The organism is Jejuia pallidilutea (assembly GCF_002973595.1).
GTDB lineage: Bacteria > Bacteroidota > Bacteroidia > Flavobacteriales > Flavobacteriaceae > Jejuia > Jejuia pallidilutea.
Map to the genome: position 1 here is coordinate 1 of NZ_PVEO01000014.1, position 55,584 is coordinate 55,584.

Here is a 55,584-nt window from a genome sequence, read left to right on the forward strand (position 1 = left end):
GGTCTCTACGTGTATATTAACCTTATTCCTCTCTTTGGTTCTTTATGATTAATTTATCTAATTTAGTGAAATGCTAAGTTAAGACGTGTATAATTAATGGCTGGTTCTCGCCTACTTACGAAAATCCTCGCGGATTTTCTATTCGGTTTATATTTGCTAATTTAGTTGCTTAAACACGCAACGAAATCATACACAAGACCGTTGTGTGTAATTTGAGAACATGAATAGAAAAAGAAAAATTATTCTGGCAATTTCCATAATAATCCTTGGATTTATAACATTTCGATTGTTTTTTATGAGTTACTATCATGACTTTTCGGAATACTTGACCCTTAAGGACAAAATTGTTTGGACGGAGAATAGAAAACTTAAATATTCTGACTTTAATTTTACTACAGACCCCGAATTAAAAGACCTTGACGCAAGAATAGGACTTCACTCCAGGTTTAATGTAAATGACCCGATTTTATTTAGGTCGCATACAGTTTTTGAGCCTAAAAACGCAAAAATATCTGACACAACTGACCCAAGAGATTTAAGAGTTGCTCAAGTTAAATTTGATTTACTTGAAGCGTATCGGCGCAGAATGGAAAAAGAAGTTGATAGTTTTAGAAAATTGAGCGTAAAAGATTTAAAAGCATCCGATTTTGATAAAATGCATAGACGTTATTATTCTGATTTTAAAAAAGAATGGTTAAGTTATAATGATTCAATTTATAATATACGCACATTAGAACGTTTGGAAAAGAAAGTAAAAAATGAATTGAAATAAAAACTACACACAACACCGGCTATAGTTCATTGCTTCTGACTTTCCTCTCGGAAAGTCCTCGCAAATTTGCTATCTTCGGTTTATGGCGGAAAATCCTCGCGGATTTTCACGCAACGAAACCATAGCCCAAACCGTTAGGCTCAATTTAACCAACAGAATATGATGAAAACAAATAGAAAGACATTAAGCACAATCGTTGTATTCTGTATGCTTTTGCTTTTTGCTTGCAAACAAGAAGTTCAACGAGCCAAAGAGCTTACTTTAGAAGAGAAAATAACATTAGCTATTGAGTCTAGGAGAATACCCACAGCAAAAGACCATAAAGTAAGTTTTACGATTCCTGAATCACTCATTGGAAGAGGACCTCAAATAACAGAGGTATTTAGCCATATGGAAAACTATATTCCTACTATTCTGATAGAAAAAGGAAATACAAAAACAACAAAGCTTCCAGAAAATATTAGTCAAACCCTCGGTCAAGAGATTCTCACCAGTGCCTTCTTTGGAAAGGAAACGTCACTTGACCAAATTTGCGATGAAAAACAAGTTAATGGAGTAATTGTTCTTCACAAAGGGCAAGTGGTTTATGAAAGGTATCCAGAAATGGAACCTTCTGACAAGCATTTTTTGGGCTCTGTAAGTAAAACATTTTTAGGAACCATAATCGCACACTTGGCAGATGAAGGTAAACTTAACGAACAGGATCCTATTGGGAAATATCTTATAGAGTTTAAAGGTAAGCCATTGGAGAATGTAACTATTGAAAATTTGTTAAGGATGACCTCAGGAATCAACTGCAGAGAAAGCGATGAGGGATCCTTTACTGACCCAAACCATTGTTTTTACAAATTACTTCAGCATTCTGCGGTTTATACAGAGCCAAATCCTGGATTTGAAGAGAGCCTAATAGAATTATTGTCCAATTCGGGAAAAATTGAACCCGCTGGTCAATCCTACGATTATACCTCTGCCAATTCTGTTATTCTGACCACCATCGCCGAAAGAGTTTCTTCCAAACCTTTTCATGAGTTGGTTCAGGACTATATATGGACAAAAATCGGAGCTGAAGATGACGCAAGGGTAACGCTATCCAGTACTGGTGTTGCTGGAAGTTACGGTCCAATACTAATGCGCCTGAGAGATCTGGCTAGATACGGACTGGCCTTTACAGATGATACTACTACAAAAATAGCATCGACACGATATATAAATCAAATTCATACTGGAGATAGATCATTATTTAGATCTGAAGGAGGAACAGATCAGCATTTGAGGAAAAAATATTATGAAGATCAAGGTGCAGATTTTCAAAGCTATCATTGGGATGTGATTTTTGAAGATGGCGACTTCCTTAAAACTGGGTTTGGAGGTCAGGGTCTTTACATATCACCAACAAAAAGATTGGTTATTGCTTTTTTTAGTGCAAAAAAGAATGAGACGAATAATAACATGTATATGACAGCCCTTGTCCGTAGTTTGGCATTACTTGAGCAATTTAAAGAATAAATTACTATGCACAACAACGGCTATAGTTCATTACGGCTGAAATTCCTAATCGGAATTTCGAGCCTTTTTGCTAAATTTATGGTTACTACGGAATGATACTCGCGTACCATTTCGTAACGAAACCATAGCCAAAACCGTTGTAAAACATAATCAACCAAACTCAAAAAGTACATAATGAAAAAACTGATTCTAATTACGAACATATTCATAAGCTTTGTTGTACAAGGTCAAGAATATGCATTCATACCTGACAGTCTAAAACTGCTGCCCATACAAAAACTTGCGAAAAAACAGCCACCCGAAGATTTTAAGCCAGTATTCTATGAAGATGGCACAAAAGCAAACTTCAAAGAAGTATTGCCGCTAATTATGGAAAATAAGTTAAAGCCCTTAATGTTCGTTGACAAAAACGGAAATTACAAAGCTTTAGTTGTTAAGAACCTAACGAAAAACGAAGACATAAAGATTGAATATGAAAACATACCTGAATCATTAACAAAATCGGGCTATTCATTCGGAAATCCAGATAGCAATATAGTAATCATTTATTTACAAGGTGGACCAGTAAATTATCTTACCACCTATGGGTTTGAAGCCTTAATGAATATTTCAGGTGGAATTGATGATAACAATTATTTTTTGGTAAATATGCGTGAATCACAAACAATGTATCCAGAAGAAACAGAAAGGGAAGAAATAACTTGGGAACGAGCAAAAAAGTATAATACTGAAACAGCTAAAACGCTTTATAAACTCATAAGTTTCTTTAAATCACAAAATAAAAAAGTTTATGTTGTTGGTGGGTCTTATGGTTCTTTTGTTGGTCTAAAATCCATTGCTGACTACAAGAATATCGCTGATGGATATTTGTTAATGGTAGGCAGACTGGATATGACACAGGAAGTAAGCAATGCCTATTCTAAAGGACTAAAAGCACAATTTGAAGAGGACGCTATAACACCTATTGTAGGTGAAAAGTCTGATAATATTTATACGGTAAATATGAGAAAAATAGCCTCTGCATTAAGTAGAGATGAGAAATATACTGAGTTGCTGAAAGACACCGACCTATCAAATGTCACCTACATTTATAGTGAAATAGACCAAAGCGTTGGAAAATTAACAGAAAAAGAAATAGCATTTCTCAAATCAAAAAACGCTGAAGTAGTAAATGTAAAAATTGAACACGGAAAGTATACGGAACTTTTAAAAGAAGGATTGAAAATTTTGTTAAATGATTAAAATTTATTAAAAATTAAGTTTTACAAACTTAAAATCACTTTAAATAATGGCTAGTAATCGCCTACTCATGAAGATACTATGGAATTTCTATTCGTTTTACATTTACTAACTTAGTTGCCAAACTACACTCAAACCGCTTTGGCAATATTAAAAACGACTTAAAAAGCGCTTTTAAACTGTTCTAAAAACCTAACATCGTTTTCACTCAACAAACGAATATCGCTTATTTGATGCAGCAATAAGGCTATTCTGTCTATTCCCATACCAAAGGCAAAACCAGAATACTCCTTAGAATCGATGCCACAGTTTTCCAATACATTAGGGTCTACCATACCGCAGCCCATAATTTCTAACCAACCTGTGCCCTTGGTCATTTTATAATCGGTTTCGGTTTCTAAGCCCCAATACACATCTACCTCGGCACTTGGTTCTGTAAACGGGAAGTAACTTGGGCGTAAACGTATTTTGCTTTTTCCAAACATCTCGGTAGTAAAATGTTGCAGGGTTTGTTTTAAATCTGCAAAACTTACATCTTTATCTATATACAAACCTTCTACTTGGTGGAAAAAACAATGCGAACGCGCCGAAATAGCCTCGTTTCTATATACACGTCCTGGAGAAATGGTTCTAATTGGTGGTTTATTATTTTCCATGTAGCGCACTTGTACAGAACTGGTATGTGTACGCAATAAAATATCAGGATTGGTTTGAATAAAAAATGTATCCTGCATATCGCGTGCCGGATGGTGTTCTGGCAAATTAAGTGCCGTAAAGTTATGCCAATCGTCTTCAATCTCTGGCCCTTCACTTACGTTAAATCCAATACGCGAAAATATATCGATAATTTGATTTTTTACTATGGAAATAGGGTGACGCGCACCTATTTCTATTGGCTGTCCAGGACGCGATAAATCGCCATAAACCCCTTTTACCTCTTCCTTACTTTCTAATTCTTCTTTTAAGGTGTTTACTTTTTCCTCAGCAGTTTTCTTAAGTTTATTAATGGTTTGTCCAAATTCTTTCTTTTGGTCGTTTGCCACATTTTTAAACTCAGCAAAATATTGGTTTAACAACCCTTTTTTACCTAAATATTTTATACGGAAAGCTTCTACCTCTTCTTTTGTTTGCGCTTTAAACGCCTCGGCTTCTGCAATGAGTTCTTGTATTTTATCTATCATAATACTTTATGCTGAATTTATTTCAGTACCAAAAATGATGGCAAATTTAATGAAATTATCAACATTACTGGGAGTAAACGGCAAAGTAATCTTTAAAAATTAAGAGATTGCCATATTACAAAAAAAGTGTAACTCTTAATAACACTATGGCTGGCTTTAGTTAGAGTTTTAAACGATTTTTATGTTATTTCGAATCCTGCCAACAGATGAGCATACAACACCACAAAGCAACTGCCACAATTTTTATATTCACTATGTTTTTGTTTAAAACAAGAATTAATGAGTAAAGCCTTTTTTTAATTTACAATTTTGATAAAAAAATAAGAATTACTAGAAGTAATGGTGCTTTAGGTAATATATTCGGTTTCTAAAAAATAGTTAACTATGGCTTCTTTCATTAAAACAGATTGCTCACCTGCTTTTAAAAACGGAAGTGCCTCTAAGGTTTTGTAATGTGGCCAACCCTCATCGTCTACAAAATCGAGCTCGTAATAGCCATACGGAGAAAGCAGCTTACAAATTGCAATATGCATGAGATCTAGCTTTTGATCTTTTTTAAACGTTCTGTTTAATTGCCCTAATTCTTGCACACCTATAAGATAAATTATAGCATCAAGATCTAAAATATCGCCATCTGCGAATTGGTTAGATAGTTTTTGCACTACCAATCCCCATCGTTCTTTTAATTTTTCGTCTCTAGACATTTATCTGTTTTATCAATATAAGAAATTCCCTTTACTATTTAAGGAAGCATTTAACTGTTACTATTGTATTGGCAATAATGCTTACATATATTGCGTTTCACATACTTAAAGTTGCAAAGTTAGTAAACCTAGGTATTAGTATTATTCTATATTTGTTTAAATTTACAGACATGGCAGTTATTGATATTATTCTTGGAGCACTCATTTTATTTGGAATAATTCGCGGTTTTATGAAAGGCCTTTTTGTGGAAGTAGCATCGCTTGCTGCTTTAGTTGCTGGCGTGTATGGCGCCATTCATTTTAGTAATTTTGCTGCCGAATTTTTAATGGAAAAAGTAACTTGGGACGAAAAGTACATTAATATTGTAGCATTTGCCATTACTTTTATAATTATAGTGTTAGCTATTGCACTTGCTGGAAAAGCCCTAACTAAACTGGCTAATTTTGCAGCTTTAGGTATTATAAATAAAGTGCTAGGTGCTGTTTTTGGTGGTTTAAAAATTGGCGTAATTTTAAGCGTTATTCTTATGGTTTTTAGTAATTTGAATAACACAATACCGTTTGCAAGTGATGATGATTTAGAGCATTCTGTTTTATATGAACCCGTAAAATCTTTAGCCCCAATGATTTTTCCAAACCTTTTAAAGAAAGAGGAAAACACTAAGGCTAACACTAAACAAACCGTTTAATACTGTTCCATCCATTTAAAAAATTTGTTGTAAACCTTATCTTTTTCTTGTTTTACATAATCTAAAAAGGCTAAAGCCACTGGCGATAAATTCTTCTTTTTTAACCATATTAATTTCCATTGCGATTCTAAAGGCAATCCTTTTACCGGAATAATTTTTAGTTCGTTTTGCGATAATTCGTTTTTAATGCTTAATAATGAAACGATAGACATACCAATATCTGCAACAACCGCTTGTTTTATAGCTTCATTGGTTGTTAGCTCTAATTTTATTTTGGGTTGAATGTGTTGTTCTGCAAAAAATTCTTGCATTGTAAATCGTGTTCCAGAGCCTTCTTCGCGATAAATTAGTGGAATTCTATTAAATATCGATTTGTCTTCTATACTTTTAATATTTAAGCTATTGCTAGAAGCTGCCACTAAATGCAGTTTATTAATCATAATGGGCTCTTCGTACAAATCTAGATGCTTGGGACTAATAGTTACCAAAGAAAAATCTACTTCGTTTTGCTCTAAGTCTTTAATAACATTGGTTTTGTTTGATACATCAAGCACCAAATCTATTTGCGGATGCTGTTTTAAAAATCCATTTAAAAAATAAGGCATTACATAATTTCCTGTAGACACTACCGATATTCTTAATTTCCCAGACAGTAATCCTTTAAATGCTTGTGTTTTATAATCTATAGTTCCTACTTGGTTTAAAATAGATTCTGCAATATTGTAAATTTCACTACCAAAATTGGTAACGTATAACTGCCTACCAATAACCTCGGTTAATGGAATATCAAACTGATCTTGAAAGTTTTTAAGTTGTATGGAAGCCGCGGGCTGCGTCATATTCAACTCTTCGGCAGCTTTGGTAATGCTTTTCTTTTGAACAATTACGCTAAATACCTTTAATTGGTGTAATGTGAAATTCATAAAATGTATTTATGTTTTTGATAACAAAATTAAATAAAAATATATGAAATAGATAAAATACTTTTGCGCCAACTTTTAAACAAACTATATGAATATTGATGTACTCATCAGCAACTTAACAAATCCTGTTCTTTTATTTTTTATTCTTGGAATATTGGCAACAGCTTTAAAGAGCGATTTAAAAATTCCTGAAAACTCCTCTAAATTTATCTCGCTTTACCTTCTTTTTGCTATTGGCTTTAAAGGCGGACAAGAACTTTCTCATAGCGCATTTAATTCTGAGATTTTATACTCTATTATTTTTGCAATACTACTCTCTAGCTTAGTGCCTATTTATACTTTTTTTGCACTTAAAAAAAAGGTTGGCGTGCCAAATGCAGGGGCTATAGCAGCAGCGTATGGCTCTGTTAGCGCCGTTACTTTTGTTACTGCTGTATCATTTTTAGAGCAACAAGGTGTTACTTTTGGCGGGCACATGGTAGCTATTATGGCTATTATGGAATCGCCTGCCATTATTGTTGGTGTAATTTTAATAATGCTATACGATGCTGGTAAAAAAACCGATAAATCTATAGGGTCTTTAATAAAGCATTCGCTTACTGGAGGTAGTGTTTTAATGCTTATTGGAAGCTTGGTAATTGGCCTAATTGCTGATGCAAATCAAGCTAGAGGTATAGAGCCTTTTACTACCGATATTTTTAAGGGATTCCTTTCGCTTTTCTTATTAGAAATGGGAATGGTTACTGCTAAACGTATACAAGGTTTTAAAAAGTACGGACTATTTTTATTTGCTTTTGGGATTATAGTGCCTTTAATTAATGGCTTAATTGTAGCCTATTTAAGTGGTTTTATTACCGAAAGCCCTGGTAACAGATTGTTATTTGCTATCCTTGGCGCGGGTGCGTCTTACATTGCGGTTCCTGCAACTATGAAACTGGCAGAACCACGAGCAGATGCTGGTATTTACATACCTATGGCTTTAGGGATTACCTTTCCGTTTAATATTACATTAGGCATGCCCATTTATTATGCTTTTATACAAATGATGTAGTTTTTAAAAACCCTTATAACTCCAATAAAAAAAGGCGGTCTTACTATAATTTATGTAAAGACAGCCTTTCTTAAGTTTTAAGTTTAAATGTTTAATCGAACTCTAGTCTAAACATTTGGTCTAAATGTTCTGTACTTTCCATAGTTACCTTTAAGTCTTTTATAACCCCATCGCTAAGTCCGTACACCCAACCATGAAGTTGTAAGTCCCAGTTGTTTTTCCAAGCTTGTTGCACTATTGATGTTTTAGCCAAATCGTAAACTTGTTGTTTTACGTTTAATTCTACTAAACGATCAAAACGTTTTTGTTCGTCAGAAATTTTATCAAGTTCTGTTTTGTTGCTTTTATAAACCTCTTTAATATTTCTTACCCATTTATTTATAAGACCAATAGATTTATTTTGCATTGCAGCATGCACGCCTCCACACCCATAGTGCCCACAAACAATAACGTGTTTTACTCTTAAATGGTTCACTGCATAATCTAAAACACTTAGCATATTCATGTCGGTATGTACAACCATATTGGCTATGTTTCTGTGTACAAAAACTTCGCCAGAGTGCGTTCCGGTAATTTCGTTTGCTGGTACTCTACTATCGGCACAACCAATCCATAACACAGGTGGTTTTTGTAATTCTGCTAATCGAGTAAAGTAATCCTTATCTTCCTCTAACTTTCTTGCAACCCAAGCTTTGTTATTGGACAATAACTTTTGATAATAATCATTTTCAGCCATAGTTTTATATTTTAATATTTATCTTTAATGTTTGCTTTTACCCAATTCAAGCATTCCTCAAATCTATTAAAAATGTGTTCTTCTGGAACAAAATCAGGAATAATATCAATCCGCTCCATCATGTAACGTGGTTGTTTGGGTAAACCAACAAAGAGTACTTCTACACCGTTTTTTTGTAAATCTTGCAACATATCTTCCATAGCATACAAGCCAGATTGATCCATATACTGCATTCGGGCCAACCTCATAATTACAATTTCGGCTGTATTAGGAATTTGAGCTACAAGTTGTTGGAAATCGCTTGTAGAACCAAAAAACAATGGCCCTTTAACGTGCTTAATAAACACTTCTTCTTTTAAATTATTAGGGAATTCTTTTTCATCTGCCCAAGCCTCTTCTTCTTTTAAGGAGGTTATTCCAGAGCGTTCACCCGTAATATCACCAATTTTTTTCATAAACATTAAAGATGCTATTACCAAACCTATGCCTACGGCGTATACTAAATTCCAGAATGTTGATAGCACCAAAACAGTTAACATAATTAAAACTTCCATGCTAAATTTAACTGGGCCAATCTTTACATCTTTAGGTAAATTAGGAATCGCTTTTAAGCCTTTATAATCCATAACACCAATACCTACCGTGATTAAGATTCCTGCTAAAACCGCAGCTGGAATTTTTGATGCTATTGGGCCTAAACCTAATAGAATAATAAACAACAGCACACCAGCTATCATACCAGATAGTTTTGTTTTACCTCCAGAAGTAATATTTACTACGGTACGAATGGTTGCTCCTGCCCCAGGTATACCCCCAAAAACGGCAGCTATACTGTTGCCTATACCCTGCCCAACTAACTCTTTATTAGGTTTATGCTTTGTTTTGGTCATGTTATCGGCCACAACACTTGTTAGTAACGAATCTATAGCCCCTAACAAGGCCAAGGTTAACGCTGTAAAAACATATGGTGTTACACTACTTAATTTAAACTCGGTAAATATTTCGAGATTAGGAACTGGCAACCCGCTAGGAATTTCTTCAATAGGTCTGTAGCCAAGGTTGAAGCCAACGGCAATGCCAGACATTACTATTAATGCTACAAGCGTGCTTGGTACTGCCTTGGTAATGCGTTTAAACCCATAAATAATGATAATAGTACCTAAAGCTAAGATTAACTCTAACCAATTTATGTTTTGCAAAGCTCTTGGTATAGCCTTTATAGCACCTAAAGCACCTGAAGCCTCTTTTGCCGCTAGAGTTTGAGATTCCTTTAAAACAGCATCTTGTGTAATTTCATCGGCTCTATTTATGGTTTCTTTAAAATTTTCTAGAACTAATATGCCTTCTCCTGCCTCATCTTTAAGAATGTTTTCTAAAATTACCTCTTGTGCCTGTGCCTTAAACGTATTTACAAACTCCATGTCTTCCTTTGGGTAGTATCCTAAAGAGGGTAATATTTGGGTGAGTATAATTATAACGCCTATAGCCGTCATAAATCCCGAAACAACGGGGTATGGGATATATCTAATATACATGCCTAATTTTAATGCTCCAAGACCAATTTGCATTAGTCCTGCGAGTAAAAACACTGTGAGTATGGTAGGAAGTGCTTTGTTTACATCGCCATCATTAGCAGCAATAATACCTGCAATAATTACCATACTTACAGCTGTCATTGGTGCTGTAGGGCCTGAAATTTGGGTATTTGTACCACCAAAAAGGGCTGCAAAAAAACTAATAAAAATAGCACCGTAAAGTCCTGCTGTAGGTCCTAATCCAGAGGACACACCAAAAGCGAGCGCCAAAGGTAGCGCCACAATTCCTGCTGTAATTCCGCCAAAGGCATCTCCTTTTATGTTTGTAAACAAGTTCTTCATATATCAAATAATATTAATCCATTTTATTAGAAATAGTTATTTTAATAAAATGGTTATAGTTTCCGAAGTTAACCTAATTTTTAAAAAATCAAAAATTGATTTATAAAGTTTGTTTACAAACACCTAAACCATACAACTACGCCTTATAATTACAAAAACTTGCAATTTTACAAGAAATTGCAAGCTTTTATTTTACTATTTACCCTTAACGCCTAGGCATTAAGTAGTTTTGAAGTAGAATCTATAATAAATTATAAAACTAATTCTTTCCGCTTTTGCGAAACTAAACGTAATGGTAAATCCTTTAGAATATTTGATGTATTATTTTTAGATGCCACTAAAACCGCAATATCATTTTTTTTATATAAAACATTCGTAATATGATCTCCCATAAAATTGAAGTTTTTTTGTTTTCTCTTACCTATAACAACTATATTAGGTTTAGTTTTATTAAGTTTATTTTCTATTTCGGTTTTAACATTGCCAATAGCAAATGATGTTTTGACATTAACTTTTACATGATTTGACAAAGGCGCTACTATGGCTTTAATTTTATTAGTAACATCTATATAATCTCTATTTATTGAACGCATAGCAGATAATTGGCTATCGGTATTTACTATTTCGGTTGGTTTTTTTACAGCAAAAAACTCATAATCGGCATTTATTTCTTCTGCCAATTTAGCCGTATAGCTAATTATTTCATCGGTAGGAGCATTTAAGTCTAGAAGTACTAATACCTTATTTTTATTCTTTTTCATAGCAATTTTTAATCAGGTTAGTTAATATCTATATTTGTGACTTTAACATTTTCAATTTTCACTTTAGAAACGTTAATCTTTTCTGGATGCCAATTGAAGTTTTTCGTGTAAGTTCTAATTGTATTTTTATCACTACTATCCATAACCTTTAAATACATCCATTCATTATCTAAAAGCATTTGTAAGTGCTTATTTTTTCTTAAGATAGACTCCACACGCTCTAAAGGCGCATGAATTATTGTAGTTAATCGCAATGGTTGGTGGTACATATCCGTATCTGTTGATTTAAGGGACTGTAATGGTAATCCCATTTTTAAATCGCCACCATTACCTTGAACCACCCCATAATGACCTGTAATATTATGGGTTACTTTAGAGCCACCACCAAATTTATCATTATCAACCGTACTGAAATAGTAATGATTGTTAATCCATTGGGTTACTACCATTGGACCGCCCATTATGCCTTCTAGAGCTTTTCCTTCTGGATCTAACTTCCAATTGTAAGAGTGCATAAAACATCTGCCATCTAAGTTACTAGATGCCGTTAATTTTCTAGAACCAACTATAAAAGCTGCATTTTTAGCCAATCCCCATTCTGGTCTTGTTTCTCCCCAATTTATAGATTTGGCTTGTGCTAGTGCTATGCTTCCAGACGTAACACCTAGCCTTTCAGCTGTGGCTGTTTCTTGGGCTTTTAGTAAATTATCTTTTAATGCTTTTAAAGACATTTTATGTGTTTCTGGAACTTGATTATCAAACAACTCTATTTCGTCTGTAGTGGTGTTATGCTCAGCACCAACAAAAATGGTGCTTTTCGGAATGTTTATATTGTGCGCTTTCGCTAAAACCCGTCTTACATCTTTATCGTTTGCTAAAGTAGCTAACAATCTTGCGTTATGCCTCCCAGGATTCGCTGCGCAAGCCCCACAATCTAAACTTGATGCAAATGGATTGTTAGCAGTTTTACTACCATGGCCTACAAATAATACTAATGGAGCAAATTGCTCCCATCCCATTAGGTCGAACCCTGATTTTACAATAGCTACTTTTTCTTCGAGTGCAATTGCTTTTTGTGTAGTATCGTTATAAGTAATTTGTGGTTCACAAAACGATTCGTATTCATTTTTATCATTCTTTAATTTTAAAAATACTTTAGGCATAAAAGATTGTGCTACAAGCGACAAACCATAGAATGCCCCAGAACCTTCCACAAACCCAAAGGACGATGGCAACATGTTCTTAAGGCGTTTTAAAATGCGCGTTTTAGATGTAGCTACCTTTTTGTTTCTTTTAAAAGCCTCATCTTTAACAGATGTATTTTCGAGAGGCGCTTCTGTTATTTTATAAGGAGATCCCACAATTGGAGGGCAGGACTTTACACTAATGTCTTCTTGATAATGTTGATAATCGGCAGCAATTCCAAAAAAGCCAGCATAACCAAAAGTTTCATAATTTCCTGAAGCTTCTACATGACGGCGGATGAGTTCCGATCGTGTATCGATACAAAATACCATTTGTGCATCTGGTAGATCTGCTTTATTTTCTAATGTGTTTTGAGCTGCTTGACTTGCTAGATTTAATGTAAGTTTATCTTGAAATGTCTTCTCCCATGCCTTTAACCAAAGGTGCTTTAACTTTGTATCTGGCGTATCTTCTTTAGGTTTTTTATCAACTTCTAAAGAAAACCCTAAATGGTTTGCAATGGTTAAACGTACAGCTAGATAATCTTCTATAGTTATAGGAAATTGTTGTTGCCATACCGTATTGGTGTTTGTTCTGTGCTTTATGTATCCTGTCCACCCTGGTAAGGCAGATATGTGTGCTGTAAACAATTCGTTGTAATTAGAAATGTTGTGTGCACTCAACACCTGTTCTATGGCATCTACGCTATCGTCTGGCACATGCTTTAAACTTGGTTTGCCTATGTCCTTATCATAACTTGCTAAGGCTTTCCATGCTTTAAAAAAGCCTTTTTCTTTATTAGGCATTTGCCATTCGGCCATACCTTCATCCATAAAAACCGCCAACCATTTCGTCATAATCACATCTAGCTTAGATTGTGGTTGTGATGTTTTTTGTGGCGCATTCTCCATCTGGTTTAAATATGCCTCTGGATTATCGTAGTATTCTGCTTCGCGTAAAATACCTTCTAAAATAGATTTATCTATATGATTGTTTTCCAGCGCTGTTCGGTAAACAGATGCACTTGGATAGGACTTTGACTTTAAATAATGTTCGGCTTCCTTTACAGCGTTTTCAAAAGACAACTTCTCGTAACCTGATAATGGATTAGAAGCTACAAAAGAATACAACGGCCACGTAGTACCAATGCGTTGAGAAGCGGCTTCTATACTTAAAAGTATTTGTTCTCTTTTTGTCATAACTTATTTGGTTTTAAAGGAAATTACAGATTTGTTTAATGGTTGAGACACATTCATAAGCTTTACATAAAGCCATGGTATTTTTCGATATATACCCGAAAGCATAATGTGGAATGCTATAAGAAATACAATGCCAAAAATTATATGTACTGCTGTTAATTCTACAGCTACATTTGCCATTGGCATATCGTACATTAGTAAGGTTACACCATTAAATACTAAGGCATAAACCCCAACTCCTGCAATTATTAATATTGGTGTAATGATTAGTTTTGTTACACCAGCTACGTTGGCATGATTTAAAATATTATAAACCACTTGCCCAACAGTAATGGCTACAATAAATGTTAAAAATAATCCGCTATCTAATGCTATACCTTTACCAGTTAAAAAACTAAAGAACACACCGCCTAAAATTGCAGATAGTGTAATAACTACTGCCTGTAAGGGTTTAATTATAATTGTTTCTGGTGGCTTTGGCAATGCGTTTTTAACTTCTTCGCCTGCTGTTAAAAATAAATAGGCCTTATAAAACCCGTGAAGTATTAAATGCGTAATAGCTGCTGAGAAAAACCCAAGCCCACACTGCATTACCATAAAACTCATTTGAGCAATGGTAGAACACGCTAACTTTTGCTTTACATTAACCTGAAGCAGTTTACTAAATTGCGCTACTATTGCGGTTACACCTCCAATAATAAATATGAGCAATAATATATTTGCCTTAAAAAGTACTGGTGCAAATAAGGTAAGTAGTATTCCTGCACCATTTACAAAACCTGCATGCATTAGGGCAGATGCAGGTGTAGGAGACGTCATTGCCGATAACAACCATCTGTGAAATGGAAATATGGCCGACTGAATAATAGCGGCTGTTAGAATAAATAACGAAGCTAAAGTAATTTGCCACTGCACAGCGCTTTCTAAATTCAGTAGAATTTCGGTTCTAGAAAATGCGCCTGTGGTAAAAACCAGTATTGCAATACCTAATGCAAAACATAGTGTGCCGCCATAATAATTTGTTCGTGCAAATTTAGAGGCGTGTTTTGCCTCTTTCCATTCTGAATCGATACCTATGAGTTTAGACATAATGGCTCCCATTAAAAACCAGAACAGTACCATTAATACCACATGGTTTGACACAACAAACAACATTACAGATAATGAAAATGCCAAACACAGTAAAAGAAACTTATTTTGGTACTTAAACCCTTTCATGTAGTTAGCTGAGTACATTTGCACTATACCGCTAAAAAATGAAACCACAGCGTAAATAACAATACTAAAGCCGTTAATGTGAATCCACCCGCCTAATCGCCATGATGGAAAAGCAGAAAAGTAATAAACAATTAATCCTGCGCTTAGTAAAAATATAAACCAAGTTAGTGGAATTAAAACTTTTGATAGTGTAGATCTTTTGTTTAATTGATCTAATGGATTTGCTTTCATAAGAAATAAAAATCTTTTTTTAGTTTTATTTGAATGCTTCGGAAAACCTATTTTTCCTTGACAGTGCAAATTTTAAAAAACTATTCCATTGATTTTTATTTATATATTAAATGAATAACATAAAATATTTTTATAATTAAGCCTAAACCTTTGTGTGTGTTGGAATATCACAAAAAAAAGGTTTCGAATTTGAAACCTTTTTTTTTAATTAATTCAACTTCAATTTTTAATTTCAACTGAAAATTGGGGTGCATTATTACTGTAAAGGTAAGTTTAAAACGCTTTTAAAAGCTTAATATCTTCAGAAGGAATCCATCCTGTTTTCCCATCAGAGAGCTTTATTTCTTTCCAATTATTTACAGTATCAAGTACCTGAACCTTAGTACCTTCGTGAAGCCTAAAAGACTCTTCGCTTCTTAAATTTGGCTCAGTCTTTACTTGAGATTCTTGAGCAAATACAATAGCTGGATTCTCTTTTTTATCTAATTCAAATTTATTGAAAGCAAATGCTAACGAGATACATAAAAACAGTAAACATATTATGCTTGTTATAAAGGTAATACGCTTTTTAAGAGACGAATACGAAAAGTAATATAGCAACACCAAAACCACATAAACAATTGCAAAGGCTACCGCGATTTTTGCCCACACATCAAAACTAAAAGTTTTGGTCATGCTTTTTATTAACTTAGAAAATCCCACTTCTGGAACATTTTCTATGGCATCTATGGTCATGTTATTGGCATAATCTAAATTATTTTTTATGTCCTTATCATTAGGATTTAAAAGGAGCGCCTTTTCAAAGTAATAAATGCTTGGTGCTATATTATTTAGCTTATAATGTGCATTTCCTAAATTATAATACAGTTCTGCCGAATGTGTATCGGTTTCTAAAACAGCCATATATTTATCTATAGCCTCGGCATATTTCCCCTGGTTGTACAATGTGTTCGCTTCATTAAAAAGCGTATTGTTTTGGGCCTCGACGCTTACGAAGCTTAACAGTACTATTACTATATATGCAACATGTTTCATCTTAACCTGCCTGTTTATCAATTAAAGAAATGGTTTTTGCTGCTTTATCATAATCTGCTTGCATAGTTACATTGGTAATAGGCGTATAACGTGCCAATTCGCAATTTTCAAAAATGGCTATAAAATCGTTTACAACATTGGTCTCTACGCCACGTTCTAGCAACAAACTTTGTATTCTATCTTTGCTTAATTCACTCGTTTCAATATGTAATTTTGCTTTAAGATAATTATGAAGTGCCTTTTCTAAAGCTTCATAAAACGCTTCTTTTTTTCCTAATTGCTTTTTAGCACCTTTTAAATATTTTCTAGCCAGTTTATCGGCTCTTCTAATTTTATTACCAACAACGTCAGCATCTCTAGTTGCCTTTTTTCTTCTAACTAAAATAGCTAAAGGGATGGCTAAAAATGGACCTAATAACAAACTCCAAAATAATTTAGTTTTGAAAAAATATTCCTTTTGTATTGGTTTAAAATCGGTTTTTGTTTTAATAAAAGCAAACTGGTTGCTATTTGTTTCTACACGTTGTTTTACAATACCATTTGATGTATTTGAAGCCTCTGATGCGGTATTTACTGGCCCGTCGAGAACATTAATAATAATTTCATCAGAAGATAAGCGTTTGTAACTTTCAGTTTTTAAGTCGAAATACGAAAATGAAATACTAGGTAATGGATATTTGCCTTTATATTGCGGTACAATGGTATAACTATCAGAAATGCTTCCCTGCATACCGCGAGTAGTTGTACTCACGTTTTCTTGATGTTCTGGCTCATAAACCTCTAAGGAGCTTGGTAAGGTTATTTTAGGAAGGTTAAATAATTTTAAATTGCCTTTTCCGCTAACTTCTACTTTTGCTTGTAACGATTCTGTAGCATCCAACTCTGTTTTAGATGTGGTTACCTTAAAACTAAAATCGCCCACAGCACCGCTAAAATCTGCAGGTTTACCTTTTTCTGGTAGTGGCTTTACATTAATGGTTCTGTTTCCTGCAGATACGGTTCTATTAACCCTTGTCATTAAGCGACTTCCAAAAATGTCGCGACGGTTAGTTGGCACCTGTACCGATACATTTAATGATAATGGCTCTATATTTAGTTTTCCTGTACGTTGCGGGTATAATACGGTTTTACGCAATACTAAAAAGCGATAGTCTTCACCATTAAACGTTCCGTTTTGCACACGCTGCCCTTTGGTATCTATACTCTGGCTCCAAAAATCATCGTACCTAGGCACATCTATTTCCCGCCAGCTATCTACACCTGTTGTTGGTGCTACATATAATTTGTAAACAACCGTAATAGCTTCATTTAAATAAGGCGTTGCATTTGAAACCTCAGCAACCAAATGAATATTATTAGAAGCTACATAATTAGGGTCGTTTGGGTTTTTAGGTTTATCTATAGCAGCGGTTATCTCTATTTTAACGGGGGTTGTTTTATAGATTTCACCTTCAATTTCAATAGTGGCTTGCCCTAATGTAAATGTTCCTCTCTCTTTAGGCGCTAAAAAATAGCTATATGTTTTTTTATAGGTACGAACACCGTTAATCCAAGAATTACTTACCGATTGGTTGGGCCCTCCAACAACAGTAAATCCATTAAAACTTGGTGGATTAAAATTATCGCCATCTTTGTTCATTTCAAAATCTACGCGTAAACGCTCGTTTACACCCAGTTTTTTCTTGCTAACCTTAGCTTGAAAAGTAACTTGAGCTAAGGCCACATTTGTAGCAAGCATTACTGTAACTACTACTAAGATGTGTTTTATTAATTTCATTTTCCTTTTCTACTTTCAATAATATCGACACGTTAAATTCTAAAATCAAAAAAAAACTAAATTACAAAACCCGCTTTGACTTCAAACTTCAAACTTCATGATCCAAACTCCAAACTTCATGCTTCATGCTTCAATCTTGCAATTACCAATCCTTTTCAGTTTTAACCTTAACGCCTTTTTGCTTTTCAGCATTCATTTTTTCTTGTACCTTTTGCTCTTGGTTATTCATAGCCTCTAGCAAACTTTTAATTTGCTGAGGAGATAGTTGCCCAGGCTTTGGTTGGGGTTTTTTATTGTCTTCTTTTTCTTTATCGCCTTTATTTTTATCCTCTTTTTTATCCTCAGGTTTTTTGTTTTCATCTTCTTTATCTTCTCCATCCTGCTTCTCATCTTCTTTATCCTCACCGTCTTTATTGTCCTGATTATCTTTATTGTTGTCTTGGTTTTCTTTGTCTTCGTCTTTTTTATCGTCGCTATTGTCTTTGTCCTCTTTGTTCTCGTCGTCTTTATTTTCGTCTTCTTGCTGTTTCGCACACTCTTTCGCCAAGGCTAAATTATAGCGTGTTTCGTCGTCTGTAGGATTGTTTCTTAAGGCGCTCTTGTAGGCTTCTACAGCTTCTTTACATTTTTTATTTTGCATGAGCACATTCCCCATATTATGAAATGCCTTATGTTTTGCTGTTTTAGAAGTAGCTAATTTTGCTGTTTGTTGATGACGGTATAAGGCTTCTTCAAAATTTCCTTTTTCATAATAGGAATTGCCCAAATTATAAATTCCAGCGATATTGTCCGATTGCTTAGACAGCGCTTTTCGGTATTCCATTTCGGCAGCGACAAAGTCTTCACTTACCAGCTCATTGGCTTCATAAACGTAATTATTAGCTTGTTTCTCAGCCATAATACGTTCTTTGTTTTCTTGCGAAACCCCAACAAATGTTATACAGAATATAATTAATACTATAAATTTTTTCATTTTTAAAACATCTATATTTCTAAGTTATAAAACTGTTGTTTTTATTGCGTTAAAAAAACTATAAATTTGGGCGTTACCCTATAGGATCGCGCCTGCCTGCCGGCAGGTTTTTACTGCTCTCCCCGATTATCATCGGTATAAAAATACCGTTCAATCCCTAACACGGGCATACCAGCCAAAGTTTATGTTTCTCACTAAAAACTTTTCCTTTTTGCGGATGTCTAAAAGAACTATGAGATTTTGAAAACCTCACAGATTTTAAAGACTTAAAAGTTCTCGTTAAATAAATTCAATTTTTTCAACCACGCCGTTTTTCGCTCTAATAGGAAAATATCTAGAAACAAAAAGAAAACACCAAACCCTAAAAACCACTGAAACTGGTCTTTAAAATCGGCAAATTGTTTCGCTTCAAATTCGGTTTTATCCATTTTGTTTAAAATCTCCCTAATATTTTCTACTACATCATTAGTTATTTTTCCATTAATGTATGCGCCATTGGCTTCTTCGGCTATACCTTTTAAGGTGTCTTCGTTCAACTTAGTAATTACGGTTTCACCTTGGTTATCTTTTTTATAGCTTACCACAACACCATTGCGTTTTAATGGAATTGGACCGCCTTTTACGTCGCCAACGCCAATGGTGAAAATACGAATACCTTCAGCCTTAGCCTCCTCTGCCAAATCTATTGCAGTTTCGCTATGATCTTCACCATCTGAAATAATAATTAACACCCTATTTGTTTGTTCATCATTATCAAAATAAGTTTTAGATAATTTTATTGCTTCGTTAATTGCTGTTCCTTGAGATGATAACATATCGGTATTCATGTTATTTAAAAACATTTTTGCCGATGCATAATCTGTTGTAATGGGTAATTGCGGAAAAGCTTTTCCTGCATAAGCAATAATCCCAACACGATCGCTAGCTAAATTATTTATAATTTGGGTGACTAATTGTTTGGCTTTTTCTAGACGATTAGGTGCTATATCTTCTGCTAACATACTCTTAGAAACATCTACAGCAAAAACAATATCTACCCCTTCGCGCTTTACGGTTTCTAACTTAGTACCTATTTTAGGGTTAATTAATGCAACTGATAAACACAAAAAAGCCAAACTTAATAGTACAATCTTTAAGACCGATTTAAAGAATGATTTATCTGGACTTAACCTTTTTAATAAATCCTTGTCAGCAAATTTCTTTTGTGTTTTATGTTTCCATAATTGAAGCACCAAAAAGAATAGGATGATTACTGGGATAACTCCCAAAGTCCAAAACCATATTTTTTCATCTAATTGATACATTTCTTAGTATTCAGTTTATTGTGGCAGTTCACAGTTAGGATTCAAACCTAATTAACCACCTTTTTATTTACTTTAAATTATTATTTTAAAATTTCCGCCTTCGCGGAAATGACAAAAAAATTATACAAAACTTCTAAAAATAGTAAAGCGCAATAACAGTTCTAACAACAACAACAACAATCCTGCTAATAGTACAAGCGGACGATATTTTTCCTCGTAATTGTAAAACTTAAACTCTTCTATTTCTGTTTTTTCTAATTTGTTTATCTCTTTATAAATCTCTTCTAATTTCTCGTTATTGGTAGCTCTAAAGTATTTTCCACCTGTAGCATCTGCTATTTCTTTAAGTAATTCTTCATCAATTTCAACTTGGGCTCTACCGTACTGAATTCTACCCGTTCTTGGATCTAAAGCTATTGGCGATAATGCCATACCGTTAGTTCCTAAACCAATGGTGTAGGTTTTAATGCCATATTCTACAGCCAATTCACTGGCAGTTCTAGGGTCTATAAAACCTGTATTGTTTACACCGTCGGTTAGTAAAATAATAACCTTACTTTGGGCTTTACTATCTTTTAAGCGGTTTACCGAGGTGGCTAAACCCATGCCAATAGCGGTACCGCCTTCTATAATTGTATTATATTCTATACTTTTTAAAGAGCGTAACACAATAGCTTTATCGCTTGTTATAGGGGTTTTTGTATAGCTTTCGCCAGCGTATTCTACCAAACCTATACGGTCGTTTGGGCGCCCTTTAATAAACTCTGATGCTACATCTTTTAGAGCTTCCAATCGGTTTGGTTGTAAATCTTTTGCCAACATACTTGCAGACACATCTATAGCCATTACAATATCTATACCTCGTGTAGTTTTGGTTTTAGAAGACACATCTACAGATTGTGGTCTTGCTAACGCCGTAATTAAAAGCGCTAAAGCTAAAAGCCTAAACACAAACAGGATATGCTTTAGTTTTGGCAACCAAGAATTGGTAACTTTAAATCCTTTTAAGCTAGATATTTTAAGTTCTGCTGTTTGTTTTTTGTTTTTAAAAACATACCAAGCTATAGCTACTGGCAACAATAGCAGTAACCAAAACAATTCTTTATTTAAAAACTCAATACCTTCTAACATTATTCTTCGTCTGCTTTAAGTTCTATGGAGTTTAAAATGCGTTCTTCTATTTTATCTGCATACACATCATCTTCTTCGGTTGTAATTACAATTTGCTGAAAAATATTGCCCGAATTAAATAATAGAATGGTGTACTCTCCTTTTTGTTTTTTACCTTCAATAAGGGTTGGAAAATCGCCTGAACCATGAACTTTTAGTCCTTCTGCGCCATTTGGTGTTGCGAATTTTTCGTTTTTAACCAGCATATTTTCAACACCTTGTTGTTCTATCATTTTTATACTTTGTTCTGCAATTTGTTCTAATTCAATTTTGTTTTCTCCTAGGTTTTTCACTTTTGTAGTGATAACGTACACATGAAATCCTTCCAAAAGGCTTCCGTAACCAAACATCGTCATGTCCACCTGTTGTTTTGCTTCTTCGGGTATTGGAGCAGGCATACGCTTTAACACTATTGGTGTTGAAATGGTTATTGGAGGGACGCCGTATTGACTTGTTATCCATTCGCCTTCTAAAAGCGCTTTACTTTCATGGCCGATAATGGTGTCTTTAACATAATTGAAACCATATTTTATAGAAAACCCTGTAATGGTAATTAAAAGTAAAAAGATACTAATGCCAACCGTTAGCCATACCTTTTTACGTTGCTTTTTTAGTTCTTGCTCTTTGCGGTATTGCTCATCTAAAAGCTTTTCTTCTTCGGTTGGTTCTGGCAAGACCTCTTTAACATGGTCTATTTCGGCATCAATAGTTTTTCTATCTAATTCGGCTAAAGCTACGTCTGGAGCAGATTTTGCAAACTTTACTAAATCGGCACGTCTTAAAATGCTTTCTAAATTTTTTATTGTGTCTGTGCTCAAATCTATTTGATTGCCATCCTTTAATAAGCGTAATTTATTAACCAACTCATCTGTGGTACTTTCTAAAGCGTGATCGTATACTTTTTCGTCTAAATATTTTCTAATAATTAGCGTTAACTCAGAGTAATAGTCCTTTAACTGTTCGTGTTTTAAATAGTGGCTTTCATCTAGCTTTTTAAGTGCCAATTTTGCACGGTCGTATGGTGGTAAAAGTGCAATTTTTTCTTCTTCGCTTAGTGGTTTTTGTCGCCAAATAAACCACCATAACAAAGCGGCAATACAGCCTAAAATTAACAACGTAATTATTAGATATTTCCACCAATTACTTCCTGTTTTTTTTACTTCAATTATGGGCTTAATATCGTAAAGCCCTTGTTTTGTGGTATCAACCTCAATGGTATTTACTACAACTTTAAGCGAATCTGTAAAAAACGTGTTATCGCCAACAATTATTTTTTGACGCGGAATGGTGTAGGCACCAGAGTCGAATTGCGTTAATCCGTATTTTTTTATTAAACTGAATTTATCTTTGTTTTTGATAGTATCAATAGCATAAGACTCTATCATTTCTAAGGGTGTAAATGTTTGCCCTTCTGGAAACACAACCAAATTTATAGAATCTGTTTCTACTTGAATTTTATAGGTGATTTGCTCTCCTATTTTTATGGTAGTAGAATCTATTGATGATGTTACTTGTGCGAATGAGAATAAAGACCATAGACAAAAGACAAAAGACAAAATGAGTGAAGACCGAAGACGAATAACCGAAAACAGGCTGCCGAAAACGGAAGTTCTTTTATTCATAAATCTAAAATCGTTCATCATAAATCGTTAATATTTTAGCTTCTTCTTTTAAAATATCCCAATAATTTCTTTACATAACTTTCGTCTACCCTACAGTCTATAACGCCGGCACCTGAACGCGAAAACGTTTCTTTGTAATAATTTACTTTTCCTCTGTAAAATTTTGCATAGTTTTCCCTTACTTTCTTAGAGGTTGTATTTACCAACATAAGCTCACCTGTTTCTTCATCTTGCATTTGTACCACACCAATATTAGGAATGTTTTCTTCTCGTTTATCGTAAACTCTTATTCCTGTAACATCATGTTTTCCCGAAACTATTTTCATAGTGCGCTCGTAATCGTCTGCAATAAAATCAGAAAGCACAAAAACAATCGCTTTTTTCTTCATAACGTTTTGCATGAATTTTAAGGCTTCGGCTAAATTGGTTTGTTTACTTTCTGGCTGAAATTCTATTAATTCCCTAATGATACGCAACACGTGCGAACGTCCTTTTTTGGGAGGTATATAAAGTTCTATTTGGTCTGAAAATAAAATAAGCCCTATTTTATCGTTGTTCTGTGTGGCTGAAAATGCCAAGGTTGCCGCTATTTCTGTTACCACTTCATTTTTAAACTGCTGCTCTGTACCAAACAACTCAGAACCCGAGATATCTACCATAAGCATCATGGTTAATTCGCGTTCTTCTTCAAATACTTTTACAAATGGTTCGTTGTAACGTGCGGTAACATTCCAATCTATATTCCTTACATCGTCGCCAAATTGATACTGGCGTACTTCACTAAAAGTCATACCTCTCCCTTTAAATGTAGAGTGGTATTCACCACCAAAAATATGATCAGACAAACGGCGTGTCTTAATCTCTATTTTTCGTACTTTTTTTAGTAATTCTTTAGTATCCATGTTTCAGTAAACAGTTTTCAGTCGCAGTTTTCAGTTATTAAAAACCGTTGAGTTTTTTTTAGTATTCAGTTTGAGTAAGCAACTGCTAACTGTAACTGAACACTGAAAACTCTTTTTATGGTACTTCTATCTCGTTTACAATTTTGTTGATGATGTCTTCAGAGGTTACGTTTTCAGCTTCAGCTTCGTAGGTAATACCTATTCTGTGGCGTAATACATCGTAAACTACAGCGCGAACATCCTCTGGAATAACATAACCTCGGCGCTTAATAAAAGCATAGCATTTGGCCGCAGTTGCCAAATTAATACTACCACGGGGCGAGGCTCCAAAAGAAATTAATGGTTTTAAATCGGTAAGTCTATATTTTTCAGGATATCTGGTTGCAAAAATTATATCCAAAATATATTTTTCTATTTTTTCGTCCATATACACATCCCTCACCGCCTCTTGTGCAGTTAAGATTTGCTTTAAAGACACTACAGGATTTACTTTATCAAAAGCACCTTTTAAATTTGCTCTAATAATTAACTGCTCCTCATCTAGCTTTGGGTAGTCTATAACCGTTTTTAGCATAAAACGGTCTACCTGTGCTTCTGGCAATGGGTAAGTTCCTTCCTGCTCTACTGGGTTTTGCGTTGCCATAACCAAAAACGGTTTGTCTAAGGTAAAGGTTTCGTCTCCAATGGTAACTTGTTTTTCCTGCATGGCTTCCAGTAATGCCGATTGTACTTTTGCAGGTGCTCTGTTAATCTCATCTGCCAGTACAAAATTTGCAAAAATTGGGCCTTTTTTAATAGAGAAATCGTTCTCCTTCATATTGTAAATTAAAGTCCCTGTAACATCGGCAGGCAATAAATCTGGTGTAAACTGTATACGACTAAAAGCACCGTCTACCGCCTGTGCCAAAGTATTTATGGCTAGGGTTTTTGCTAATCCAGGCACACCTTCTAATAAAATGTGTCCACGACCTAAAAGCCCGATAAGCAAACGCTCTACCATGTGTTTTTGGCCCACAATTACTTTATTCATTTCTAAAGTAAGCAAATCTACAAAGGCACTTTCCTTTTCAATTTTCTCGTTAATAGACTTAATATCAATTGTACTGGTTTCTTCCATCATTTTTAAGTTTTTAGAGATCTATTATATCGCCCATTTTTAAAGCAATGCAAATTGTTAAAATTTTTATTTGAAACCTGTTAAAGATTGGTTAAAAAAATTGGCAAAACACTATGAAACCTCACTTTAACCATTAATTATGATAAGTTTATCTTAAATAGCGCAAAATGGTGAATAATTATTAATTAAATCTCTGTACAACAAAATGGTTATAAATGCCTTTTTAGGTATTTTTAGAGAGAATTAAATAACAACAATGAAAAAAACAGCGTTTATAACAGGTGCCACAAGTGGTATTGGAGAAGCCACAGCTTATGAATTTGCCAAACATGGAATTAGATTAGTGTTATGCGGAAGACGGTTAAACCGATTAAAAACCATTAAAAATGCTTTAGAGCGTTTAACCGATGTGCACATTTTGAATTTTGATGTTAGAGATAAGGATGCTACCCTGCATGCTATTAATAACTTACCCGAAGCATTCAAACAAATTGATATTCTTATTAATAATGCAGGAAATGCGCATGGTTTAGACCCCATACAAACTGGTGATTTAGAGGATTGGGATGCCATGATGGATATTAATGTAAAAGGTCTACTTTATGTTAGCAAAGCGATTATACCACAAATGACAGCGCGTAAATCTGGGCATATTATTAACATTGGTTCTTCGGCAGGAAAAGAAGTATATCCTAAAGGCAATGTATATTGTGGTAGCAAACATGCGGTTTTAGCTATTACCGAAGGTATGCGCATAGATTTAAATCCGTTTGGTATAAAAGTAAGTGCCATAAACCCCGGACTGGTAGAAACCGAATTCTCCAAAGTACGTTTTAAGGGCGGAAAAGAGGCCGACAGTGTTTACAAAGGATTTAAAGCATTACAGGCGAAAGATGTTGCCGAAGTGATTTATTTTGCGGTAACACGACCTCCTCATGTAAACATTGCAGATGTTTTGATGTTTTGTACGGCACAAGCTAATAGTGTAACGGTAAAAAAGGAGTTTTAGATGGCAAAAAATATTACTTATTTATTGGGAGCCGGTGCAAGTTTTAATGCAATACCCGTAGTTGATGGAATACCTGATGCGTTGGATCATTTTGCAAACGAATTTAATCCTGGAAAAGCTTATCACAATTTTGCTCCAATAGAGTTTTCTGATGAAAAAAATCAAACAATAGTTAAACTTTTTTTATATCAGCACCAAAATGATGTGAAAACTTTACGGGAGTATCACTCAAAACTTAGAGACTTTTATAAAGATATAATATGGTTAAAGTCTGAAGCAAAAAAACACACTAGCATTGATACTTTTGCAAAAAAACTATACCTACAAGAGGATTTACCTAATCTAAAAAAACTAAAAACAATTTTATCATGCTTCTTCATTTTCTTGCAAACAAAAAAATTTGATAAAAGATATGATAGTCTTTTTGCATCGGTTCTTGATGACTTAAATAACCTTCCAGGTCAAATAAAATTGCTTTCTTGGAACTACGATTCTCAGTTGGAAATTGCACTTAGCAATTTTACCAATGACTCTATAAATGAAGCTAAGAAAAAACTTAAATTACATTCAAAAGGAGATATCATGTTCGACGCTTACGCTCCTAATGAATTTTGCGTTTATAAAATAAATGGAACTACCAATATTCAAAAAAGAGATTTTAATATTGATAACATTTTATCTGACTTTAAATCAAACAACACTTCAATAATAAAAACTTTTTTGGATTTACATGGAGAATTACAAAATTTCAAAAGCCAGCCTAATATGACATTTGCTTGGGAAGATTTTAATACAGAAAAAGGATTTTTCCCAAATTTAAGGCATTCTATTTCCGAAACCGAAATTTTGATTGTCATTGGTTACTCATTCCCTTTTTTTAATAGAAAGGTTGATAAATTTATCCTAGATTCAATGTCTAATTTGAAAAAAATTTATATCCAAGACCCAAACAACGCCAACGATATAATTGAAAAAATAAAAGATATGGTTCCTTGGCAAAAATCGTTTTTTAATTTAGGCAAACCTGATAAACCAGCAACATCGACTAAAGAAATAATTAAATTTATCCCTAAAACTTTCGTAGAGCAATTTTTCATCCCAGTAGAATTTTAAAATAGATTCCTGCCTTCGCAGGAATGACAGATATGATTAACAAACGCCTACTTATAAAACACCTTTTGGCTCATAATGATGAGAACAGCTTTTATGATAAAAAGCGAAAAATTGATATTGGCCAAAAAGAAGGTAAGGCTAAGTTTTTAAAGCATATCTGTGCTCTTTCTAACAGCAACCCAAAAAACAACTCCTACATAGTTATTGGTGTAGAAGATGAAGACAACACAATTGTTGGTGTAGATTTTTTTGATGATAGCAAAATTCAAAATCTCATAAATGCTTATTTAACCCATCCGCCCATTGTGCAATATGAAAACATACCGTTTCCACACCTCCCAGACGATAAAGTGGTAGGGCTTGTAACCATTAGGCCTACTGGAAAACTAACCTCGCTACGTAAAAATATCTGGAAGTATTACGGTGGATCTGTGTTTTTTCGCGATGGTAGTATAAGTATGCCCAAAGTGTTTGAAAGTGATATTGTTGATGTGAACTCTAAAATTGTAGAAGCTATTGAAAAAAATGCTCAAAACAATATAGAGCACACCCTTGATGGTGTGATGGATTTTATGAAAAAGCGCAAAGACTATAATGCACAATACAAAGTGTTTAAAGAATATTTTGTAGTGTGTTGGGCTGGACAAAAAAAAATTATAAAAAAGGAGACATTTTACTCTAGGGTGGATATAGAATTGATTAACGAACAGGTACGTTTATTTTTCTCTGCACTCGATGAGGTTTCTATAACGATTACCGATGATACTTTTGAAATTATTGAATATGTTAACCTAGGATTTCAAAAAAACCACAAATATTACCCATTAGAAGAAACTGTTATTAATTTTCAGGATAATGCCAGTTACACCATTGAAACCAAATTGTTATTTGAGCCTCCACAATTCAATAAAAAAACATTGTACCATATGTACAACAGCAATAATGCGCTTTTAGAAAAACTAAAAAAGGGGGTAACCTTAACTGAAAATGAAACTGTAGATTTAAACAATTTGCCATCTACATATCTTATTTGCTACCTTAACGATTTTGAAAACGCTATAGATAAGCTACAAGAAGCTAAACCTTTTTTAAAAACTCAAAATAATGGTGTTTATCTACTATATAAAGAAGCTATGCGGATTTTAAGGAAGGTAAAATACAATTAACATTTGTTAATAAATTTAACCATAATTTAACCTTCACATATGTTTATTTTCTGAAAAAGTATTATGTTTGCAACGCTATTAATCATTTTAATTAAACCTTGTGCTCCAAATCGAAACAGAGTCAAGGTTTTTTTATGCGCTTAATCTAACTTCAGTAAAATTAAGCCTCTGGGTTTTTCTCCCTAAAGTTTTTATAAAGTTTAAACCCTAACATTATAAGAATACCCAAAACCACAATACCAATAATACCCCATATCCAATTTATAGCACTTTTTAGGATAACTAAAAAAATAACTGCAAAGAGTATGAATGTGGCACCTTCGTTCCAAATACGCATGTAGCTGGATGTTTTTTTTACCTCATCATTCTGTAATTGTTTATAGTATTGATGCGTTTTTAAGTGATATATAAAAAGCAGCAGAATAAAGCCTATTTTTACTTGCATCCATGGCAGATAAAATAATGCAGGATTAATATAAAACAAACTTAATCCAAAAACTAGGGCTAAAATTGCCGAGGGCCATGTAATAATAAACCATAACCGTTTTGCCATTAGCTTAAGTTGTTTGCCTAAAATTTCTTTATCTGGTGATGGTTTTTGAAATGCTTCTATTTGATACACAAAAAGCCTTGGGATATAAAACAACCCTGCAAACCAAGTAATTACAAAAATAAGATGAAATGCTTTTAGATAGAAATATGCCATTATTTATCGATAAATAAATAGTTTAAATTTTTAGCATTAAACGCTTGGTTAAACGCCTTAATTTCGTTGCTTAACAACGCATTAAAAGTACTTAATTCTTTATTTATTTTTTGGGTAAGTTCATTTTTTACCGCAATATCTTGTTCGGTTGGCGCAAAATCGCCCATACTTACCAAGGCATTTAAGTGCCCTAATTTATTGGTAAGCCTAATTGGAAAATTAAGTGGGTCTTGTGCACTCTTATTTTTAGTTTGGTATAAGGCTTCTTCTATACTTTTAAAGTCTTTTTGTAATGCTTTTGCTTTATCTAGCAAATCTTTTACCGTGTTGTCGCCTTTATACTGCTTTTCAAAAGCTAAGAGCTGTTTGTTAATGTTTCTAATTTTTTTAATGGTTTTATGCGCCTTATCCATTGTATTATTTACATCTTTTATAAAATTAAATTGCGCTTGCATGTCGGCCAAATCGCTTTCTGCTCTTGGATCAGCAAGTATAGTAAATGGTTGCGACACGCTTTCTCCATTTTTATTTAAAGTTACTTTATAGCTTCCAGGAACAGCTTTAGGGCCATCTAAACTAGCCCACCATAAAATCATGCCTTCTAGTTTTTCGGTTCCTTCATACATCATATCCCATACAAATTGGTTTGCCCCTTTTTTTACCTCAAGTTTGTCTTTCTTTTTATTTGCTGTACTAAAGGTTTTAATAGTATCACCTTTCATATTAAAATACGTTAAAGACACCGTATCTTTCTGTTCATCGAAATCTTTAATATTAAAATACGTTACCACACCATTTGGATGGTTTGTACCTGAAGTTTTACTATTTTTTAATGTGCCCCCTCGCATTCTGTAAGCATCTTTTGGCTTAAACAATGTAAGTTGATTTGAATATTTAAGATCGTGTAACTGATGTAATACGGTTAAATCATCAAGTATCCACAAACTTCTACCTTGCGTTGCTACTATTAAACTATTATTTTTTATGGTGAGGTCTGTAATAGGTACTATAGGTAAATTTAACTGAAACGGTTTCCAGTTTTTGCCATCATCAAAAGAAATATACATTCCAGTTTCTGTACCAGCATAAAGCAAGCCTTTACGTTTAGGGTCTTCTCTTAAAACTCTTGTAAAATGTTCTGGAGCTATCCCGTTTGTAATTTTTGTCCACGATTTACCATAATTAGTAGTTTTATACAAATACGGTGTAAAATCGCCTGTTTTATATTTTGTACCAGCAACATAGCAAGTACCGGCATTAAAAACACTAGGTTCTATACTGTTTATCATCATCCAATCTGGCATACCTTTTGGCGTAACGTTCGTCCAATTTTTTCCACCATCTTGTGTTACGTGTATTAGTCCATCATCACTACCAACCCATAACAAACCTTCTTTTAAAGGAGACTCTTGGGCTGCAAAAATGGTACAATAATATTCCACAGATGTGTTATCTTGTGTAATTGGACCACCCGAAGATTTTAATTTTGAAGGATCATTTCTAGTTAAATCCGGACTAATAATTTCCCAGGATTGCCCTTCGTTTTCAGTAACATGTACATGTTGTGAAAACGTATATAAACGATTGGGATTATGTTTTGAAAATATAATAGGGAAATTCCACTGGAAACGATATTTCATACCTTCGGCACCGTGGCCCATGGGGTTATCTGGCCATACGTTGATAGCTCTAACGGTTCCTGTTTTATGGTTGAATCGGGTTAAATACCCGTCGTAACTCCCACCGTAAACAATGTCGTTATTTGTAGGGTCTATGGCTATATGCGCCGATTCTCCTCCTGCGGTTGGTTCCCAATCGTCTTCTGTAATACTTCTACCATCTGTTCTGTGGGCAATTCTAATTGTAGAATTATCTTGTTGTGCCGCATAAATACGAAATGGAAAATGGTTATCTGTAGTTACCCTATAAAACTGTGATGTGGGCTGATTGTAATATGTACTCCATGTTTCGCCACCATCGTAAGTTACTTGTGCGCCACCATCGTCTCCAATAATCATGCGGTTGGGGTTTTCTGGGGCTATCCATAAATCGTGGTGGTCTCCGTGTGGAGCGTTATAAGTGCTAAATGTTTGTCCTCCATCTGTACTTTTATGGTAACGTACATTTAAAACATACACCAAATCTACATCTTTAGTATCGGCATACACCCTAGTGTAGTACCATGCGCGCTGGCGTAGTTTACGTTCACTATTCACCTGTTTCCATGTGTCTCCACCATCATCACTTCTGTAAAGTCCTCCTTTTTCTTTGTTTTCTACTATAGCCCAAACACGTTGGTTATTAACAGGAGATACGGTTACACCAATAATACCCAAAGTATCGGTTGGAAAGCCTTCGTGTTTTGAAATCTCCGTCCAACTTTCGCCACTATCTGTACTTTTCCATAAGGCAGACCCTTCACCTCCAGAGCTCAAACTGTAAGGTGTACGCTGTACACACCATGTTGAGGCATATAAAATTCTTGGGTTTGTAGGATCCATAATTAAATCTACAACCCCAGCATGTGCATTAGAGAATAAGGTTTTTTTCCATGTTTTTCCTCCGTCTATACTTTTGTAAACCCCGCGCTCTTCGGTTGGTTTATAAATATTACCCAATACTCCTGCATATACAATATTTGAATTTGTAGGATGAATTGCTATTCTTGGAATATGTCTTGAGGTGTTCAATCCAGAATTCGTCCAAGTTTTACCTGCATCTACGCTTTTCCAAACACCGTAACCAGAAGATACGTTTCCTCTTACTGTTTTTTCGCCACCACCAACATACATTACGTTAGGATCTGATTTAGCGACGGATATAGCTCCTATACTCCCACCAAAAAAGCCATCGGAGATATTTTCCCAAGACCTTCCTCCATTAGTAGTTTTCCAAATACCTCCTCCTGTTGCACCAAAATAATAAAGATTTGGTTTGTTAGGAACACCCGTAACCGCAGCACTTCTACCGCCTCTAAAGGGGCCTAATAACCGGTATTGTAATGCATTATAGTTTGATTCATCAAAGGTTTGTGCTTGAAGTAATATTGAGTTTCCAAAGAAAAAAAAACATAAAATAACAGCAAATAATCTCATTATCGCAAGGGTTTTAATGTGAATATATAGATAGCCTAAATTTAAGCATAAATATTATTATGGTACCGTTGTGAGTAATTTTAACTTTACCTCGCGATGTAAAAAAATTGCTGTAACTATGGTAGACAGTACATCTGCAATAGGAAAAGATATCCAAACCCCTATTTCACCGTAAAATTTTGGCAAAATTAAAATTAGAGGAATAAAGAAAAAACCTTGTCTTGTAAGCGTTAATAGCAGTGCAGGAATTGCTTTTCCAACCGCTTGAAAATATGCTGCACCAATAAGTTGAATGGCTATAATAGGTGTTGCGGCAAACACCCAACGCATTGCCGAGGGTGTTTCTAAAATTACATTTTCGTCTTTGGTAAATAAACGGGTAATAGCTTCTGGAAACACCATTAAAAGCACAAACACTAAAGTGGCTAAACCAGATGCGTAAAGTATTGCCGTAATTATTGTTTTTCTAACACGATTAAATTTTGAAGCACCATAATTAAATCCTGCAATAGGTAAAAATCCTTGTGTAATACCATATACGGGAAATAGGGCAAACATTAACATACGCCCAACGATGGCATAGGCTGTAACAGAGGTTTCGCCACCTAAATCGAACAAAATATTATTCATAAATAAATATGTAATGCTCACTACGGCTTGTCGAGACAAGGTAACAAACCCCAAAGATCCAATTTCTGAAACAATATGTTTTTTAAGTGAAAAATGGCATTTTAGAAGTTTTAGTTCAGAATGTTTAGACAAGAAGAACCAAAGAATGAATGCAAAACACAACAAATAAGATCCTGTTGTAGCCCATGCAGCTCCTGCCATTCCCCAATCGAATACATTAATAAAAACATAATCTAAAAGTAAATTTCCAACCGATGGAATCATCATCGCATACATGGCAAATTTTGGTTTACCTTCAGCCCTAATTACAGTATTCCCCATCATGCAAAGTGCCAAGAAAGGTACTCCGTACAATACAATTCTATAATAAATAGTTGCTGGTTCTAAAATAGCACCTTTGCCACCAAATGCTGGAATAATACCATTTATAAACCATAATCCTAGAATTACCATAGTAACGGTAACCAACAAAGTAAGCGTAATTTGGTTCCCAAAGGTAATGCGGGCTTTTTTTATATTGTCGGCACCAAGTGCTCTAGAAATTATAGAAGATCCGCCAATACCAATCGCCATTCCTAATGCTGCAATAAAAAAAGATACAGGTAATACTACGTTTATAGCTGCTATTGCAATAGAACCAATCCATTGTCCAACAAAAATAGTGTCTACCAAAATGTTTAGCGACATTACCAATATTCCAATAGAAGCTGGAACAGCTTGCTTTATAAGAAGTTTGCCTATTGGCTGTGTGCCTAAATCTTGTGAGGAAACCTTAGCCATTAAACGGTTGCCGGCTTTTCGTCAACAGTCCATTCTTTTGCCATATTAGCAATTACTTGGGCAAAATCCTCACGGTCGTTTAAACATGGTATAACCGTAAATTGCTCGCCACCAACTTCGTGAAAAATCTCTTCCCCTTCCATAGCAATCTCTTCTAAAGTTTCTAAACAATCGCTAACAAATGCTGGAGTAACAATAGCCATTTTTTTTATGCCTTCTTTACCCATACGCTCTATAGTACGATCTGTGTAGGGCTGTAACCAAGGATCGAAACCAAGCCTAGATTGAAATGTAGTGGAATACGTGCCGTTTTTTAAGCCCAATTTTTTAGCAACATTAACGGTGGTAATTTCACATTGGTGACGGTAACAAAATTCATGTTGCGGACTCCCTTTTTTAAAGCAACATTTACCGTCCATTTTACAGTTTCCATTAGTAATATCACTTTTGCGGATATGGCGTTCTGGCACACCGTGGTAACTAAACAGAATATGCTCATAATCTAAACCATCTAGTTGTTCTGCAATACTTTTTGAAAGCACATTAATGTAATCTTGCCGTCCATAAAACGCAGGCGTTTGTGTAATTTTTAACTGAGGAAAGTGTGCAGCTACCAGTTCATCGACTTTCACATCAATAGTTTCGGTAGTTGCCATAGCAAATTGCGGATATAGCGGAATGGTTTTTATTTCGGTACACCCTTTATCTACCAATTCCTGTAGCCCTTTTTTAATCGTCATACTCCCATATCGCATGGCTAATGCCACAGGAATATCAAGCTTTTCTTGTACTTTTTCTTGAAGCCTTTCTGAAAGTACTATTAAAGGGGAGCCTTCGTCCCACCATATTTTTTTATATGCTTTGGCCGAAGCCTTGGGTCGAGTATTTAAAATAATACCTTTTACAAGTAAGTTTCTTGCCCAAAGCGGTACGTCTATAACACGTTCGTCCATTAAAAATTCACCCAAATATTTTTTCACATCTTTAGGTTCTGGGCTATCTGGAGAACCTAAATTAACTAGAAGAATGCCTTTCATAAATCTCTTTTTCTTTGCAATTATACAGGTTATCTTATATGTTATGCTTATTATTCTTTCTCTAACAAAGCTGTTCTTACAGCTTCTGGCACAATAGAGTTAACAAATGCAGCCATGTTTTTTTCATTGCTTAAAAATTTCCAACCGTCATACTGTGGATCATTAATAGCAAACATACTTGCATTGTTGTTTATTACTAGAGATGTTGTATCGGCATCAATAGTAACGTTTTCACTACCAAATTGAGCTGCCATGGTAGATTTCATTAATTCTAAATAATCGTTTTGCGCCTCTTTAGGTTTATCTTTTTCAGTTAAAAATATCATTCTCATTTTACTGTTGTAGTACACCACAGCGTAAGTAACATTATCTATTTTCTTAGTGTCGCTGATATTATTTACCGTATTTGAAATGAACTCAATCTTCATTTGGGGCGAATTAAACATTTGCTCCATTGCCGCTTTCATTTGTGCTTTTGGAGCCATATCGAACATTTTTGGATGCATATAATCTAAAACCCCATCAAGATTCATATTGGTCATATAATCGTAATAGGTTTGTGCTTCTTTTTCTATAGCTTCTGTTTGAGATTGCGAAAAACTTGAACATGTAATTAAAAAAGCGAGAACTAGTGTAGTAAAAAATTTCATTATAGTATTTGTTTATTGCAAAAATACGATACATATTTTACAATAGCGCTATTATTTACACGTTCACTCATTGATAAAATCTATGCGTTCATTTAGGGTATGTAACACCCTTTTTATTTCTATATTTATCAATTCAAAATTAAAATATGAAAAAATTACTGCTCCTGTTATCTGCTTCCATTTTCTACAATTTTTGTTTTTCTCAAGAAAAAAGTTTGCTCTGGGAAATTTCTGGTAACGGTTTACAACATCCATCTTACATTTACGGTACCATGCATGTAAGCAGTAAAGTTGCCTTTAGGCTAGACGATGTGTTTTACAAAGCCTTGAACAAAAGCGAATGTATTGCATTAGAATCTGATCCCACACAATGGCTAAAATTTATGCATGAAGATTTTGGGTTTAATTACAATATGGACAACTACATGCATGGGGATAATTTTTACGCAAACCTCTTTAGGTTATCTGCACTAGACCCCGTGCAAATACGTAGTGTTATTAGGTTTGATAATTATTTAATTAACAGTTACCTGTACCGGAAAAATTCTTACATTGATGATTTTGAAGAAGAAACATATCTAGATATGTTTATTTACCAAGCAGGCAGAAAAAACAACAAACCTGTAATTGGACTAGAAGATTTTAGGGAGTCGCGTTACCTAACCACTAAAGCTAGTTTTAATGTAAACAAGCGTAAACCAGATGATTGGTTTATAAAACTCATGGAGAAGAAAAACATGTTTATGTTTCAGGAAGACGTGTATCGCGAGCGAGATATTGAGTTATTAGATTCTATTGGAGCCGCCACAAACACCAAGTATTATAGAGAGCATATGCTTTTTAAACGTAATGCAAACATGGTGCATGTTTTAGACTCCTTAATGCACAAAAAAATTGTGTTCTCTGGTGTTGGGGCAGCACATCTTGGAGGCGAAAAAGGTATGCTACACATGTTACAAGAAAAAGGCTATACCGTAAAGCCTTTGGTATCTAAACAAACCAAATACGCTAAAGCAGAAAAAGACAAACTAGAGCAAAAATTTACCAATCCAGAACTCTTCCTACAATCTACTTCTGATGGATTTATTAGCATTAAAAGTTTTGATGAACTTAGAGAGTTTACCGCAGATGGCATAAAATACTATGTAGCGCCAGACATGACAAATGGTGCGTACTTAACCATAAATAGATTAAACACATTTGAGTATTTACCAAACCAAAATGACAAAGTAGATTTAACTTTTATAAAAAACCTATTATACGAAGATGTGCCAGGAACAATTATAGAAAAACAAGAATTTAAAACACCTTATCCAGGTATTAGCATTTTAAACAAAACAAAAAAAGGCGATTACCAAAAATACCATATCTATAAAACACCGTTAGAAATTATTGTAGTGAAATTTGGTGGCAAAAAAGATTTTGTAGTATTACATGAAGCTGAAATTTTTAACTCCATTCGTTTTAAGTCTGTAAACAATACTTCAACAACTTTTAAGGACCCTTACCAAAAATATGAGTTTGAATGTCCGGAATATTTTATTACTGCAAACCTTGAGCATACAGGAAAAAAATTAGTACAGGCATTGGGTAAAAACAACGATTTTTATTTCTTTATAGAATCTCCTCAACACGATGTAGAATATATTGAAGAAGATGCTTTTGAAGCTAAATACATCCATACAAGTTTTTATAAAAACCTAGATATAGACAATGTAGAAGTAAAAGCCAACAATACCATTTACAAAAGTTACCTGTCTCAAGTTGTTTTAGATTCTACAAGCCAAAATAAACTGTGGTTAAAATCTATTGTAAAAGATGGCAGTTACTATTTAATGGGCTATTATGGCGATGTAAAAGATAGAGCTACATCTTATTTTCAGTCTTTAAAATTCAAGAGCGCCACCTACGAAAGCTTTAAAACAGTTACCGATACATCACTGTATTTTACCGTAAAATCACCCATTAAAGCACCCTTGCCCTACAATGAGTTTTACAATAACTACAAGCGAAAAAAACCTTATGACGAAACTGAAAAAATTACAACATACACCACCAAGGCCAATGAGCAAGTTACAGTAAAACGTACCAAGTTTCACGACCTGAAAATGTATAAAAACGCAGATAGTTTATGGAATAAAATTAACAGAAAACAAGATTTTTTAGACCTTCCTGAACTAAATGAATCATCCCATGATAAAACACTTATAGCCTTGGCTGAAAATCGTTATAGTAACAATGGCTATAATTATTATACTTATAAACTAAGAGACTCTTTTAGTGTTAAGGAAATTTTAGTAAAATATATACAAAAAGAGGGCGTACTATATCAGTTAACTGCTTTAACAGATTCTATTAACAAACCCTCTCGTTTTTTAACTGAATTCTTTAATTCGTTTAAACCGATGGATACCCTTATGGGGAAAGCTATTTTTGAAGATAAAACCAACCTGTTTTTTAAGGCTCTAAAAAACAACGATAGTATTGTGTTAAATGGGTATACAGAACTAAAGTTTTCTAACAAACACACATCAAAAATTATTGATGTAATAGATAATTTTGAGTTTCCTGAAAACAAAACACAAATAAAATACTATTTACTTCGCGAGTTAATAACTAACGATAAAAGCCCGCGCGTTACTAATTTTGCAAAACAACTCTACGTAACGTCGTATTCAGAGCCTGCCATACAAGACATTATTTTAAATACCTTTTTTCAACGCAAGGATAAAGCCGCTTACGAATTTGTTTTAGAGTTGCTAAATACAGATTTACCTTTGGGTTCTAAAACACCATCTTTTTCTGTGTACAATACAAGTGCAGATTCTCTAAAAACAGTAAAAGTGCTATTTCCAGAGTTGCTAAATTTTTCAATAGTTGAAGACTATAAATCACCCATCTACAGCTTATTATCAAAATTACTTGATAGTAACATAGTAAAACCCAAGGTGTATAAAAAGTTTAAAAAGCAAATTATTAACGATGCCAAAATACAAATAAAACGTAGTTTAGGCAGCACGCAACGCTATTCTTACTCTTCCAGAAATAATTTTTCTTTAGATAGTTATGTGAAATTATTGTTTCCATACAGAGACGACAAGCATGTTAAGTTGTTTTACATAAGACTATTAGAAAGTGAAGATTTTGAAGCACTAACTACATATTATGTTCTGTTAAAGCATAAAAACGAGCCTATCTCAGAACAGCTAAAAGCCAAAACACTTTTAAATGAAGACGCGCAGTACAAGCTTATTGCGAAACTAAAAAAGCATAAACTTTTAAACGAAAAGGAAACCACCATTGTAGATTTAAAAACCTATGCAAAGTCTAAACTATTTGCTAACAGTTACTTTAAAGATGCTGATAATACAATTGAGTTTGTAGAAGAACAAACCTTTAAAACAGATAACGACACATCTATTCGGCTATTTTTATTTAAACGAACAGACAAAAGGCAACCAGAAGAAAATCAGTTTTTGCATGCCATAGCCTTTGAGGATACCAAAGGTAAAACCTTCAGGCTTACCCCTTATTTTATAGGTCTAAAAAATGGCATATCCATTTCAGGTTATAAAACAGAAAAGGATGTTACAGAAGATATTGTACTACAAATTAAACATAAAACAAGAAAGCGCATTAAGGTAAATATGTATTAAAGAACGGTATATTAGTTCCCTAGCTTTTGCTTTTTATCATATAATTCAGATCGGTCTTCTAGTGGGTTGCAATCTTGAAAAATACCACAAGACACGTTAGGTTTAGCTAAAGATTTTCCTTGTACAAGTTGTTTAGACAAGGCTTCTATTTTTGGGGTTAAATATTTCATCTCATTAAACTTACATAAATTATAGCTCTAACTTAAAGACATTACATATTTTTTTGGCGTGGTACCATATTTCTTTTTAAACGCCGCTATAAAATGGCTAGAAGTACTGTAACCTACTTTAAGGCCTACTTCATTTACATTATTATTGCCAGATTCTAGAAGCTTACGGGCAACTTCCATTTTGTAGTCAAACAAAAAACTAAATACAGAATCGCCGTAAATCTGCTTAAAGCCTTCTTTTAATTTTTTAATATTTAATCCTATTTCATCGGCTAACTCTTGTAATGTAGGTGGTTCTGCCATTCGCGAAACAATAATATCTTTGGCTTTTCGTATTTTAATAACGTTAGCTTCATCTACTAAAAACGGGCATTGCTCTACATTGGCATCTTCACTTCTATTAAAATACAAACTCAGCAGCTCATACGCTTTTGCCTTAAAGTATAATTGCTTTATGGATGAATTTAAACTGTAATTAATTAATTGATTTAGTACGATAGCCATCGATGGGCTAATTACACCATCGTTATAATACTTTTTGTCTTTGTTTTCAGAATTTAAAAATGAAATATAATCAGCCTCCTGCGAAAATAAGCCATGAAATTTTTTAATGGATATTAAAATTGAAACTATCCAAGAATTAGGGGCTACCTGAAGATTTATAGGCAATTCTTGTTGCGGATTATACAACAGTAACGAATTCTCTTCATGAATATCTAAACTGTAACGGCCTTGATTAAATACAAATTTAGTAGCTCCCTTGATACAAAAATGAAATTGAATAAACATACTATCTATTTCTTTTGCAACACTTTGGGCGACACTTTCATCGTTTTTAAACATTAAAACCAAAAAACCATCATCAACGTTAGTCTCCTCAAAAGTACTTTTAGCGATACTTTTTATATTATTTTCCATGTTCATTTTTTCTTTTATTTAGATTTATTCTAAATTAAAACATTCGAAACCACCAAATACACCGCTAAAATATGACATTTATCATATTTTTTCTAGAAAATAGTTTAAAAAACCACAAACGATATTAAAAGTTCTTTCAGCGTTACTTTTTTATTATCAATCCCTTTACATTTGTGTGGCAATTTCAGGTATAGCAATGCAAAAGTACAACATATCACGTAGTAACTACTTTTATGCCATTGGCTTAAGTTATAAAAAAGCCGATGCAGATATAAGAGGTCGCTTTAGTTTAGACGACGACTCTAAGCATAAATTATTACAACAAGCCAAAGACAATGGTATAGAAAGTTTAATTGTTACTTCTACTTGTAACCGTACCGAAATTTATGGTTTTGCCCAACACCCTTACCAACTTATAGAATTGCTTTGCGATAATACAAACGGTACTGTTGAAGAATTTCGCGATGTAGCTTACATCTATAAAAATAAAGAGGCTATAGCGCACATGTTTCGTGTTGGTTCTGGTTTAGACAGCCAAATTCTTGGTGATTTCGAAATTATAAGTCAGCTAAAAGTAAGCAGTAAGCTATCTAGAAAATACGGCTTACTAAACCATTTTTCCGAACGCTTGGTAAATGCAGTAATTCAGGCAAGTAAACGCATTAAAACAGAAACTAACATTTCTTCGGGTGCCACATCGGTATCTTTTGCCTCGGTACAATATATCTTTAACAATGTTGAAGATGTTTCCAACAAAGATATTTTATTGTTCGGAACAGGAAAAATAGGAAGAAATACCTGTGAAAATTTAGTAAAACATACCGAAAACGAACATATTACCTTAATTAACAGAACTAAGGACAAAGCCGAACGAATTGCTGGTAAGTTTAATTTGGTAGTTAAAGATTACGCAAATTTACAGGAAGAAATTAGCACATCGGATATATTAATAGTGGCTACTGGCGCACAACGCCCCACTATAGACAAACATATTATACAGAGTAAAAAACCACTTTTAATTCTAGATTTATCTATTCCAAAAAATGTTAATGAGAACGTTAAGGAACTTAAAAATGTTACATTAGTGCATTTAGACGATTTATCTAAAATTACAGATGAAACCTTAGAAAAACGCAAATCGCACATTCCATTAGCTGAAGCTATTATTGAAGACGTTAAAGCAGAATTTAACAGTTGGTTAGAAACCAGAAAGTTTGCACCAACTATAAAAGCTTTGAAACATAAATTAACTGATTTTGCTACAGCAGAATTGGATACCCAGCGTAAAAAGTTAACAGACTTTAACGAAGAACAGGCAGCAATAATAAGTAATAAAATCATTCAAAAAATTACCAATCATTTTGCGCATCATTTAAAAGATGACGATGTATCTACAGATGATAGCCTAGAACTTATTAAAAAAGTATTTCAGCTAGAAGAACCTCAAAAAACAAATGTCTAAAACCATAAGAATTGGTACTCGCGATAGTGAATTAGCACTATGGCAAGCCAAAATAGTACAAAGTTTACTCGAGAAAGAAGGCCACAAAACAGAGTTAGTTCCGGTAAAATCTACAGGCGATTTAGTACTAGACAAACCACTTTACGAACTAGGAATTACAGGTATTTTTACACGAACGCTCGATATTGCCATGTTAAACCATGATATTGATATTGCAGTACATTCCCTAAAAGATGTACCTACAGTATTACCAAAAGGCATTATACAAGCAGCTGTTTTAAAACGCGGCAATGTTAACGATACACTGGTATTTAAAAATAACGAGGAGTTTTTAAGTGCCAAAAATGCAGTAATAGCCACTGGAAGCTTGCGCAGAAAAGCACAATGGCTAAACAGGTACCCAACCCATACCATTACAGATTTACGAGGTAATGTAAATTCGCGTTTACAAAAACTACAAGATAACGATTGGAATGGTGCAATTTTTGCTGCAGCAGGTATTGGTAGAATTGGCATTAGACCCGAAGAGGCTATAAATTTAGATTGGATGATTCCTGCTCCGGCACAAGGCGCCATTATGATTACAGCTTTAGAAGACGATGAATTTGTAAAAGAAGCCTGTGCTACCTTAAACCACGAAGAAACCGAAATTTGTACCACTATTGAACGTAAGTTTTTAAACCGTTTAGAAGGTGGTTGTACAGCACCAATAGGCGCTCTGGCCTATATTAAGGATGAAGAAGTACATTTTAAAGGTGTGCTTTTAAGTAAAGATGGTTCTAAGAAAATTCAAGTAGAACGTTCTGAAAAGCTGGGTAAACACAACAATTTAGCAATATATTGCGCAGATTATGTAATTGAACGCGGTGGAAAACGTTTAATGGACGAGATAAAATACTCGCACAAAATTACCAACGTAGTTTCAACCAAGAAATTAACAGAAGACCAAAAAAAGCTATTTCACGAAAAGGTAGTATCTAAAAGCGAGGATTTTATAAAAATTAACCTTAATAGAATTCGTCCACAAGTTTTAAAGACTGAAATTGAGAATGTTATAATTACTAGTAAAAATGCTGTTGAAGCTTTGGTTACAAATTATTCGGCAGCAGAGTTACAATTTAAAAATATTTATTGTGTTGGACGGCGCACTAAACGACTAATTGAAAACAGAATAGGCAAAGTAAAATACACTGCTAAAAATGCCAAGGCATTAGCAGAACATCTTATTCAATACATAGAAGGTACGGAAGTAACCTATTTTTGTAGTGATATTAGGTTAGATGCATTACCTACCATTTTAACCGAAAACAATATTAAAGTAAACGAAGTTGAAGCCTACCAAACAAAATATGATGGTTTTAAGGTTGATGAAGCGGTAGAAAGCGTTATGTTTTACAGCCCTTCAACCGTAGAAAGTTTTGTGCGTAGTAATAATGTTGAAATTATTGCTTTTTGTATAGGGGAAACCACGGCTAAAGAAGCCAATAAACACTTTAAAGATGTTAGGGTGGCGAAAGTACCAACTGTGGAGAGTGTGATTGAGTTGGTGAATGAACATTATGTGTGATAATAGCTATTAGCCTTTAGCTCTTAGCTGTTGGCGCCACTGTTATGAATACAAAACTAAAACCAAAGGCTAATAGCTAAAGGCCAAAAGCTAGATAGAATGAGGGGTTTTAGAAAACTTTAAATCTGGAAGAACGGGATTGAACTTGTAAAACAGGTATATCAATTATCTGATAAATTACCATCTGAAGAGAAGTTTGGTTTACGAAGTCAGATTACAAGAGCATCGGTATCCGTTCCTTCAAATATAGCTGAAGGTTATAGCAGAAATAGTGAGGTTGAGTTTAAACGTTTTCTTGAAATAGCAATAGGTTCACTCTTCGAAGTGGAAACACAACTTGTTATCGCACAAGAATTAAAATTTATAGAAGAAAAAGAACTAGAAATTATTTTTACTTTAATCCAAAAAGAAGCAAGAATGATAAATAGTTTAATAAATAAAATCAAAAATAGTTAATGCTTTTTAGCCAACAGCTAAAGGCCAATAGCTAACAGCCAATTATGAAGAACGATTTATTTTTAAGAGCATTAAAAGGAGAAACTGTAAACCGTCCACCAGTTTGGATGATGCGTCAAGCAGGACGTTACCTGCCAGAATTTATGGAAATAAAGGCAAAGTACGATTTCTTTACACGTTGCCAAACACCAGAATTAGCAAGCGAAATTACAGTACAACCTATTAGAAGATACGGTATGGATGCCGCAATTCTATTCAGTGATATTTTGGTAATTCCACAAGCCATGAATATCGAGGTACAGATGAAACCTAATTTTGGACCGTATTTACCAAATCCTGTGCGCTCACAAAAAGATGTAGATAATGTTATTGTTCCCGATGTTAAAGAGGAACTCAACTATGTATATGAAGCGATTAAAGTCACCAAAGAAAAGCTTAATGATGAAATTCCGCTAATAGGTTTTGCAGGTTCACCTTGGACTATTTTATGTTATTGCGTGCAAGGACAAGGCAGTAAAAATTTCGATAAAGCCAAAGAATTTTGCTTTACAAACCCTATAGCAGCACACCAATTATTACAGAAAATTACAGATACCACTATTGCCTATCTAAAAGAAAAAGTAAAAGCAGGATGTAACGCTGTTCAAGTATTCGATTCGTGGGGCGGCATGCTCTCGCCAGTCGATTATCAAGAATTTTCGTGGCAATACATCCAGCAAATTATTAATGCCTTAAAGGACGATGCGCCTGTTATCGCTTTCGGTAAAGGCTGCTGGTTTGCACTTAGCGAAATGGCAAAATCTGGCGCTGCAGCTTTAGGTGTAGACTGGACTTGCTCCCCTAAAAACGCACGTTATTTAACTGGTGGCAACATAACGCTACAAGGTAATTTCGACCCAACGCGTTTATTTTCACCACCCGCAGAAATCAAGAAAATGGTACACCAAATGATTAACGAATTTGGTAAAGACAAATACATCGTAAACCTTGGTCATGGTATTTTACCCAACATTGGCTTAGATAATGCCAAGGCGTTTATCGATGCCGTTAAGGAATACGGAAATTAAAATATTTCGGGCGTTACCTACTTTTTGTGTAACATTAGGTTTAAAAAGTAAACTAATTGCTGTAAAAAAGTAGGTCGGGCTTTCAGGAGTCGCTCCCTCCTACGTCGGGGAGCTTCAACAAATCCTTCAATCCCTAACGCAAAATGAAGGTTATGATAAAAAACATCATTTCAGGAATTAAAGCATACTTCGGTGCTTTCAGTTTAATTTCAAAATTAAAACTCTGGACCTATTTTGCTATTCCTATGGGTATCAGTTTTATTACTGCCGTTGTCATTTTTGGTTCTGCTTACGGTTTATCAGATAATATTGGTGGTTTTATTGCTAAAATTTGGATTTGGGATTGGGGTAAAGACACCTTTTCGTCCATTAGTAATTTTATAGGCGGACTTATTATTATAGTTATCGGTCTTATCCTGTTTAAACACATCATAATGGCACTATCAGCACCATTCATGAGTCCTGTTTCAGAAAAAATAGAAGCGTATTTTACAGGCAATCCACCACATTCTCATAGAAACACCACTTTTTTGCAGCAATTGGTTCGGGGTATAAAAATTAATGGTAGGAATTTATTCATGGAGTTACTACTAACAATACCTATTCTACTTTTAAAACTCATTCCAGTTGTTAATATATTTTCAACCATTTTGTTATTTATGGTGCAAGCCTATTATGCAGGTTTTGGTAATATGGATTATACGTTAGAACGCCACTATCAATACAAAGAAAGTCTACAATTTGTACGCAAACATCGTGGGTTAGCTATTGGTAACGGTATTGTGTTTATTCTGTTTTTATTAATTCCAGTAATTGGTGTTATTTTAGTGTTGCCATTATCGGTAACCGCAGCTTCAACTAGAACGGTAGAAGCGCTTCAACTTAAAAACAAACCTGTGCATGCAGCTTAATTTTGGTTCATATTCTATTGTCCCAATACACCCAAAAGACGCATGGAACATCTGTAACTTTGCTGTAGCCAATGAAAATCGATTAAAACGTTATTTCCCAAAAACATTAGAACAAAATTTAACCCCTGATTTATCTAATATTTTCGTTGAAAAAAAGGTAAAACAATTTGAATTAAAAGAAGAGTTTTTATTCACTTTAAGAGAAAACAAATCTAATAAATTGGTTGGTTTAATTTACATAAAGGAGCTAGATTGGACTAAAAAACAAGGCGAATTTGCCTATTGTATTGATTATAATGTTGAAGGCAAAGGCATCATGACGGAAGCTATTCAGCAACTATCAGAATATGCTTTTAAAAATTTAGGCATAGAAACACTTCAAATTATTGTACACAAAAGTAATATAGGGAGTGTAAAAGTTGCTGATAATTGTAATTTCACATATATTAAAACATTAAAAAACGAACATACACCTCCGGGAGAAGAGCCTCTAAACATGGAGTTGTATGAGCTTTATAAAGAGATAGAATAGATGAAAGATACATTTTACAAATACATCCAAAACCTGCAAGACCGTATTACTGCTAAACTGGAAGCCATTGATGGAAAAGCCAAGTTTCAACAAGATATTTGGAAACGACCAGAAGGTGGCGGCGGACGCACCCGAGTTATTGAAAACGGTAACGTTTTTGAAAAAGGGGGCGTAAATATTTCTGGTGTTCATGGTAAATTGCCTGAATCTATGCAAACCTATTTTAAAGTGGGCGATGTCGATTTTTTTGCCTGTGGACTGAGTTTGGTGTTGCATCCAAAAAACCCAATGGTGCCAACCGTTCATGCCAATTGGCGGTACTTTGAAATGTATAACGACAATGGAAATATTATTGATAGTTGGTTTGGTGGCGGACAAGATTTAACGCCCTATTACCTGTTTGAAGAAGACGCAAAACACTTTCATCAAACCTGTAAAACTGCTTGCGACAAACATAATCCTGAGTTTTATCCAACTTACAAAAAACGTTGTGATGAGTACTTTTACAACGCACATAGAAACGAAGGCAGAGGCATAGGCGGACTGTTTTTCGATTATTGTAAAGCTTCAGAAACCATGACCATGGAAAATTGGTATAACTTTGTAACCGAAGTAGGCGATAGTTTCTTGGAAGCTTACGTGCCTATTGTTGAAAAGCGTAAAAATTTACCATACACAGAAACACAACGTAATTGGCAAGAAATCCGTCGTGGACGCTACGTTGAATTTAATTTAGTGCATGATAAAGGCACACTTTTCGGACTAAAAACAAACGGACGTATTGAAAGTATTTTAATGAGTTTACCACCGCATGTGCAATGGGTGTACGATCATCATCCAGAAGCTGGAAGCGACGAAGAAAAATTAATTAACGTTTTGCAAAATCCTGTAGATTGGGTTTAACTTTGTCATTCAGAACGAAGTGAAGAATCTCAGAATCCTAGATTCTTCGTTTTACTCAGAATAACATAAAATAATAACTATGTTCCCATTAAGAAGAAATAGAAGATTAAGAACCAACGAAGCCATTCGCTCCCTAGTTCGTGAAACTATAATATCGCCAAACGACTTTTTAGTACCGCTTTTTGTGGTTGAAGGTAAAGGCATTAAAGATGAAATTCCATCAATGCCCAACTACTTTCGTTACAGTTTAGATTTATTGGAAGGTGAGGTAAAAGAACTTTGGAAATTAGGTTTAAAATCGGTATTACTTTTTGTGAAAGTACCCGATAATTTAAAAGATAATAAAGGTGCTGAAGCTTTAAATCCCAACGGCTTAATGCAGCGCGCTATTAAAACCGTAAAAAATGCATGCCCTGATATGTTGGTGATGACGGATGTAGCACTCGACCCTTATTCAGCTTATGGACATGATGGTATTGTTGAAAACGGACAAATCAATAACGATAAAACTGCTGGGTTTTTAGCAGAAATGAGTGTTTCGCACGCCCAAGCTGGCGCCAATTTTGTTGCACCAAGTGATATGATGGATGGGCGAATTTTAACCATTCGTGAGGCTTTAGAAGATGAAGGCTTTATTAATACAGGAATTATGAGTTACTCTGCAAAATATGCTTCGGCGTTTTACGGGCCTTTTCGCGATGCACTAGACTCTGCACCTGTGGATTTGGTAGATATTCCGAAAGACAAAAAAACCTATCAAATGGATTATGGCAACCGTTTAGAAGCTATTAAGGAAACCGAAATGGATATTATTGAAGGTGCAGATATTGTTATGGTAAAACCAGGTTTGTGCTACTTAGATATTGTACGTGATATTAAAAACGAAATTGATGTACCCGTGGCTGTTTATCAAGTTTCTGGCGAATATGCCATGTTAAAAGCTGCTGCTGAAAAAGGATGGCTAGACCATGATGCTGTAATGATGGAGCAAGTTACCGCCATAAAACGTGCTGGCGCAGATATTATAGCAAGTTATTTTGCCAAAGATGTTGTAAAATTGATTTCGTAAATTAGCCATCAACTAAAACCTATGCAATGAACGCACTAATTTTTTGGGCAACCATTTCTATATTCTTTTCATTTTTATGCTCAGTTCTCGAAGCTGTTTTGCTTAGTGTTACCCCAACTTTTATTAATGTAAAAAAACAGGAAGGAAAAGACTATGCTTTAACGTTGGAAAAACTAAAAAGAGATGTAGATAAACCTCTTATTGCTATACTTACACTAAACACCATTGCGCACACTCTAGGTGCGATGATGGTAGGTATTGAAGCTGAAAATTTACCATATAAAATAGAACTTTGGGGCATAAACACTGTTGGTATTGTGTCTGCTATAATGACGTTTTTAATTCTTGTAGCTTCAGAAATTATCCCTAAAACTATTGGCGCAACCTACTGGGAGGCACTTGCTAATTTTGCCTCTAAAGCGCTTACCGTTTTAATATTTCCTTTAAAATGGACAGGTATTTTATGGCTATTGCAATTAACTACAAAATTAATTGGAGGTAAGGGCCACGGTAGTGTATTAACCAGAGAAGGGTTTGTTGCCATGACTGAAGTAGCGCACGAGGAAGGGGTATTTCAAGAAAACGAAAGCAAAATCATTAAAAACCTTTTAAACTTCAAAGAGATTTTTGCCAAAGATGTTATGACGCCAAGAACGGTAATGAAAACTGAAGATGAAACCAATACTGTTAAAGATTTTTTCAATAAAAATTTAAACATTCGCTTTTCTAGAATTCCTGTTTATACAGACGAAACCGATAATATTACAGGCCTTGTGCTAAAAGATGAAATTTTTAAAGAAATGGCGCTAGGTAATAAAACTACAACACTGGCAGAACTAAAGCGCGATATTATTGTGGTGAACAGAAATTTACCAATACCAACCCTTTTTGAAAAGCTTATTGAGAGTAGAAACCACATGGCATTGGTGGTAGACGAATATGGTTCTGTAAGCGGTTTGGTAACTATGGAAGATGTTATTGAAACGCTTCTTGGTCTCGAAATAATGGACGAAAGTGATAATGTTTCAGACTTACAAAGTCTTGCTAGAAAAAGTTGGGAAGCGCGTGCAAAAAAACTAGGTATATTAGGTGAGGATAAACCCGAAAAATAATGGAAACTTGCATTATTAATTCGCCTTTGGGTTTTACTAAAATTGTTGGTAATATTGATGGAGTAGCCTCTATTTCAGTATTAAATTCCAAAGAAAGAATTAGTGATATTATCCCAGAAATACTGGAAGATTGTGTTATACAACTAAAGGAGTATTTTGAAGGCTCTCGAAAAGAATTTCAATTAAGATTAAACCCTAAAGGCACCGATTTTCAAAAGAAAATTTGGAAACTACTTCAAGACATTCCCTATGGAAAAACCACCTCTTATTTAGAACTCTCTAAGCAATATGGCGATGTAAAAGCAATACGTGCTGTAGCCAATGCTAATGGTAAAAACCCGCTCTGGATAATTGTTCCTTGCCATCGTGTTGTTGGTAGCAATGGTAATTTAACAGGTTATGCGGGAGGATTACATCGTAAAAAATGGCTTTTAGAGCACGAAAGCCCATTTAAACAACAATCATTATTCTAATGTATAGAACCATCGCAAACATAGCCAAACGCTTTTTTACCGATGCGCAAATTTATAAATATGGCTTTAATTGGTCGCCTATGTACAAACGTTCCACAGGCAAAATAATTGAAGTCTCTGATGATTTACACTACGTAAAAATTAAAATTCCTTTAAGTTGGAAAAACAGAAATTACGTAGGCTCTATGTTTGGTGGTAGTATGCTTTCTGCTACAGATCCTATATACATGATTCAGCTAATAAATATTTTAGGCGATGCCTATGTGGTTTGGGATAAGGCCGCCACTATTAAGTACCGCAGACCTGCAACTTCTACTGTGTATTGTGAATTTGTATTTACTACTGAAGAAATTCGCCAAATAAAACTTAACATATCTAAAAAGGGAGAAATAGATATTATAAAAAATCCAAACATTATTACCAAAGATGGTACCGTTATTGCCAAATTAAGCAAAACTATTTACGTTGCAGACAAGACTTTTTATAAAGAAAAAAGAAAATTAAATACGTAGCCAAAAACAAAAATCTATTTTCAAAATTAATAAGAGTTTTCATATCTTTAGATTTCACTTCGAATGTTAAAAAATGAAACTTATAAAAAAACTCTTTAAATGGCTGGTAATACTCATTGGTTTACTAATTATAGTCTTATACATTACCGATACAGACTACCTTATTAAAGCCGTTAGAACCATTTATTTAAAAGGACACACTACCGCGTATTTAGAAGATTATAAGCATTTTGACAATCAAAACATTGAAGTTGGTACACCTCAACCTTGGCCACATCATAAAGATTACAACACTACCAAAGAAACAAAAGAGCTTATTGATGTAAATAATAAATGGGGCACTATAGCTTACGTTATTATAAAAAACGATAGTGTTTGGTTTGAAAATTATTACGATGGCTTTAGTGAAAATTCTAAATCCAACTCCTTTTCTATGGCAAAAAGTTACGTTTCTGCCATGTTAGGAAAAGCAATTATGCAGGGGTATATTAAAAATTTAGACCAACCCGTGTGTGATTTTTTGCCAGAATTTTGCGAGGGTAAAGCGGCGAAAATGACTGTGGGCGATTTATCGTCTATGGCATCCGGAACTAATTGGGACGAGGCCTATTATTCACCGCTTTCTATTACAACGCGTGCTTATTTTGATGACGATTTAGCAAAGGTTGTTTTAGGCCTAAAGGTAATTGAAGAACCAGGACAAGCCTTTAAGTATGCAAGTGGAGACACGCAACTATTGGCTATGGTTATTGAAAAAGCAACAGGAAAAAAACTATACAAGTATCTAGAGGAAACCTTTTGGAAACCCTTAGGAAGCGTAAACGAAACACTTTGGCAAGTAGATAGTGAAGCAGAAGATTTAGTTAAAGCGTATTGCTGTATTGCCAGTAATGCAAAAGATTTTGCACGCTTAGGCAAGTTATACAAAGATCATGGGAAATGGAAAGGAAAACAATTGTTAGACTCTACCTTTATTGAAACCTCTATTACACCTCGTTTCCCTGAAAGTCCTGAATATGGTTATGGTTGGTGGTTATACCATAAAGACGGAAAAGATTTCTTTTTAATGCGTGGGCATTTGGGACAAATGGTAATTGTTAATAGAGCAGACAATCTTATTATTGTAAGATTAGGACACAAGCGCGCACCACAAACGCATGCTGGCGAATTTACTGCTGATGTTGGTACTTATATTTCTGAGGCTTATAAAATGATAGGAGATGATTAAAAGACTAGATTTAGAGCATATACTGTTTCTGGACATTGAAACCGTACCAGAAACTCAGCACTTTTCAGATTTAGATAAAACAAAACAAGCGCTTTGGGAAAACAAATCGCAATACCAAAGAAAGGACGAGTTTACCGCAGAAGAATTCTATAATCGTGCTGGTATTTGGGCAGAATTTGGTAAAATTGTTTGTATTTCTGTAGGCTATTTTAACTTTCAAGGGCAACGACGTGTATTTAGGGTTACCTCGTTTTATGGCGATGAAGTTACCATATTAAAAGACTTCAAAAATTTATTATTTACGCATTTTAATCAAAATAAACACCTACTCTGTGCCCATAACGGTAAGGAATTCGACTTTCCATACATAGCGCGCCGTATGATTATAAATAATATAGAACTGCCTTATAAATTAAATCTCTTTGGTAAAAAGCCTTGGGAAGTCCCTCATTTAGATACTCTAGAATTATGGAAATTTGGAGACTATAAAACCTATACTTCCTTAAAATTATTAACCAATGTTTTAGGTATACCTTCACCAAAAGATGATATTGATGGTAGCGAAGTATATGGTGTTTATTATGAAGAAGGCGATATAGATAGAATAATTACCTATTGTGAAAAGGATACTATTGCGGTAGCACAAATTTTCTTGAGATTACGAGGTGACGCATTGTTGAACGATGATGAAATTATTCACGTATAAAAAAACGTCCAAATTTATAAATCTGGACGTTTTATACATGGCTATATGCTATTAATTACTCTTTTATAAAGCGTTTCATCATAATATCTTTCCCTTGTGTTACTTCAATAAAATACATTCCTGCTTCTAAGCGATCTACTACTACTCTATCTCCAGTTTTACCTTCAAGAACTATTTGACCCAACGAATTTATAATTCTATAAGATACTTCGCCTACTTTTAATGTTTTAAGGTTCAATAAATCTTTTACGGGGTTTGGATACAATGTAAGTGTATTTAAATCAGTATTGAATTTATCCTTCACACTATCCTTGGCAGCTGCTGAACCTGCATCTAAACTAATATTATCAATAGCAATATCAGCTTGCCATGTACTTCCAGTAACTCGGTTAAATCTTAATTGCACACTATTTCCTGCATAAGCAGAAAGATCTACAACAGCCAATTGCCAAGAATTACCTTTATTGCCAGATTCGCTCCATAAGGTCGTCCAACTTAAGCCGTCATCATTACTAGCTTCTAGCGCTATTGTTCCCATATTACTAGACCCATACATATGATAACTAAAGCTAAAAATGGGTGAGACCACAGAAGTTAAATCGTAACAAGGCGAATTAATAATTGCCCTTTTATTAGGATAACCTGTGCCATTACCCGAAGCTTCAACATAAATATAGTAACTCCCCGTTATAGCACTAGAAGGCCCTGTTCCGCTAGATGGTGTTCCATTTGCATCGATAGTCCAGTTAATATCATCTGCTGTAGATTGTGTCCAACCTCCTAGAGTATTTTCAAAACTTTCAGCATAAGGGTAGGACGTTATTCCTCCTGTACAACTATCAATAGTTATTTCTTCATCAATTAAACTAATGTCATCTATAGCGATATCTGCCTGCCATGTACTGCCCACAAACCTGTTAAACCGTAGTTGTATGCCTCCACCAACATAAGCTGATAAATTAATACTAACCGTTTGCCAAGAATTGCCCTTGTTTCCACTTTCAGTCCATAAGCTAGTCCAGGTTGCACCTTCATCATCACTTATCTCTAAAGCTATTGTTCCCATATCTGAAGCGCCAAACATATGATATTTAAAGCTGAAGGTAGCTTGAGTTAAAGCACTCAAATCGAAACAAGGTGACGTAAGGATTGCTCTTTTATTTGGATAACCACTGCCATTACCTGATGCTTCCACATAAAGATAATAACTACCTTGTGTTGCACTAGAAGGCCCTGTATTGCTTGAAGGCGTTCCATTAGCATCGATAAGCCAGTTTAAGTCATCAGAAGATGATTGCGTCCAAGCCCCTAGAGTGTTCTCAAATCCTTCCGTATAAGGGAAAGCTGCTATACCTCCAGAACAGCCAATAGTAACTGGAGAAACAACTACTGTTCTGTTTAACTGAGTTGCCGCATTTCCAGAAGCATCACTTACATTATAAGTTACAATATATGTTCCTGCTAGATTTGTATTTACGGTATCGCCTCCAATTACAATATTTGCAGTAATATCGCCATCAATATTATCAGAAGCAGTTGCACCTTGTTCGTTATAAATATCTCCAACATTCAAATTAATAGTTGCAGAACCAATCAATGCTAATGTAGGTACAACGGTATCAGCAATTACATTTACCGTTCTAGTTACAGTATTGGCCAAATTACCTGAGGCATCTGAAACGTTATAATCTACAAAGTACGTACCAGCTATTAAAGTATTTACATTATCTGTAATAACAATATCGGCTGTAATATCTCCATCTAGATTATCTAATGCAGTGGCACCCTGTTCAATGTAAACATCTCCAACATTTAAGCTTATTGAAGAAGATCCGTTTAAAGTTATTATAGGAGCGGTGACATCTGGAAGCACGTTAACTATTCTATTTAACTGAACAGCAGCATTTCCTGCATTATCGCTAACATTGTAGGTCACATTATATGTTCCTACAATATTTGTATTTACAACATCTCCACCTATAACGATGTTTGCCGTAATATCTCCATCTAAATCGTCTACTGCCGTGGCACCTTGTTCAACATAAATATCTCCAACATTCAAATCTATGGAAGCTACGCCGTTTAATGTAATTATTGGAGCAGTAGTGTCTGGTATTACATTTACAGTTCTTACTACTTGTGTTGCTGTGTTTCCAGCAGCGTCAATAACATCGTAAGTTACCAAATAGGTGCCACCTAAATTGGTATCTACTATATCACCACCAATACTAATGTTCGAAGAAATATCACCATCTATATTATCGGAAGCTGTAGCGCCTTGTTCTGTATAAATATCTCCTACATTTAAATTTACTATTGAAGCACCGTTTAATAAAATTATTGGTGCAATAGTGTCTGGTATTACATTTACGGTTCTGGTAACTTGCAGTGCCGGGTTTCCTGCAGCGTCGTTCACATCATAAGTTACTTCATATGTACCACCTGTCCCTGTATTTACAACATCTCCACCTATAACGATGTTTGCCGTAATATCTCCATCTAAATCATCTACTGCTGTAGCACCTTGTTCAACATAAACATCTCCAACATTCAAATCTATAGAAGCTGCACCATTTAATGTAATTACTGGAGGCACAACGTCTGGACCAGAACCTTCTATAATTACAGTATAATCTTCAACCTCGCCATATTGAAAAGATTCGCACGACGTTGGAATGGCATTATACTTCATAGACACACGCATTCTAGTTGAATTTTCAACAGCATTAGAAGGAATTGTAAAACTGCCACTTACTGAAGTTGCCTGTGTATTTCCCTGCGTAAATACTTGTTCACCAGCATCTAAAAAATCGCCATCCCTATTATAATCTATCCATACAGAATAGGCTTCATTGTAAACTGTGCCTGTCCATGTTGGTGTTATTGTTATACTGTATTGGGAATCTTTAGTTAATGTAGTTGAAATATTTGTGAAATCTGAATAAAACTGTGCTCCAGAACTATTATTTATGGTATTTAGTTCTACTTTACTTATAAATTCGTCATTAACATTTCTTCCCGCAGAAGCACAATAATTTAATTGAACATCTAATGTCGTAAAATTATCAGACACTGTGTAAGCTGAATTGTTAGTGCCACAATTTGCCCTTATTTGTACCTCATAGTCCGTAAGATTAGCTAACCCTGTTAAGGTAGAGTTTGGAGTGGTTAACCCATTTATTTCAGTCCAACTTTGTGCACCTACTTCACGATATCTCAAATCGTATGAAGCTGATGGTATATTATCCCACGTAATTGTAGCATCGGTTTCAGTGATATTGCTACTCTCCACACCTGTTGGTACAGAAACTACACATGGAATGTCAATACTAATAACTTTAAAGTCATCAAAAATAAACCCATCGAAGGTGGTTGGATAGCCATCTGCTCTATTAGTATTGTCGGAATCAAATACAAAACGGAAACGTGCATTTGTGGCACCGAACAGGAAACTATTTTCTGTACCATCAATTAAAATTTCTTC

46 protein-coding genes are annotated in these 55,584 nt (G+C 34.5%); 22 read left to right on the forward strand and 24 right to left on the reverse strand.

Annotation, left to right across the window (positions count from 1 at the left end):
• The first annotated feature begins 220 nt into the window (after positions 1-220).
• From CLV33_RS16130 to CLV33_RS16140, 3 genes are all read left to right on the forward strand, one after another.
• Positions 221-772, forward strand: a complete 552-nt coding sequence (locus CLV33_RS16130; protein ID WP_146109762.1) for a hypothetical protein — start codon at positions 221-223, stop codon at positions 770-772.
• 159 nt (positions 773-931) lie between these two features.
• Positions 932-2,278 (forward strand): serine hydrolase domain-containing protein, encoded by a 1,347-nt coding sequence (locus tag CLV33_RS16135; RefSeq protein ID WP_105474747.1) that lies wholly within the window; start codon positions 932-934, stop codon positions 2,276-2,278.
• 174 nt (positions 2,279-2,452) lie between these two features.
• Complete coding sequence (locus tag CLV33_RS16140) at positions 2,453-3,520, forward strand: hypothetical protein (RefSeq protein WP_105474748.1); 1,068 nt, start codon at positions 2,453-2,455, stop codon at positions 3,518-3,520.
• 158 nt (positions 3,521-3,678) lie between these two features.
• On the opposite strand, the gene pheS is transcribed toward CLV33_RS16140, so the two are convergent.
• Together pheS and CLV33_RS16150 are read right to left on the reverse strand one after the other, a co-directional pair.
• Positions 3,679-4,698, reverse strand: coding sequence for a phenylalanine--tRNA ligase subunit alpha (pheS, locus tag CLV33_RS16145; protein WP_042239901.1), 1,020 nt, complete (start codon positions 4,696-4,698; stop codon positions 3,679-3,681).
• Between the two features lie 347 nt (positions 4,699-5,045).
• Positions 5,046-5,402: a hypothetical protein gene (locus tag CLV33_RS16150; RefSeq protein WP_105474749.1), complete on the reverse strand. Its 357-nt coding sequence runs from the start codon at positions 5,400-5,402 to the stop codon at positions 5,046-5,048.
• A gap of 170 nt (positions 5,403-5,572) precedes the next feature.
• On the opposite strand from CLV33_RS16150, the gene CLV33_RS16155 reads away from it, so the two are divergent.
• Positions 5,573-6,091 (forward strand): CvpA family protein, encoded by a 519-nt coding sequence (locus tag CLV33_RS16155; protein ID WP_042240626.1) that lies wholly within the window; start codon positions 5,573-5,575, stop codon positions 6,089-6,091.
• Here CLV33_RS16155 and CLV33_RS16160 read toward each other — a convergent pair.
• The gene (locus tag CLV33_RS16160; RefSeq protein WP_105474750.1) at positions 6,088-7,014 is read right to left on the reverse strand and encodes a LysR family transcriptional regulator; all 927 of its coding nucleotides are present in this window, start codon (positions 7,012-7,014) and stop codon (positions 6,088-6,090) included. The genes CLV33_RS16155 and CLV33_RS16160 overlap by 4 nt on opposite strands.
• Positions 7,015-7,102: 88 nt before the next feature.
• On the opposite strand from CLV33_RS16160, the gene CLV33_RS16165 reads away from it, so the two are divergent.
• A complete protein-coding gene (locus tag CLV33_RS16165) occupies positions 7,103-8,065 on the forward strand; it encodes a sodium-dependent bicarbonate transport family permease (RefSeq protein WP_105474751.1) in 963 nt (320 codons plus the stop codon).
• Between the two features lie 91 nt (positions 8,066-8,156).
• Here CLV33_RS16165 and can read toward each other — a convergent pair whose 3' ends face one another.
• The 13 genes from can to CLV33_RS16230 all read right to left on the reverse strand — a co-directional run bounded on the left by can (position 8,157) and on the right by CLV33_RS16230 (position 25,172).
• Positions 8,157-8,801 (reverse strand): carbonate dehydratase, encoded by a 645-nt coding sequence (gene can / locus CLV33_RS16170; RefSeq protein WP_105474752.1) that lies wholly within the window; start codon positions 8,799-8,801, stop codon positions 8,157-8,159.
• Between the two features lie 11 nt (positions 8,802-8,812).
• The gene (locus CLV33_RS16175; protein WP_105474753.1) at positions 8,813-10,678 is read right to left on the reverse strand and encodes a SulP family inorganic anion transporter; all 1,866 of its coding nucleotides are present in this window, start codon (positions 10,676-10,678) and stop codon (positions 8,813-8,815) included.
• Between the two features lie 251 nt (positions 10,679-10,929).
• A complete protein-coding gene (locus tag CLV33_RS16180; protein WP_105474754.1) occupies positions 10,930-11,439 on the reverse strand; it encodes a universal stress protein in 510 nt (169 codons plus the stop codon).
• Between the two features lie 17 nt (positions 11,440-11,456).
• Positions 11,457-13,823, reverse strand: a complete 2,367-nt coding sequence (locus tag CLV33_RS16185) for a DUF2309 domain-containing protein (protein ID WP_105474755.1) — start codon at positions 13,821-13,823, stop codon at positions 11,457-11,459.
• A 3-nt stretch (positions 13,824-13,826) separates the two neighbouring features.
• Positions 13,827-15,272, reverse strand: coding sequence for a proton-conducting transporter transmembrane domain-containing protein (locus CLV33_RS16190; RefSeq protein ID WP_105474756.1), 1,446 nt, complete (start codon positions 15,270-15,272; stop codon positions 13,827-13,829).
• A 273-nt stretch (positions 15,273-15,545) separates the two neighbouring features.
• Positions 15,546-16,307, reverse strand: a complete 762-nt coding sequence (locus tag CLV33_RS16195; protein ID WP_105474757.1) for a tetratricopeptide repeat protein — start codon at positions 16,305-16,307, stop codon at positions 15,546-15,548.
• A gap of 1 nt (position 16,308) precedes the next feature.
• The gene (locus tag CLV33_RS16200; protein ID WP_105474758.1) at positions 16,309-18,084 is read right to left on the reverse strand and encodes a BatD family protein; all 1,776 of its coding nucleotides are present in this window, start codon (positions 18,082-18,084) and stop codon (positions 16,309-16,311) included.
• 142 nt (positions 18,085-18,226) lie between these two features.
• Positions 18,227-19,057, reverse strand: a complete 831-nt coding sequence (locus CLV33_RS16205; protein ID WP_105474759.1) for a tetratricopeptide repeat protein — start codon at positions 19,055-19,057, stop codon at positions 18,227-18,229.
• 266 nt (positions 19,058-19,323) lie between these two features.
• A complete protein-coding gene (locus CLV33_RS16210) occupies positions 19,324-20,361 on the reverse strand; it encodes a vWA domain-containing protein (protein WP_105474760.1) in 1,038 nt (345 codons plus the stop codon).
• Positions 20,362-20,481: 120 nt separating this feature from the next.
• Positions 20,482-21,492, reverse strand: a complete 1,011-nt coding sequence (locus CLV33_RS16215; protein ID WP_105474761.1) for a vWA domain-containing protein — start codon at positions 21,490-21,492, stop codon at positions 20,482-20,484.
• A complete protein-coding gene (locus CLV33_RS16220) occupies positions 21,492-23,153 on the reverse strand; it encodes a hypothetical protein (RefSeq protein ID WP_105474776.1) in 1,662 nt (553 codons plus the stop codon). The genes CLV33_RS16215 and CLV33_RS16220 overlap by 1 nt, the downstream gene beginning before the upstream one ends.
• 35 nt (positions 23,154-23,188) lie before the next feature.
• Positions 23,189-24,055, reverse strand: a complete 867-nt coding sequence (locus CLV33_RS16225) for a DUF58 domain-containing protein (RefSeq protein WP_042247609.1) — start codon at positions 24,053-24,055, stop codon at positions 23,189-23,191.
• A gap of 115 nt (positions 24,056-24,170) precedes the next feature.
• Positions 24,171-25,172 (reverse strand): AAA family ATPase, encoded by a 1,002-nt coding sequence (locus tag CLV33_RS16230; RefSeq protein WP_042239933.1) that lies wholly within the window; start codon positions 25,170-25,172, stop codon positions 24,171-24,173.
• 256 nt (positions 25,173-25,428) lie between these two features.
• On the opposite strand from CLV33_RS16230, the gene CLV33_RS16235 reads away from it, so the two are divergent.
• The 3 genes from CLV33_RS16235 to CLV33_RS16245 are packed head-to-tail and all read left to right on the forward strand — an operon-like array spanning position 25,429 to position 28,460.
• Positions 25,429-26,181, forward strand: coding sequence for an SDR family NAD(P)-dependent oxidoreductase (locus tag CLV33_RS16235; RefSeq protein WP_105474762.1), 753 nt, complete (start codon positions 25,429-25,431; stop codon positions 26,179-26,181).
• Positions 26,182-27,294 carry a hypothetical protein gene (locus CLV33_RS16240; protein WP_105474763.1) on the forward strand — a complete coding sequence of 371 codons (1,113 nt, stop codon included), beginning with the start codon at positions 26,182-26,184 and terminating at the stop codon, positions 27,292-27,294.
• Positions 27,295-27,326: 32 nt separating this feature from the next.
• Entirely contained in the window at positions 27,327-28,460 is a 1,134-nt protein-coding gene (locus tag CLV33_RS16245; protein WP_105474777.1) for an ATP-binding protein, read from the forward strand.
• A gap of 160 nt (positions 28,461-28,620) precedes the next feature.
• On the opposite strand, the gene CLV33_RS16250 is transcribed toward CLV33_RS16245, so the two are convergent.
• From CLV33_RS16250 to CLV33_RS16270, 5 genes are read right to left on the reverse strand one after another with little or no spacing between them, the layout of a single operon-like run.
• Positions 28,621-29,166 carry a CopD family protein gene (locus CLV33_RS16250; RefSeq protein ID WP_042239941.1) on the reverse strand — a complete coding sequence of 182 codons (546 nt, stop codon included), beginning with the start codon at positions 29,164-29,166 and terminating at the stop codon, positions 28,621-28,623.
• Positions 29,166-32,261 (reverse strand): VPS10 domain-containing protein, encoded by a 3,096-nt coding sequence (locus CLV33_RS16255; RefSeq protein WP_105474764.1) that lies wholly within the window; start codon positions 32,259-32,261, stop codon positions 29,166-29,168. The genes CLV33_RS16250 and CLV33_RS16255 overlap by 1 nt, the downstream gene beginning before the upstream one ends.
• 57 nt (positions 32,262-32,318) lie before the next feature.
• Positions 32,319-33,671, reverse strand: a complete 1,353-nt coding sequence (locus CLV33_RS16260) for an MATE family efflux transporter (RefSeq protein WP_042239944.1) — start codon at positions 33,669-33,671, stop codon at positions 32,319-32,321.
• A complete protein-coding gene (hemH, locus tag CLV33_RS16265; protein WP_105474765.1) occupies positions 33,671-34,708 on the reverse strand; it encodes a ferrochelatase in 1,038 nt (345 codons plus the stop codon). Before hemH ends, CLV33_RS16260 begins: the two co-directional genes overlap by 1 nt.
• Before the next feature lie 50 nt (positions 34,709-34,758).
• Complete coding sequence (locus CLV33_RS16270; protein ID WP_105474766.1) at positions 34,759-35,358, reverse strand: hypothetical protein; 600 nt, start codon at positions 35,356-35,358, stop codon at positions 34,759-34,761.
• A 146-nt stretch (positions 35,359-35,504) separates the two neighbouring features.
• Here CLV33_RS16270 and CLV33_RS16275 point away from each other — a divergent pair, with 146 nt between their 5' ends.
• Positions 35,505-39,014 (forward strand): TraB/GumN family protein, encoded by a 3,510-nt coding sequence (locus CLV33_RS16275; protein ID WP_105474767.1) that lies wholly within the window; start codon positions 35,505-35,507, stop codon positions 39,012-39,014.
• Positions 39,015-39,025: 11 nt separating this feature from the next.
• Here CLV33_RS16275 and CLV33_RS17575 read toward each other — a convergent pair whose 3' ends face one another.
• Together CLV33_RS17575 and CLV33_RS16280 are read right to left on the reverse strand one after the other, a co-directional pair.
• The gene (locus tag CLV33_RS17575) at positions 39,026-39,184 is read right to left on the reverse strand and encodes a hypothetical protein (protein ID WP_170064033.1); all 159 of its coding nucleotides are present in this window, start codon (positions 39,182-39,184) and stop codon (positions 39,026-39,028) included.
• A 27-nt stretch (positions 39,185-39,211) separates the two neighbouring features.
• Positions 39,212-40,102, reverse strand: a complete 891-nt coding sequence (locus CLV33_RS16280) for a helix-turn-helix transcriptional regulator (protein ID WP_105474778.1) — start codon at positions 40,100-40,102, stop codon at positions 39,212-39,214.
• A 196-nt stretch (positions 40,103-40,298) separates the two neighbouring features.
• Here CLV33_RS16280 and hemA point away from each other — a divergent pair, with 196 nt between their 5' ends.
• The 13 genes from hemA (at position 40,299) to CLV33_RS16345 (ending at position 52,100) form a co-directional block, all read left to right on the forward strand.
• The gene (gene hemA / locus CLV33_RS16285; RefSeq protein WP_042240632.1) at positions 40,299-41,564 is read left to right on the forward strand and encodes a glutamyl-tRNA reductase; all 1,266 of its coding nucleotides are present in this window, start codon (positions 40,299-40,301) and stop codon (positions 41,562-41,564) included.
• Positions 41,557-43,131, forward strand: coding sequence for a hydroxymethylbilane synthase (hemC, locus tag CLV33_RS16290; RefSeq protein WP_105474768.1), 1,575 nt, complete (start codon positions 41,557-41,559; stop codon positions 43,129-43,131). The genes hemA and hemC overlap by 8 nt, the downstream gene beginning before the upstream one ends.
• A 138-nt stretch (positions 43,132-43,269) precedes the next feature.
• Complete coding sequence (locus CLV33_RS16295; RefSeq protein WP_244906450.1) at positions 43,270-43,587, forward strand: four helix bundle protein; 318 nt, start codon at positions 43,270-43,272, stop codon at positions 43,585-43,587.
• 41 nt (positions 43,588-43,628) lie between these two features.
• The gene (gene hemE / locus CLV33_RS16300; RefSeq protein ID WP_105474769.1) at positions 43,629-44,654 is read left to right on the forward strand and encodes a uroporphyrinogen decarboxylase; all 1,026 of its coding nucleotides are present in this window, start codon (positions 43,629-43,631) and stop codon (positions 44,652-44,654) included.
• 152 nt (positions 44,655-44,806) lie between these two features.
• Positions 44,807-45,565, forward strand: coding sequence for an EI24 domain-containing protein (locus tag CLV33_RS16305; RefSeq protein ID WP_105474779.1), 759 nt, complete (start codon positions 44,807-44,809; stop codon positions 45,563-45,565).
• Positions 45,555-46,097 (forward strand): GNAT family N-acetyltransferase, encoded by a 543-nt coding sequence (locus CLV33_RS16310; RefSeq protein ID WP_105474770.1) that lies wholly within the window; start codon positions 45,555-45,557, stop codon positions 46,095-46,097. Before CLV33_RS16305 ends, CLV33_RS16310 begins: the two co-directional genes overlap by 11 nt.
• Complete coding sequence (gene hemF / locus CLV33_RS16315; RefSeq protein ID WP_105474771.1) at positions 46,098-47,000, forward strand: oxygen-dependent coproporphyrinogen oxidase; 903 nt, start codon at positions 46,098-46,100, stop codon at positions 46,998-47,000.
• 79 nt (positions 47,001-47,079) lie between these two features.
• Positions 47,080-48,069, forward strand: a complete 990-nt coding sequence (gene hemB, locus CLV33_RS16320) for a porphobilinogen synthase (protein ID WP_105474772.1) — start codon at positions 47,080-47,082, stop codon at positions 48,067-48,069.
• 26 nt (positions 48,070-48,095) lie between these two features.
• The gene (locus CLV33_RS16325; protein WP_042239975.1) at positions 48,096-49,181 is read left to right on the forward strand and encodes a CNNM domain-containing protein; all 1,086 of its coding nucleotides are present in this window, start codon (positions 48,096-48,098) and stop codon (positions 49,179-49,181) included.
• The gene (locus CLV33_RS16330) at positions 49,181-49,654 is read left to right on the forward strand and encodes a methylated-DNA--[protein]-cysteine S-methyltransferase (RefSeq protein ID WP_105474773.1); all 474 of its coding nucleotides are present in this window, start codon (positions 49,181-49,183) and stop codon (positions 49,652-49,654) included. The genes CLV33_RS16325 and CLV33_RS16330 overlap by 1 nt, the downstream gene beginning before the upstream one ends.
• Entirely contained in the window at positions 49,654-50,166 is a 513-nt protein-coding gene (locus tag CLV33_RS16335) for a DUF4442 domain-containing protein (RefSeq protein ID WP_105474774.1), read from the forward strand. The genes CLV33_RS16330 and CLV33_RS16335 overlap by 1 nt, the downstream gene beginning before the upstream one ends.
• A 73-nt stretch (positions 50,167-50,239) precedes the next feature.
• Complete coding sequence (locus tag CLV33_RS16340) at positions 50,240-51,394, forward strand: serine hydrolase domain-containing protein (RefSeq protein WP_105474775.1); 1,155 nt, start codon at positions 50,240-50,242, stop codon at positions 51,392-51,394.
• Positions 51,387-52,100: a 3'-5' exonuclease gene (locus CLV33_RS16345; protein ID WP_042239981.1), complete on the forward strand. Its 714-nt coding sequence runs from the start codon at positions 51,387-51,389 to the stop codon at positions 52,098-52,100. Before CLV33_RS16340 ends, CLV33_RS16345 begins: the two co-directional genes overlap by 8 nt.
• Before the next feature lie 55 nt (positions 52,101-52,155).
• Here CLV33_RS16345 and CLV33_RS17745 read toward each other — a convergent pair.
• Positions 52,156-55,584: immunoglobulin-like domain-containing protein (locus CLV33_RS17745; protein ID WP_244906449.1), on the reverse strand; the 3,429-nt coding region annotated here is incomplete at its 5' end.

Bases quoted from the DNA above. Each gene is read 5' to 3' on its own strand.
- CLV33_RS16160 (WP_105474750.1), bottom strand. From the start codon at position 7,014: ATGAATTTCACATTACACCAATTAAAGGTATTTAGCGTAATTGTTCAA.
- CLV33_RS16245 (WP_105474777.1), top strand. From the start codon at position 27,327: ATGATTAACAAACGCCTACTTATAAAACACCTTTTGGCTCATAATGAT.
- CLV33_RS16215 (WP_105474761.1), bottom strand. From the start codon at position 21,492: ATGTTAGAAGGTATTGAGTTTTTAAATAAAGAATTGTTTTGGTTACTG.
- CLV33_RS16205 (WP_105474759.1), bottom strand. From the start codon at position 19,057: ATGAAAAAATTTATAGTATTAATTATATTCTGTATAACATTTGTTGGG.
- CLV33_RS16150 (WP_105474749.1), bottom strand. From the start codon at position 5,402: ATGTCTAGAGACGAAAAATTAAAAGAACGATGGGGATTGGTAGTGCAA.
- CLV33_RS16345 (WP_042239981.1), top strand. From the start codon at position 51,387: ATGATTAAAAGACTAGATTTAGAGCATATACTGTTTCTGGACATTGAA.
- CLV33_RS16185 (WP_105474755.1), bottom strand. From the start codon at position 13,823: ATGACAAAAAGAGAACAAATACTTTTAAGTATAGAAGCCGCTTCTCAA.
- CLV33_RS16325 (WP_042239975.1), top strand. From the start codon at position 48,096: ATGAACGCACTAATTTTTTGGGCAACCATTTCTATATTCTTTTCATTT.
- hemB (WP_105474772.1), top strand. From the start codon at position 47,080: ATGTTCCCATTAAGAAGAAATAGAAGATTAAGAACCAACGAAGCCATT.
- CLV33_RS16230 (WP_042239933.1), bottom strand. From the start codon at position 25,172: ATGGAAGAAACCAGTACAATTGATATTAAGTCTATTAACGAGAAAATT.
- CLV33_RS16190 (WP_105474756.1), bottom strand. From the start codon at position 15,272: ATGAAAGCAAATCCATTAGATCAATTAAACAAAAGATCTACACTATCA.
- hemA (WP_042240632.1), top strand. From the start codon at position 40,299: ATGCAAAAGTACAACATATCACGTAGTAACTACTTTTATGCCATTGGC.
- CLV33_RS16235 (WP_105474762.1), top strand. From the start codon at position 25,429: ATGAAAAAAACAGCGTTTATAACAGGTGCCACAAGTGGTATTGGAGAA.
- CLV33_RS16140 (WP_105474748.1), top strand. From the start codon at position 2,453: ATGAAAAAACTGATTCTAATTACGAACATATTCATAAGCTTTGTTGTA.
- CLV33_RS16175 (WP_105474753.1), bottom strand. From the start codon at position 10,678: ATGAAGAACTTGTTTACAAACATAAAAGGAGATGCCTTTGGCGGAATT.
- CLV33_RS16335 (WP_105474774.1), top strand. From the start codon at position 49,654: ATGTATAGAACCATCGCAAACATAGCCAAACGCTTTTTTACCGATGCG.
- can (WP_105474752.1), bottom strand. From the start codon at position 8,801: ATGGCTGAAAATGATTATTATCAAAAGTTATTGTCCAATAACAAAGCT.
- hemF (WP_105474771.1), top strand. From the start codon at position 46,098: ATGAAAGATACATTTTACAAATACATCCAAAACCTGCAAGACCGTATT.
- CLV33_RS16310 (WP_105474770.1), top strand. From the start codon at position 45,555: ATGCAGCTTAATTTTGGTTCATATTCTATTGTCCCAATACACCCAAAA.
- CLV33_RS17575 (WP_170064033.1), bottom strand. From the start codon at position 39,184: ATGAAATATTTAACCCCAAAAATAGAAGCCTTGTCTAAACAACTTGTA.
- CLV33_RS16340 (WP_105474775.1), top strand. From the start codon at position 50,240: ATGAAACTTATAAAAAAACTCTTTAAATGGCTGGTAATACTCATTGGT.
- CLV33_RS16250 (WP_042239941.1), bottom strand. From the start codon at position 29,166: ATGGCATATTTCTATCTAAAAGCATTTCATCTTATTTTTGTAATTACT.
- CLV33_RS16225 (WP_042247609.1), bottom strand. From the start codon at position 24,055: ATGGATACTAAAGAATTACTAAAAAAAGTACGAAAAATAGAGATTAAG.
- CLV33_RS16210 (WP_105474760.1), bottom strand. From the start codon at position 20,361: ATGTATCAATTAGATGAAAAAATATGGTTTTGGACTTTGGGAGTTATC.
- CLV33_RS16130 (WP_146109762.1), top strand. From the start codon at position 221: ATGAATAGAAAAAGAAAAATTATTCTGGCAATTTCCATAATAATCCTT.
- CLV33_RS16280 (WP_105474778.1), bottom strand. From the start codon at position 40,102: ATGGAAAATAATATAAAAAGTATCGCTAAAAGTACTTTTGAGGAGACT.
- CLV33_RS16220 (WP_105474776.1), bottom strand. From the start codon at position 23,153: ATGAATAAAAGAACTTCCGTTTTCGGCAGCCTGTTTTCGGTTATTCGT.
- CLV33_RS16305 (WP_105474779.1), top strand. From the start codon at position 44,807: ATGATAAAAAACATCATTTCAGGAATTAAAGCATACTTCGGTGCTTTC.
- CLV33_RS16165 (WP_105474751.1), top strand. From the start codon at position 7,103: ATGAATATTGATGTACTCATCAGCAACTTAACAAATCCTGTTCTTTTA.
- CLV33_RS16255 (WP_105474764.1), bottom strand. From the start codon at position 32,261: ATGAGATTATTTGCTGTTATTTTATGTTTTTTTTTCTTTGGAAACTCA.
- CLV33_RS16135 (WP_105474747.1), top strand. From the start codon at position 932: ATGATGAAAACAAATAGAAAGACATTAAGCACAATCGTTGTATTCTGT.
- pheS (WP_042239901.1), bottom strand. From the start codon at position 4,698: ATGATAGATAAAATACAAGAACTCATTGCAGAAGCCGAGGCGTTTAAA.
- CLV33_RS16180 (WP_105474754.1), bottom strand. From the start codon at position 11,439: ATGAAAAAGAATAAAAATAAGGTATTAGTACTTCTAGACTTAAATGCT.
- CLV33_RS16200 (WP_105474758.1), bottom strand. From the start codon at position 18,084: ATGAAATTAATAAAACACATCTTAGTAGTAGTTACAGTAATGCTTGCT.
- CLV33_RS16155 (WP_042240626.1), top strand. From the start codon at position 5,573: ATGGCAGTTATTGATATTATTCTTGGAGCACTCATTTTATTTGGAATA.
- hemC (WP_105474768.1), top strand. From the start codon at position 41,557: ATGTCTAAAACCATAAGAATTGGTACTCGCGATAGTGAATTAGCACTA.
- hemH (WP_105474765.1), bottom strand. From the start codon at position 34,708: ATGAAAGGCATTCTTCTAGTTAATTTAGGTTCTCCAGATAGCCCAGAA.
- CLV33_RS16275 (WP_105474767.1), top strand. From the start codon at position 35,505: ATGAAAAAATTACTGCTCCTGTTATCTGCTTCCATTTTCTACAATTTT.
- CLV33_RS16260 (WP_042239944.1), bottom strand. From the start codon at position 33,671: ATGGCTAAGGTTTCCTCACAAGATTTAGGCACACAGCCAATAGGCAAA.
- CLV33_RS16195 (WP_105474757.1), bottom strand. From the start codon at position 16,307: ATGAAACATGTTGCATATATAGTAATAGTACTGTTAAGCTTCGTAAGC.
- CLV33_RS16330 (WP_105474773.1), top strand. From the start codon at position 49,181: ATGGAAACTTGCATTATTAATTCGCCTTTGGGTTTTACTAAAATTGTT.
- CLV33_RS16270 (WP_105474766.1), bottom strand. From the start codon at position 35,358: ATGAAATTTTTTACTACACTAGTTCTCGCTTTTTTAATTACATGTTCA.
- CLV33_RS16240 (WP_105474763.1), top strand. From the start codon at position 26,182: ATGGCAAAAAATATTACTTATTTATTGGGAGCCGGTGCAAGTTTTAAT.